This is a genomic window from Streptomyces cinerochromogenes (assembly GCF_014648635.1).
In the GTDB taxonomy this organism is placed as follows: domain Bacteria; phylum Actinomycetota; class Actinomycetes; order Streptomycetales; family Streptomycetaceae; genus Streptomyces; species Streptomyces cinerochromogenes.
The window spans coordinates 1-55686 of sequence record NZ_BMRM01000027.1; the positions used below are offsets into that span (position 1 = coordinate 1).

52 protein-coding genes and 1 pseudogene (1 of these 53 only partly in view) are annotated in these 55686 nt (G+C 72.7%); 19 read left to right on the forward strand and 34 right to left on the reverse strand.

Features of this window, described 5'->3' with window-relative positions:
* Together IEZ20_RS35900 and IEZ20_RS35905 are read right to left on the reverse strand one after the other, a co-directional pair.
* A partial coding sequence (locus IEZ20_RS35900) for a GNAT family N-acetyltransferase (protein WP_229896434.1) occupies positions 1-319 on the reverse strand: 319 nt, incomplete at its 3' end.
* A 26-nt stretch (positions 320-345) separates the two neighbouring features.
* Positions 346-1344: a GlxA family transcriptional regulator gene (locus IEZ20_RS35905; RefSeq protein ID WP_229896435.1), complete on the reverse strand. Its 999-nt coding sequence runs from the start codon at positions 1342-1344 to the stop codon at positions 346-348.
* Between the two features lie 49 nt (positions 1345-1393).
* On the opposite strand from IEZ20_RS35905, the gene IEZ20_RS35910 reads away from it, so the two are divergent.
* Positions 1394-2773 carry an MFS transporter gene (locus IEZ20_RS35910; protein WP_189306641.1) on the forward strand — a complete coding sequence of 460 codons (1380 nt, stop codon included), beginning with the start codon at positions 1394-1396 and terminating at the stop codon, positions 2771-2773.
* Here the strand turns inward: IEZ20_RS35910 and IEZ20_RS35915 are convergent.
* Both IEZ20_RS35915 and IEZ20_RS35920 read right to left on the reverse strand, forming a co-directional pair.
* A complete protein-coding gene (locus tag IEZ20_RS35915) occupies positions 2733-3347 on the reverse strand; it encodes a DUF1349 domain-containing protein (RefSeq protein WP_229896436.1) in 615 nt (204 codons plus the stop codon). The genes IEZ20_RS35910 and IEZ20_RS35915 overlap by 41 nt on opposite strands.
* A gap of 124 nt (positions 3348-3471) precedes the next feature.
* Positions 3472-5001, reverse strand: a complete 1530-nt coding sequence (locus IEZ20_RS35920) for an aldehyde dehydrogenase (NADP(+)) (protein ID WP_189306645.1) — start codon at positions 4999-5001, stop codon at positions 3472-3474.
* A 153-nt stretch (positions 5002-5154) separates the two neighbouring features.
* Here IEZ20_RS35920 and IEZ20_RS35925 point away from each other — a divergent pair, with 153 nt between their 5' ends.
* The 3 genes from IEZ20_RS35925 to IEZ20_RS35935 all read left to right on the forward strand — a co-directional run bounded on the left by IEZ20_RS35925 (position 5155) and on the right by IEZ20_RS35935 (position 7966).
* Positions 5155-5928, forward strand: coding sequence for an IclR family transcriptional regulator (locus tag IEZ20_RS35925; RefSeq protein ID WP_059248622.1), 774 nt, complete (start codon positions 5155-5157; stop codon positions 5926-5928).
* A 27-nt stretch (positions 5929-5955) separates the two neighbouring features.
* Positions 5956-6429: a GNAT family N-acetyltransferase gene (locus IEZ20_RS35930; RefSeq protein WP_189306647.1), complete on the forward strand. Its 474-nt coding sequence runs from the start codon at positions 5956-5958 to the stop codon at positions 6427-6429.
* A gap of 82 nt (positions 6430-6511) precedes the next feature.
* Positions 6512-7966: a peptidoglycan D,D-transpeptidase FtsI family protein gene (locus IEZ20_RS35935; protein ID WP_189306649.1), complete on the forward strand. Its 1455-nt coding sequence runs from the start codon at positions 6512-6514 to the stop codon at positions 7964-7966.
* A 10-nt stretch (positions 7967-7976) separates the two neighbouring features.
* On the opposite strand, the gene IEZ20_RS35940 is transcribed toward IEZ20_RS35935, so the two are convergent.
* A complete protein-coding gene (locus tag IEZ20_RS35940; RefSeq protein WP_189306651.1) occupies positions 7977-9374 on the reverse strand; it encodes an NCS2 family permease in 1398 nt (465 codons plus the stop codon).
* A gap of 247 nt (positions 9375-9621) precedes the next feature.
* On the opposite strand from IEZ20_RS35940, the gene IEZ20_RS35945 reads away from it, so the two are divergent.
* The 3 genes and pseudogenes from IEZ20_RS35945 to IEZ20_RS35955 form a co-directional block, all read left to right on the forward strand.
* Positions 9622-10191 (forward strand): SigE family RNA polymerase sigma factor, encoded by a 570-nt coding sequence (locus IEZ20_RS35945; RefSeq protein ID WP_189306653.1) that lies wholly within the window; start codon positions 9622-9624, stop codon positions 10189-10191.
* On the forward strand, positions 10188-11051 hold the full coding sequence (locus tag IEZ20_RS35950) for a hypothetical protein (RefSeq protein WP_189306654.1): 864 nt from the start codon (positions 10188-10190) through the stop codon (positions 11049-11051). The genes IEZ20_RS35945 and IEZ20_RS35950 overlap by 4 nt, the downstream gene beginning before the upstream one ends.
* 208 nt (positions 11052-11259) lie before the next feature.
* Positions 11260-12294: pseudogene (locus IEZ20_RS35955) on the forward strand (glycoside hydrolase family 43 protein); the annotation flags it as partial.
* 24 nt (positions 12295-12318) lie between these two features.
* Here the strand turns inward: IEZ20_RS35955 and IEZ20_RS35960 are convergent.
* The gene (locus tag IEZ20_RS35960; protein ID WP_189306656.1) at positions 12319-13116 is read right to left on the reverse strand and encodes an HAD family acid phosphatase; all 798 of its coding nucleotides are present in this window, start codon (positions 13114-13116) and stop codon (positions 12319-12321) included.
* A 219-nt stretch (positions 13117-13335) separates the two neighbouring features.
* Between IEZ20_RS35960 and IEZ20_RS35965 the strand changes: the two genes are divergently transcribed.
* A complete protein-coding gene (locus IEZ20_RS35965) occupies positions 13336-13827 on the forward strand; it encodes a hypothetical protein (RefSeq protein ID WP_189306659.1) in 492 nt (163 codons plus the stop codon).
* A gap of 8 nt (positions 13828-13835) precedes the next feature.
* Positions 13836-14294, forward strand: coding sequence for a hypothetical protein (locus tag IEZ20_RS35970; RefSeq protein WP_189306660.1), 459 nt, complete (start codon positions 13836-13838; stop codon positions 14292-14294).
* Positions 14295-14357: 63 nt separating this feature from the next.
* On the opposite strand, the gene IEZ20_RS35975 is transcribed toward IEZ20_RS35970, so the two are convergent.
* From IEZ20_RS35975 to IEZ20_RS36060, 18 genes are all read right to left on the reverse strand, one after another.
* Positions 14358-15452, reverse strand: coding sequence for a pectinesterase family protein (locus IEZ20_RS35975; protein WP_189306662.1), 1095 nt, complete (start codon positions 15450-15452; stop codon positions 14358-14360).
* A gap of 50 nt (positions 15453-15502) precedes the next feature.
* Positions 15503-16831 (reverse strand): pectate lyase family protein, encoded by a 1329-nt coding sequence (locus IEZ20_RS35980; RefSeq protein ID WP_189306664.1) that lies wholly within the window; start codon positions 16829-16831, stop codon positions 15503-15505.
* A gap of 26 nt (positions 16832-16857) precedes the next feature.
* Positions 16858-17637: a rhamnogalacturonan acetylesterase gene (locus tag IEZ20_RS35985; RefSeq protein ID WP_189306666.1), complete on the reverse strand. Its 780-nt coding sequence runs from the start codon at positions 17635-17637 to the stop codon at positions 16858-16860.
* A gap of 106 nt (positions 17638-17743) precedes the next feature.
* Positions 17744-19081, reverse strand: a complete 1338-nt coding sequence (locus IEZ20_RS35990) for an ABC transporter substrate-binding protein (protein ID WP_189306754.1) — start codon at positions 19079-19081, stop codon at positions 17744-17746.
* A 120-nt stretch (positions 19082-19201) separates the two neighbouring features.
* On the reverse strand, positions 19202-20713 hold the full coding sequence (locus tag IEZ20_RS35995) for a glycoside hydrolase family 43 protein (RefSeq protein WP_189306668.1): 1512 nt from the start codon (positions 20711-20713) through the stop codon (positions 19202-19204).
* A complete protein-coding gene (locus IEZ20_RS36000; protein WP_189306670.1) occupies positions 20710-21555 on the reverse strand; it encodes a DUF6807 domain-containing protein in 846 nt (281 codons plus the stop codon). Before IEZ20_RS36000 ends, IEZ20_RS35995 begins: the two co-directional genes overlap by 4 nt.
* Positions 21555-22745, reverse strand: coding sequence for a Gfo/Idh/MocA family protein (locus IEZ20_RS36005; protein ID WP_189306672.1), 1191 nt, complete (start codon positions 22743-22745; stop codon positions 21555-21557). The genes IEZ20_RS36000 and IEZ20_RS36005 overlap by 1 nt, the downstream gene beginning before the upstream one ends.
* Positions 22742-23626, reverse strand: a complete 885-nt coding sequence (locus IEZ20_RS36010; RefSeq protein ID WP_189306674.1) for a carbohydrate ABC transporter permease — start codon at positions 23624-23626, stop codon at positions 22742-22744. Before IEZ20_RS36010 ends, IEZ20_RS36005 begins: the two co-directional genes overlap by 4 nt.
* Positions 23623-24558 carry a carbohydrate ABC transporter permease gene (locus IEZ20_RS36015; RefSeq protein WP_189306676.1) on the reverse strand — a complete coding sequence of 312 codons (936 nt, stop codon included), beginning with the start codon at positions 24556-24558 and terminating at the stop codon, positions 23623-23625. Before IEZ20_RS36015 ends, IEZ20_RS36010 begins: the two co-directional genes overlap by 4 nt.
* Positions 24559-24709: 151 nt before the next feature.
* Entirely contained in the window at positions 24710-26440 is a 1731-nt protein-coding gene (gene araD, locus IEZ20_RS36020; protein WP_189306678.1) for an L-arabinonate dehydratase, read from the reverse strand.
* Complete coding sequence (locus IEZ20_RS36025; RefSeq protein ID WP_189306680.1) at positions 26437-27348, reverse strand: dihydrodipicolinate synthase family protein; 912 nt, start codon at positions 27346-27348, stop codon at positions 26437-26439. The genes araD and IEZ20_RS36025 overlap by 4 nt, the downstream gene beginning before the upstream one ends.
* On the reverse strand, positions 27345-28001 hold the full coding sequence (locus tag IEZ20_RS36030) for a GntR family transcriptional regulator (RefSeq protein ID WP_189306682.1): 657 nt from the start codon (positions 27999-28001) through the stop codon (positions 27345-27347). The genes IEZ20_RS36025 and IEZ20_RS36030 overlap by 4 nt, the downstream gene beginning before the upstream one ends.
* Before the next feature lie 119 nt (positions 28002-28120).
* Entirely contained in the window at positions 28121-28873 is a 753-nt protein-coding gene (locus IEZ20_RS36035; protein ID WP_189306684.1) for an MBL fold metallo-hydrolase, read from the reverse strand.
* A gap of 36 nt (positions 28874-28909) precedes the next feature.
* Positions 28910-29191 (reverse strand): hypothetical protein, encoded by a 282-nt coding sequence (locus IEZ20_RS36040; RefSeq protein ID WP_189306686.1) that lies wholly within the window; start codon positions 29189-29191, stop codon positions 28910-28912.
* A gap of 37 nt (positions 29192-29228) precedes the next feature.
* Complete coding sequence (locus tag IEZ20_RS36045; protein ID WP_189306688.1) at positions 29229-29534, reverse strand: antibiotic biosynthesis monooxygenase; 306 nt, start codon at positions 29532-29534, stop codon at positions 29229-29231.
* 135 nt (positions 29535-29669) lie between these two features.
* Positions 29670-30047 carry a hypothetical protein gene (locus tag IEZ20_RS36050; RefSeq protein WP_189306690.1) on the reverse strand — a complete coding sequence of 126 codons (378 nt, stop codon included), beginning with the start codon at positions 30045-30047 and terminating at the stop codon, positions 29670-29672.
* A gap of 137 nt (positions 30048-30184) precedes the next feature.
* Positions 30185-30784, reverse strand: a complete 600-nt coding sequence (locus IEZ20_RS36055) for a TIGR03086 family metal-binding protein (protein ID WP_189306692.1) — start codon at positions 30782-30784, stop codon at positions 30185-30187.
* A gap of 2 nt (positions 30785-30786) precedes the next feature.
* Positions 30787-31233, reverse strand: a complete 447-nt coding sequence (locus IEZ20_RS36060; RefSeq protein WP_189306694.1) for a DUF6010 family protein — start codon at positions 31231-31233, stop codon at positions 30787-30789.
* A 149-nt stretch (positions 31234-31382) separates the two neighbouring features.
* On the opposite strand from IEZ20_RS36060, the gene IEZ20_RS36065 reads away from it, so the two are divergent.
* Positions 31383-32615: an MFS transporter gene (locus tag IEZ20_RS36065; RefSeq protein WP_189306696.1), complete on the forward strand. Its 1233-nt coding sequence runs from the start codon at positions 31383-31385 to the stop codon at positions 32613-32615.
* Here the strand turns inward: IEZ20_RS36065 and IEZ20_RS36070 are convergent.
* Positions 32552-33715 (reverse strand): hypothetical protein, encoded by a 1164-nt coding sequence (locus IEZ20_RS36070; protein ID WP_189306698.1) that lies wholly within the window; start codon positions 33713-33715, stop codon positions 32552-32554. The two genes, IEZ20_RS36065 and IEZ20_RS36070, sit on opposite strands and share 64 nt — an antisense overlap.
* Positions 33712-34653 carry a 5-dehydro-4-deoxyglucarate dehydratase gene (locus IEZ20_RS36075; protein WP_189306700.1) on the reverse strand — a complete coding sequence of 314 codons (942 nt, stop codon included), beginning with the start codon at positions 34651-34653 and terminating at the stop codon, positions 33712-33714. The genes IEZ20_RS36070 and IEZ20_RS36075 overlap by 4 nt, the downstream gene beginning before the upstream one ends.
* A 232-nt stretch (positions 34654-34885) precedes the next feature.
* Here IEZ20_RS36075 and IEZ20_RS36080 point away from each other — a divergent pair, with 232 nt between their 5' ends.
* The 7 genes from IEZ20_RS36080 to IEZ20_RS36110 all read left to right on the forward strand — a co-directional run bounded on the left by IEZ20_RS36080 (position 34886) and on the right by IEZ20_RS36110 (position 42292).
* Complete coding sequence (locus tag IEZ20_RS36080; protein WP_189306702.1) at positions 34886-35695, forward strand: NAD-dependent epimerase/dehydratase family protein; 810 nt, start codon at positions 34886-34888, stop codon at positions 35693-35695.
* Between the two features lie 315 nt (positions 35696-36010).
* The gene (locus IEZ20_RS36085) at positions 36011-36781 is read left to right on the forward strand and encodes a DeoR/GlpR family DNA-binding transcription regulator (protein WP_189306704.1); all 771 of its coding nucleotides are present in this window, start codon (positions 36011-36013) and stop codon (positions 36779-36781) included.
* An 89-nt stretch (positions 36782-36870) separates the two neighbouring features.
* Complete coding sequence (locus IEZ20_RS36090; RefSeq protein ID WP_189306706.1) at positions 36871-38241, forward strand: ABC transporter substrate-binding protein; 1371 nt, start codon at positions 36871-36873, stop codon at positions 38239-38241.
* Positions 38238-39176: a carbohydrate ABC transporter permease gene (locus IEZ20_RS36095; protein ID WP_189306708.1), complete on the forward strand. Its 939-nt coding sequence runs from the start codon at positions 38238-38240 to the stop codon at positions 39174-39176. Before IEZ20_RS36090 ends, IEZ20_RS36095 begins: the two co-directional genes overlap by 4 nt.
* A complete protein-coding gene (locus IEZ20_RS36100) occupies positions 39173-40000 on the forward strand; it encodes a carbohydrate ABC transporter permease (protein WP_189306710.1) in 828 nt (275 codons plus the stop codon). Before IEZ20_RS36095 ends, IEZ20_RS36100 begins: the two co-directional genes overlap by 4 nt.
* Positions 39997-40986, forward strand: a complete 990-nt coding sequence (locus tag IEZ20_RS36105) for a zinc-dependent alcohol dehydrogenase family protein (RefSeq protein ID WP_189306712.1) — start codon at positions 39997-39999, stop codon at positions 40984-40986. Before IEZ20_RS36100 ends, IEZ20_RS36105 begins: the two co-directional genes overlap by 4 nt.
* Positions 40987-41056: 70 nt before the next feature.
* A complete protein-coding gene (locus tag IEZ20_RS36110) occupies positions 41057-42292 on the forward strand; it encodes a TerD family protein (protein ID WP_189306756.1) in 1236 nt (411 codons plus the stop codon).
* Between the two features lie 49 nt (positions 42293-42341).
* Here the strand turns inward: IEZ20_RS36110 and IEZ20_RS36115 are convergent, their stop codons facing one another.
* From IEZ20_RS36115 to IEZ20_RS36125, 3 genes are all read right to left on the reverse strand, one after another.
* On the reverse strand, positions 42342-42914 hold the full coding sequence (locus IEZ20_RS36115) for a TetR/AcrR family transcriptional regulator (protein WP_189306714.1): 573 nt from the start codon (positions 42912-42914) through the stop codon (positions 42342-42344).
* A 106-nt stretch (positions 42915-43020) separates the two neighbouring features.
* Positions 43021-44472, reverse strand: a complete 1452-nt coding sequence (locus tag IEZ20_RS36120) for an alkaline phosphatase PhoX (protein WP_189306716.1) — start codon at positions 44470-44472, stop codon at positions 43021-43023.
* 224 nt (positions 44473-44696) lie between these two features.
* Positions 44697-46121 (reverse strand): hypothetical protein, encoded by a 1425-nt coding sequence (locus tag IEZ20_RS36125; RefSeq protein ID WP_189306718.1) that lies wholly within the window; start codon positions 46119-46121, stop codon positions 44697-44699.
* A 265-nt stretch (positions 46122-46386) separates the two neighbouring features.
* Between IEZ20_RS36125 and IEZ20_RS36130 the strand changes: the two genes are divergently transcribed.
* Positions 46387-48213, forward strand: coding sequence for a DUF8508 domain-containing protein (locus IEZ20_RS36130; RefSeq protein WP_189306720.1), 1827 nt, complete (start codon positions 46387-46389; stop codon positions 48211-48213).
* 111 nt (positions 48214-48324) lie between these two features.
* On the opposite strand, the gene IEZ20_RS36135 is transcribed toward IEZ20_RS36130, so the two are convergent.
* A complete protein-coding gene (locus IEZ20_RS36135; protein ID WP_189306723.1) occupies positions 48325-48858 on the reverse strand; it encodes a DUF3618 domain-containing protein in 534 nt (177 codons plus the stop codon).
* Between the two features lie 132 nt (positions 48859-48990).
* Between IEZ20_RS36135 and dapA the strand changes: the two genes are divergently transcribed.
* Positions 48991-49890, forward strand: coding sequence for a 4-hydroxy-tetrahydrodipicolinate synthase (dapA, locus tag IEZ20_RS36140; RefSeq protein ID WP_189306725.1), 900 nt, complete (start codon positions 48991-48993; stop codon positions 49888-49890).
* 10 nt (positions 49891-49900) lie between these two features.
* On the opposite strand, the gene IEZ20_RS36145 is transcribed toward dapA, so the two are convergent.
* The 4 genes in view from IEZ20_RS36145 to IEZ20_RS36160 are tightly spaced (each overlapping or abutting the next) and all read right to left on the reverse strand, a layout consistent with a single transcriptional unit that may run on beyond the window.
* Positions 49901-51376: an FAD-dependent monooxygenase gene (locus tag IEZ20_RS36145; protein ID WP_189306727.1), complete on the reverse strand. Its 1476-nt coding sequence runs from the start codon at positions 51374-51376 to the stop codon at positions 49901-49903.
* Positions 51373-52401, reverse strand: a complete 1029-nt coding sequence (locus IEZ20_RS36150) for a methyltransferase (RefSeq protein WP_189306729.1) — start codon at positions 52399-52401, stop codon at positions 51373-51375. The genes IEZ20_RS36145 and IEZ20_RS36150 overlap by 4 nt, the downstream gene beginning before the upstream one ends.
* Complete coding sequence (locus tag IEZ20_RS36155; RefSeq protein WP_189306731.1) at positions 52398-53366, reverse strand: NAD-dependent epimerase/dehydratase family protein; 969 nt, start codon at positions 53364-53366, stop codon at positions 52398-52400. Before IEZ20_RS36155 ends, IEZ20_RS36150 begins: the two co-directional genes overlap by 4 nt.
* Positions 53359-55686, reverse strand: partial view of a non-ribosomal peptide synthetase gene (locus tag IEZ20_RS36160; RefSeq protein WP_189306733.1) — the 3' portion only. 540 nt of this gene lie beyond the right edge of the window; the window shows 2328 of its 2868 coding nt (coding positions 541-2868); the start codon falls outside the window, past its right edge; it ends in the stop codon at positions 53359-53361. Before IEZ20_RS36160 ends, IEZ20_RS36155 begins: the two co-directional genes overlap by 8 nt.

Here is a 55686-nt window from a genome sequence, read left to right on the forward strand (position 1 = left end):
CACGCCACTGCTCCACGCAGGCCGCGTGCAGGGCCGTGCCGATGCCGGAGCGCCAGCGGTCGGGGTCGACGTGGAACTGGTACAGCTTGACCGTGCCGGCGGGGCCGTCCTCCGGGGGCCGGAAGGAGGCGATGCCGGTGATCGTGCCCTCCTCCACGACACACAGCACCTGCCCGTCGGGGCGCCCGACGGCACCGCGCCAGGCCGCGGTCCAGTCGATGCCGTCGTCCGGGAGGCCGTCGGGGTAGTACGTCGAGCGGGCCCGGCGGTGCAGCGCGGCGATCGTCTCCGCCTCGGCGGGCAGGGCGGTGCGGATCACGCGGGCCCCTGTCACACGGTCACTGATCACGCAGCGGAAGACGACGCCGCCCGCCGCCCGGTTCCGTGGCGGCTGAACTGGGCCCGGTACGCGCTCGGGGTGAGGCCGGTACGGCGGACCAGATGGGCGCGGAGCGAGTCGGCGGTGCCGAGACCGCAGGCGGCGGCCACCTGGTCCATGGGCAGCCGGGTGGTCTCCAGCAGTTCCTTGGCGCGCTCGATGCGCTGGTGCAGCAGCCACTGCAACGGGCTGACCCCGCTCTCGGCGTGGAACCGGCGGGTGAGGGTGCGTACGGAGACCCCGGCGTGCCGGGCGAGGTCGGCCAGGGTGAGCGGTTTGTCCAGGTTGCGCATGGCCCAGCCGCGGGTGTCGGCGCAGACGGTGCCGCGCTCGGGCGGCAGCGGGGTCTGGGTGAACTGGGTCTGCCCGCCGGGCCGGACCGGGGCGACCAGGGCGAGCCGGGCGACCTCGTTGGCGACGGCGGCGCCGTAGTCGGTGCGGATGATGTGCAGGCACAGGTCGATGCCGGCGGCGTAACCGGAGGAGGTCAGGAACGGGCCGTCCTGGGCGTAGAGGACATCGCCCTGGACGTCGATGTCGGGGTGGCGGCGGCGCATCTCCTCGGCGTGCTGCCAGTACGTGGTGGCCTTGCGGCCCTTGAGCAGGCCCGCCTCGGCGAGCGTGAAGGCGCCGGAGCAGATGGAGGCGATGCGCCTGCCCGTGGCGGCGAAGGCGCGCAGGGCGCTCAGCACCCGCGGGTCCGGGGAGAAGGGCTGCCCGGTGCCGGCGACGATCACGGTGTCCGCCTCCTGAAGCGCCTCCAGGCCGCGCGGCACGTGCAGCCGGAGCCCGCCGGTGGTGGGCACGGGACCGGGGTCGGGTGCGCAGATCACCACCTCGTAGCCGGGGCGGCCGTCGACCCGCACCTTGTCGAAGAGCAGCTCGGGGATGGCGAGGTTGAACATCGACACGGGCGGGGACGCGACGACCGCGATACGCAGCATGGCCAGAACCTCCGGATGCATGGCATTCAGGTCACTACTGTAGGCCGGGGAAGATCAGCAGCATGAGGGCATGCCGACAGAACAGACCCTCATGCCACCCGGACTCTCCGGCAGGACACGGCAGCCGAGCACCTCACCGGCCCTCACGCTCGCGGCGGCCGTGCTCGGCTCCGGGCTGATCACCCTCGACGCGACCATCGTGAACGTCGCTCTGCCGGCGATCGGTTCCTCCCTCGGCGGCGGGATGTCCGGACTCCAGTGGGTGGTGGACGCCTACACCCTCGCCTTCGCCGCCCTCATGCTCTCGACCGGCGCCTTCGCGGACCGGGCCGGAGCGAGCCGCGCCTACGCCGTCGGGGTCGCGCTGTTCACGCTCGCCTCGGCGGCCTGCGGACTGGCGCCGACCCTGCCGGTGCTGATCGGCGCGCGGGTGGTGCAGGGGGCGGCCGCGGCGGTGGTGCTGCCCGCCTCACTGGCCCTGGTACGGCAGGCCCACCCCGATCCGGCGCGGCGGGGCCGTGCCGTGGCCACCTGGGCGGCCGGCAGTTCGACGGCGCTGGCCCTCGGACCGGTGGCGGGCGGGGCTCTGACCACGTCGTGGGGGTGGCGGGGGATCTTCTTCGTCAACCTGCCGCTGGGCCTCGCGGCCCTGGTCCTGCTGGTGCGCACCCCGCGCTCGGAGCGCCGGCCCGCGCCGCTGGACCTGCCGGGCCAGGCGACGGCCGTGCTCGCCCTGACGGCCCTGACGTTCGCGGTCATCGAGGGCGGTACGACGGGCCTCGCGGCCGGTGCCGTGGCCGTCGCCGCGACCGCGGTGTTCGTCCGGATCGAGGCACGGCGGCCGCACCCGGTCGTCCCGCTGGGCCTGTTCCGCGACCGGGCGGTGCGGGTGGCCGTGGCCGCGGGGGTGGCGTGCAGTGTGGCGTTCTACGGGACGATCTTCTTGTTCTCGCTCTTCTTCCAGCAGCTCCAGGGACGTTCGGCACTGGCCGCGGGGCTGCTGTTCCTGCCGATGACCGGGCTGATCCCGGTGACGAACGTGATGGCCGGGAAGCTCGCGGGACGCCACGGCCCCCGGCTGCCGCTGCTGCTCGGCCAGGCGCTCACGGTGGCGGGCCTGCTGGCCCTGCTCGCCGTCGGCACCCGCACCCCCGCCGTCGTGGCGGCCGTCCTCCTCGTCCCGCCGGCCGTCGGTGTCGCCCTGGCCATCCCCACCCTGACCGCCGTGATGCTGGACGCCGTGCCGCCGGAGCGGGCGGGCCTGGCCGCCGGTGTGCTCAACGCGGCCCGGCAGGTGTCGGGCGGGCTCGGCATCGCGGTGTTCGGCGCGCTGGTGACCGGCGGCTTCACCACCGGCATGCGGACCAGCCTGCTGCTCGGCGCGGCCCTGTTCGTGCCGGCCCTCGCCCTCAGCTTCCGTCTCGCAGATCACCCGGCGCGCCGGCCCTGAACCCGATGCGGTCGTACGTCACCGCGCACCCCTCCCCGACCGGCGACTGGGCCATGAACCCGACCCGTGCGGCACCGGTCTCCTTCTCCCCGCCCAGGGTGAAGAGCCGGACGAAGGTCCACCGCTCACCGTCCGGGGAGGCGTGGAAGGCGAAGGCCCGTCCGCTCCGGCTGACCCGCAGCCACACCGACTCCCCCTCCACCGCGAAGGAGTTGGCGTCGTCGGAGTGCCCCCGGGTGACCACTGTGCAGACGGTGGGCACGTCCGGGGAGTACTCCAGGCAGAGCTTGGCCCAGGCGTGGTCGCCGACGTGGACGTAGAGGACGCCGGCGTCGAACGCGTCCCGGAACGCCACGGAGACCCGGGCGATCAGCTGGAAGTCCCCTGCGGGCGGCATGCCGAGCAGCCGGGGGGCGTCGGCGGCGGGCTCCAGCGCTTCCCCGGTGGGCGGCACGAACCGGTCCTGGCGGGGCCCGGCCCGCCCGGTCAGGACCCCGTCCGCGTAGGTCCAGTCGCCGTCCGGTCCCCAGGCCTCCAGGGAGAAGGGCAGCTCGGGTACGTGCAACTCCGTCAACCTCTCGTCGGGCGGCCGTCCCCGCCCAGAGGGGCGGGGGGCCGTATCGGCATGCGGCCCGCCGCGTGGGCGGGAACGGGCGCGGTGCGCCGGCATCCGCCGGCGCGCCGCGCCCCTTTCGGCGCTACCGCTCCAGGACCCCGTTGAACCGCCGGGGAAGACCGAGCGGGTTGTCGTCCTTCAGCTCGTCCGGCAGCAAGGCCTCCGGCGCGTTCTGGTAGACGACCGGCCGCAGCCACCGCTCGATGGCCGTACCGCCCACCGAGGTGGACGTGGACGTGGTCGCGGGGTACGGGCCCCCGTGGTGCTGCGCGGGCGCCACCGCGACCCCCGTCGGCCAGCCGTTGACCAGCACGCGGCCGGCCAGCGGCGTCAGTTCGGCGAGCAGCTCCGGCCCCCGCCCCCGCCCGGCGGCCTCCTCGGAGGACACCTGGACGGTCGCCGTCAGGTTGCCCGGCAGCCGGGACAGCACCGTCGTGGCCTCGGCCTCCGAGGCGTAGCGGGCCACCACGGTGACCGGCCCGAAGCACTCCTCCAGCAGCAGGTCGTACGCCCCCTCCTCGGCCAGCTTCTCCGCCGGCACCGTGAGGAACCCGGCGCTGACCGAGTGTTCGCCGCCCGCGCCGGGGGTGACCGGCGCGTCCACGTCGGGCAGCTGGGCGCGCTCGGCCACCCCGGCGAGGAAGTTGTCCCGCATGCGGTGGTCGAGCAGCACCCCGGCGTCGGTGTCGCTGACGGCGTCGGTCAGGGACTTCACCAGCTGGTCGCCGGCCGCGCCGGACGGCACCAGCACCAGGCCCGGCTTGACGCAGAACTGGCCCACGCCGAGGGTCATCGAGCCGGCGAGCCCGCCGCCGATCTCCTCGGCCCGCTCGGCCGCGGCGGCCTCGGTGACCAGGACCGGGTTGAGGGAACCCAGCTCGCCGTGGAACGGGATCGGCACCGGACGCGCGGCGGCGGCGTCGAAGAGCGCCCGTCCGCCCCGTACCGACCCGGTGAAGCCGGCCGCGGTGACCAGCGGGTGCTTGATCAGCTCGACGCCCGCCTCGAAGCCGTGCACGAGGCCGACGACGCCCTCGGGGAGGCCGTGTTCGGCGGCGGCCCGGCGCAGCACCTTGGCGACCAGTTCGGACAGGGCCGGGTGGTCGGGGTGGGCCTTGACGACGACCGGGCAGCCCGCGGCCAGCGCGCTCGCGGTGTCGCCGCCGGCGACGGAGAAGGCGAAGGGGAAGTTGGAGGCGGAGTAGACGGCGACGACACCGAGCGGCACCTTGTAACGGCGCAGGTCCGGGACGGGCGGGGTGGCGGTGTCGTCGGGGTGGTTGATGATGACGTCCAGGAAGGCGCCCTCGTCGACGATGTCGGCGAAGGCCCGCAACTGGTAGCAGGTGCGGGCGAGTTCGCCGGTCAGCCGGGCCGGGCCGAGGGCGGTCTCCGCGTCGGCGGTCTCGACCAGGCCGTCCCTGGCCGCGTCCAGGCCCGCGGCGGCGGAGCGCAGGAAGGCGGCGCGGACCGTGCGGTCGGCGAGGGAGCCGCGCGCGGCGTGGGCCGCCCGGACGGCCGCGTCCACCTCCTGGGCCGTGGCCTCCACCGCAACCTGTTCACGCTGCTTCCCGGTGCGCGGGTCGACACTCCAGACTGGTGCTGCTGCCACCGCGGGTCCCTCCCAGTAAAGGCCGCATCAACTACGACGTTCCAGGCTCACCCATCAGCTGCGTTCGATATACTGAACACTGTCTCTGATGATGAATTCGCTGTTCGGAGACTATATAACTCAGGTCCTCGTCGAACGAAGGGGTCAAGGGCGATGACGGCAGGCGACACAGGGGGCGGGGCGCAGGTCAAGTCCGCGGTACGGACCGTTGAGCTGCTGGAATACTTCGCCGGCCGGCCCGGTATGCACTCCCTCGCGGCCGTCCAGGAGGCCGTGGGATATCCCAAGTCCAGCCTGTACATGCTGCTGCGCACGCTCGTGGAGCTGGGCTGGGTGGAGACGGACGCGACGGGCACGCGGTACGGCATCGGGGTGCGGGCGCTGCTGGTCGGCACCTCCTACATCGACGGCGACGAGGTCGTGGCCGCGGCCCGCCCGACCCTGGACCGGCTCTCCGACGACACCACGGAGACCATCCACCTGGCCCGTCTCGACGGCACCAACGTGGTCTACCTGGCCACCCGCCAGTCCCAGCACTACCTGCGCCCCTTCACCCGCGTCGGCCGCCGGCTCCCGGCCCACTCCACCTCGCTCGGCAAGGCGATCCTCGCCACCTACACCGACGAGCAGGTCCGCAAACTCCTGCCGGAGACCCTGCCCGCGCTCACCGAGAACACCCTCACCGACCGGGAGCGGCTCATCGAGGAGCTGCACCAGATCCGGGAGCAGGGCTTCGCGGTCGACCGTGAGGAGAACACCCTGGGCCTGCGCTGCTTCGGCGTGGCGATCCCGTACCGCACGCCCGCGCGCGACGCCATCAGCTGCTCGGTGCCGGTGGCCCGGCTGACCCCCGCCCACGAGCAGATGATCAAGGACGCGCTGTTCGACGCGCGGGACCGGCTGACGCTCGCGACCCGCAGGCTCTGAGGCCCCCGGGGCCGTAGGCTCGGCTCCATGGAGATCGCGCTGCGGGCCGTACGGGACAGTGACCTGCCGGTGTTCCACCGGCTGATGACCGACCCGGAGGCCACGCGGATGGCCGCGTTCGGCCCCGAGGACCCGTACGACCCGGACGCCTTCGCGGTCCACTGGCGGCGCCTGCGGGAGTCCTCCGAGGTGCTGCGCACGGTGCTGGCCGACGGACAGGTGGTCGGCACCGCGTCCGTCTACGGCACGGCCGGCGAGCGGGAGGTGACGTACTGGATCGACCGCGCGTACTGGGGCCGGGGCGTGGCGACCGCCGCGCTGCGGGCCCTGCTCGCCGAGGTCCCCGAACGGCCGCTGTACGCGCGGGCGGCGGCCGACAACGCCGGCTCGCTGCGCGTCCTGGAGAAGTGCGGCTTCCGCGAGACGGCCCGGGCGCACGGGTACGCCGGTGCGCGGGGCCGGGAGATCGAGGAGGTCGTGCTGATCCTGGGGGCGTCCTGAACCGCCGGACGAGATGAACCCCGGATGAGAAATCCGGTCGTACGGGAACGATTGCCCCGCTCCCGATCGTCTTCCCGGCGGGATGAACAAGACGATCAGGCGGGCGTCCGTCTTCGCGCTGCTGCTGGTGCTCTCCCTGCTGGTCAGGGCGACATGGCTGCAGTTCTACGACGGCAAGGCCCTCGCGGACGACAACGACAACCGGCGGAACGCGATCGCGACCTACTCGCGGCCCCTGGGGAACATCATCGTGGGCGGAGACGCCGTCACCGGCTCCACCCGGACGAAGGGAAGCGACCTCGCGTACAAACGGACGTACACGGACGGTGAGCTGTACGCCGCGGTGACGGGCTACGCCTCGCAGGCCTACGCCCCCACCCAGCTGGAGGGCATCTACAAGGACCTGCTCAACGGCACGGACAACCGGCTGAAGACCGTGATGGACACGGTCACCGGGAAGCGCGCCGAACCGGGCGACGTGGTCACCACGATCGACCCGGCCGTGCAGAAGGCGGCCTACCGGGCGCTGGGCGACAAGAAGGGCGGCGCCGTCGCGATCGACCCCAGAACCGGCAGGATCCTCGCGGCGGTGTCGACGCCGTCGTACGACCCGTCCTCGCTCACCGACGCCAACACGGCGGGCAAGGCCTGGAAGTCGCTCAACGCGGACAAGGACAAGCCGCTCACCAACCGCGCGCTGCGCCAGCCGCTGCCGCCGGGCTCGACGTTCAAGCTGGTCGTCGCGGCCGCCGCGCTGGAGGACGGGCTGTACGACGACGTGGACCAGCACACCGACAGCCCCGACCCGTACACCCTGCCGGGCACGGTGCGCCCGCTGTCCAACGAGAACAAGTCCGCGCCGTGCCGGAACGCCTCGATCCGCGTGGCCCTCCAGTACTCCTGCAACAACGTCTTCGGCAAGATGGCCGTCGACCTCGGCCAGGACAAGGTGAGGGCCATGGCCGAGAAGTTCGGCTTCAACAACGAGGCGCAGGACGTGCCGGTGCGGGCCTACCCCAGCGTGTACCCGTCCGGCATGGACAAGGCGCAGACCGCCCTGACCGGCATCGGCCAGTTCGACGTCACGGCCACGCCCCTCCAGATGGCCCTGGTGTCCGCGACCATCGCAGACGGCGGCAAGCAGGTGGCGCCGCACATGGTCGCGCGGATCACCGACAGCGGCGGTGACGTGCTGAAGGACTTCGACGACAGCGCGGACACCGAGGAGGTCATCAGCTCCACCACCGCCGAGCAGCTCCAGTCGGCGATGCGGACGGTGGTGAAGGACGGCACCGGTACGAACGCGCTGATCGACGGGGCGACCGTCGGCGGCAAGACCGGTACCGCCCAGCACGGCGAGAACAACAGCAAGACGCCGTACGCCTGGTTCACCTCCTACGCCAAGTCCGACAGCAACGACAAGGAGGTCGCGGTCGCGGTGATGGTGGAGCAGTCGGACGCGGCCCGCTCGGAGGTGAGCGGCAACGGTCTGGCGGCGCCGGTGGCCAAGGCGATGATGCAGGCGGCGCTGAAGTGAGGTCCCGGCCTCACCTCACGCCCAGCAGCTGCTCCACCGGGTCGATCGCGAAGTACACCAGGAACAGCGCGGAGACGCCCCACAGCAGCCAGTCGACCTCCCGCGCCTTCCCCAGCACCGCCTTGATGACGACGTAGGACAGGAAGCCCGCCCCGATGCCGTCGGTGATGGAGTAGGTGAACGGCATCGCGGCGATGGTGAGGAAGGCCGGGACGGCGATGTCGTAGCGGTCCCAGTCGATGTGCTTGACGTGGGTCATCATCAGGAAGCCGACGGCGATCAGCGCGGGCGCCGCCGCCTGGAGCGGGACGATGGTGAGCAGCGGCGTGAGGAACAGGGCGAGGCCGAAGAGGGCGCCGGTGACCAGGTTGGCGAAGCCGGTGCGGGCGCCCTCGCCGACGCCGGCGGCGGACTCGATGTAGGCGGTGTTGGAGGAGGCCGAGCCGACACCGCCGGCGACGGCCGCGGCGCCGTCGATGAACAGCACCCGGCCGATGCCGGGCACCTGCCCCTTGTCGTCCAGCAGGCCGGCCTCCGCGGTGATGCCGACGATCGTGCCCATGGCGTCGAAGAAGTCCGACAGGATGAGGGTGAAGACCAGCAGGACGGCGGTGAGGACACCGGCCTCGGCGAAGCCGCCGAACAGGCTGAAGTGACCGACCAGTCCGAAGTCCGGGGCGGCGACGACCTCGTCGGGGACCCTGGGCGTGGTCAGGCCCCAGCTGCCGACGTCGGCGACGGCGTCGACGACGATCGCGACGACGGTCATCGTCACGATGCTGATGAGGATCGCGCCCTTCACCCCGCGGGCCAGCAGCGCGACGGTGAGCAGCACACCGAGGCAGAAGACCAGCACCGGCCAGCCGGTGAGCCGGCCGACGGCGCCGAGCTGGACCGGCACGGTGGTGTGGGCGGCGTCCGGGATCCGGCTGACGAACCCGGCGTCCACGAAGCCGATGAAGGCGATGAACAGGCCGATGCCGACGCCGATGGCCTGCTTCAGCTGCTGCGGGATGGCGCGCATGACGGCTTCCCGGAGTCCGGTGAGGACCAGCACGCAGATGACGAGGCCTTCGAGGACGACCAGGCCCATCGCGTCCGCCCAGCTCATCAGCGGGGCGAGCTGGAAGGCGACGACCGCGTTGAGCCCGAGTCCGGCGGCGATGGCGAGCGGGAGGTTGCCGCCGACGCCCATGACGACCGTCATCACGCAGGCCACCAGCGCGGTCGCGGTGACGAGTTGGCCGGTGTCCAGGACGTGCCCGTACTTGTCCTTCGCGCTGCCCAGGATGATCGGGTTCAGGACAAGAATGTAGGCCATCGTGAAGAACGTGGCGAAGCCGCCGCGTATCTCGCGCCCGAGCGTGGATCCCCGCTCGGAGATCCTGAAGTACCGGTCGACGGACATGGTCCCCCTCCTCGTCACCTGATGATCGGTGTGCGGATGCTGGCTGGATTGTTCCCGTGTCGAACCCGTTTCAGGTTTTCTCCGTGTTACGTCATCGAGTTCGGTGGGCCATACGATGTCCGGCCCCCCGTACGAGCACGTGAAATGATCACTGCTACGCTTCCGGATCTCCGTCCGGGCCCTCCCCTGGACCCTCGCATGTCATTCACATGACACTCACACAGCGTGTATCGAGAAGAGGTCACCCGTGGGCACAGTCGTCGACGACGCAGCCTCCGTGGAGTTCCATGCCTTCTTCGAACGGCACTACGCCGAACTGGCCCGCCTCGCCCACCTGTTGACCGGTGAGCCGGACGCCGCCGACGACCTGGCGGCGGACGCCCTGCTGGCCCTGTGGCACCGCTGGGACCGGGTGCGCGCGGCCGACCATCCGGTGGCGTACGCGCGGGGCGTGGTCGCCAACCTGGCCCGCACCCGGATCCGCAGCGCGGTGCGCGAGCGGCGAAGGATCGCGCTGTTCTGGCCACGGGGCGAGGAGCGGACCGAGAACCCGGACGTCGCCGGTGTGGTGGACGTCCAGGAGGCGCTGCGCAGACTGCCGTTCCGGAAACGGGCGTGCGTGGTGCTCCGGCACGCGTTCGACCTGTCGGAGAAGGACACCGCGCTCGCGCTCGGAGTCTCGGTGGGTACGGTAAAGAGCCAGACGTCCAAGGGCATGGCCGAACTGCAGCGGCTGCTCGGCCCGCAGGGCGACCCGCGGCGGGTGCACGCGGTGATGGCGGCCCGGGCCGGTCAGAGCGGAGGAAGGAACCGATGAGGCAGCAGGACGTGCACGACGAGCTGCGCGCCCGGCTGCACGAGGCGGCCGAGGCCCACGAACCCGACCGGGCGCGCATCCTGGCCCGGGTGGAACGCGGCATGGCGGAGGGGTCCCGCACCGGCCACCGGGCCGGACGCCCGCCGGTGACCGGCTGGATCCGGGTGGTCACCGCGACGGCCGCGGTGGCCGGTGTGCTCGCGGTCGGGGGCTACGCGGTGGCGTCCGCGGTACGGAAGGACGACCCGCCGGCCCGGCAGACGGTGGCGGTGTCGCCGACGCCCTCCGAGTCGTCCGCGCCGACGCCCCCTCCGCCCGTTCACTCCGCGGACCCGGCGCCCAGCGGGGGCGGTGCCGGCCAGCCGTCCCGCACGCCCGGTTCCTCCCCGGCCGGCACCCCGAAGGCCACCGCCACGTCCGAGCCACCGGTGGCGCGCGCCGAACAGGACGGCCCCCTGTGGTCGGACGGCTCGGTGGACTTGCACAGCAACGACTTCTGGGCGCAGAGCGACCTGACCCTGAAGACCTCCGAGCCGCTGTCCTCCCTGACCGTCGAGCTGAAGGTCGCCCAGACCGGCGGGGTCACGTCGACGGGGGCGTGGCGATCGCTGCCGGAGGGCGACTTCAGCCAGAGCGTCACGGAGAAGGACGGGTTCGTCGTCTACACGTGGACGCTGAAGGAGGGGCGTACGGTCCCGGCGGGCGAGTGGGTGTTCGCGGGGCAGTACAACCATGCGCGCGGGGGGCGCGACGCGGGGGCCGACAGGTATGTCATGACCGGTGTGACCGGGGGACGTACGTATGCGGTGACCGGTGACTTCGCCGTGCATGCGCAGACCGGCTCGGGTGATGACGCGTAACTTGGCGGGCGCGGCCCGGTGACGGGCCGGCCGCACGGTTCCCCGCGCCCCTCCGGGCGCGGCCGCGCCCGCGCGACAACCGGCCGAAACTTTCGGCCGTCCCGCTCCCGCGCACACCGATTGACGAGCTGCGCCCCACTGGTGACACTCCGAGGACGCACAAACCCACAGCACGCAACAGAACCCCTCACGCTCACACAGGACTGTCATGCGTCTCAGAACACTGCTGGGCCCGCTCCTCGCCCTCCTCCTCACCCTGGCGGCCGCCCCGCCCGGCTCCGCGGACACCGCGCGGTCGAAGAACGCGGGCTATCTCTTCGTCTACTTCACCGGCGAGGGCACGGCCGACGGCGAACAGATCCGCTACGCGCTCAGCCAGGGCGACGACCCGCTGCACTGGCGCGAGGTGAACGGCGGGCAGCCGGTGCTGACCTCGACGATCGGGGAGAAGGGCCTGCGCGACCCGTTCGTGATCCGCTCCCCCAAGGGCGACCGGTTCTACCTCCTCGCCACCGACCTGCGGATGTACCGGAACAGCAGCGGCAGCTGGGACCACGTCCAGCGGCACGGCAGCAGGTCCGTCATGGTGTGGGAGTCCACCGACCTGGTCCACTGGACCGACCAGCGGCTGGTGAGGGTGGCGCCCGACAACGCGGGCAACACCTGGGCGCCGGAGGCCTACTGGGACAGCAGGCTGCACCGGTACGTGGTCTTCTGGGCGTCGAAGCTGTACGCCGACGACGACCCGGAGCACACCGGCTCCACGTACAACCGCATGCTCTACGCGACGACCGAGGACTTCCGCACCTTCAGCGCGCCCCAGGTCTGGGACGACCCCGGCTACTCGGTCATCGACTCGACGGTCATCAAGGACAAGGGGACGTACTACCGCTTCACCAAGGACGAACGGGATCCGTCGTCCGGCTCGCCCTGCTCGAAGTTCATCACCGCGGAGAAGTCGCGGAACCTGACCGACACCTCGTACGACTTCGTCGCCGACTGCGTCGGCGGCGACACCCTCGCGCGCGGCGAGGGCCCGACGGTCTTCAGGTCCAACACCGGGAAGAAGTGGTACCTGTTCATCGACGAGTACGGCCTGCGCGGGTACGTGCCGTTCGAGACGACGGACCTCGCGTCCGGGAAGTGGACCCCTTCCGCGGACTACGCGCTGCCGGCGAGCCCCCGCCACGGCACGGTGCTGCCGGTGACGGGGGCCGAGTACGAGCGGCTGCTCAGGACGTACGGATAAGGCTCGGCGGGACAGGGCTCAGCTGACGAAGTACGTCGGGTTCGGCAGCTTGTACGTGCGGTTCGCGTACCCGCCCTCCAGGTCCGAGTACTGGTCGCCGAAGTTGGCGATGATCTCGTAGCCCAGGTCGTCCTCGATGTGCTTGCGCGTCCCGGACTTGTACTGCACCGTCGTGCAGTTCCAGGCGGCCGCGGTGGCGCAGTCCTTCAGGTAGGCCGGCGGGTTGGCCTTGTCCTTGAGGAACATGTGGCCGGCGTCGAGGTTCACATCGGCGCCGATCTTCTTCAGGTTGGCGACCGCGGCGGCGCGCTGCCCCTCGCTCAGCCCGGAGTTGTAGAAGACCTCGACGCCCTTGGACTCGGCGTACCGCACCAGCTCGGGGCTGCCGAAGACGGCCGGGCGGTCGGCCTTGTTCACGTAGTCGTTCCACGTGGTGGAGTTGTACGTGTAGTTGGTGCGCTTCTCGTAGTCCAGGCTGAGCAGCAGCGTGTCGTCGATGTCGAAGACGACGGCCGGCTTCTCGCCGTGCCGGTGCGCCTTGCGGGCCGCCTTGTCGATGTAGCGCCTGGCGTCGGCGTCGATGCGCGCCAGGTCCTCGGCGTACGGGCTGTCCGGCGACGCCTGGTAGACGCCGTCGCTGTCGGCGGTGGTGCCGTAGTAGGTGTCGATGTCCTTCACCAGGACGCCTATGTTGTACGGCTCGTGGGTGGAGTTCGCCGTCGACTGACCGGCCGTGGCCGCGCCCGCGCCGTACAGCGCCGCACCGGCGACGAGACAGGCGGCCCCGGCCGCGACCGCCTTGTGGGACTTCCGCATAAGTTCTCCGGATCTGGTGGATGAAAGTGATGTACCAGGTCACAGACTGTCTACGCGCATCACACACGTAGGGCGAGCCCCGTTATCCGATCGATACGCGCGCCGCGTGGCACCCCCAGCCCGGAGCATTGCCCTCCGATTGCCTTCGCCTGACGCTCACTTGACGCGATGGCCCACCGGCTTTCCACCAGACAGAACAGCCTTCCCTATCCTGAGGAAGTGAGCAGCGCCGTGCCCTTCCGCATGACCGTGTCCCCGCCCGCCTCCGACATCCCGGTGGCACACGGCCTCGGTCTTTCCGAGGACTACGCGTCCCTGGTCATGGACGCCTGTGAGCTTCTGGCCGAGACGGACTGCCGCTTCCGCGTGTCGGGGTTCGGACAGGACGCATGGCCCGTGGACGTCTCCTACGACCTCTCCTCGGTCATCGAGCAGCTCCCGCAGGTACGGACGGCCCTCGGCCGGAGGGACCGGGCACGGATCGACTTCTACGGCCAGGGGGTCGAACGAGTCGTCGGTTTCGTCCCGGCCGGCGAACAGGTCACCCTGACCTGCACGACCCGGACCGACTGGATCCCCGACCCGGCGACCGGGACAGCTTCTCTTGCGGACGTCGAGGACATGCTGGCGGCCCTGGCCCACGACTTCCGGCGCGCGCTTGACCGTGCCTGCCCGGACGTTGCCGCACGGGAACCCTTCGCACAGTGGTGAACAGGACCATGAGATTCGTCGAGACCCGCTGGGACGGCTACGGATTCTTCCTCGACCCCTCCGCCTACCTGGCCGAACTCCCTCGCCTGCGCGGCGTGCTCCCGCCCGGCGCCTGGGCCTTCGTCTCCGAGCCGGGGCACTACGACATTCCCCGCGCCGACCGGTGCGTCAAGGACCTGGAGCTGGCCGGGATCCATCCGGCGACCGACAAGAGCGGCCGGCTGGTGCTGGAGTTCGCGCCGAACCGGTTCAAGCACGAGTCGGGGCTGCGCATCAGCTACACGGGCGTGCGGCACCTGTCCATCGACTACGAGCACTCCATCGACTGGATGGCGGTCGACACGGTGCTCCTCGACGAGATCCTGCCGGATGAGGACGGCGGCTGTGTGCACGAGATCGCGCTGACCGACGCGCGCATCACGGTCCGCTGCCGGGATCTGGAGGCGGTATGGGGTGGCGGGTGCTGATGCAGAAGCCACCCTTCTGCCGGCGAGGCCACGCCCACCGCCTGTGCGGACGCACGAGGAGGGTCAGCGGGGGTTCCAGTCGCCCAGGTACGCCGCCGGTGTGTGCAGCGCGGCCTGGGCGGCGGTGAGCCGGGGCCGGTTCTCCGGGACGGTGACGACCGCGCCGGGGCCGGTGTTGCGGTACTCGGCGAACCGCTGGTTCTGCCAGGGGTGGGCCGCCGACATGTCGGTGTAGGGGGCGGCCGCGTCGATGCCGGGGCCGAGCCGGGTGTCGCGGACGGTGAGCATCGGGCGGGCGGTGGGGTCGGAGCTGGGGACCCAGGGGCGGGCCAGCTTGTAGAAGGCGTCGGGGGCCTCGCTGCTGACGCGGCTGTGGGTGACGAGGTAGCCGCGCGGGTCGGCGGCGGCCGTGGAGGGCGCGAAGACGAAGCCGTAGGGCGCCGCGGCCAGGTCCGTGCGGTTCAGGGTGCGGAAGTGGCAGTGTTCGTAGACCGCCGTCGCCCGGCCGAAGACGAAGTCGACGTCTCCCTCGACGTAGCAGTGGGCGTAGTACTGGCGGGCCAGGGCACCGAGGGCCATGGAGTCGGCGTACAGGGTGTCCTGGTGGCCGAGGAAGCGGCAGTGCAGGAAGGCGCCGCGGTCGCCCTGCGCCTTCAGGGCGACGGCCTGGGTGCCGCTGGTCTCCGGGTGGTCGGCGCGCAGCCAGTCGTTGGCGAAGGTGATCCAGCGGGCGGTGAAACCGTCGGCCTGGACGGTGGCGGTCGCCGAACCCGTAGTGCCGTAGGTGCCGCCGCCGGGCTTGGGGGTGCCGGCCGCGCGGTCGTGGACGACCACCACGTCCCGGGGGTTCTCGGAGGCGCCGATCCAGGTCATCTCCGTGCGGCCGGCGTCGACGGCGACCGTCTCCCGGTAGCGGCCGGGGGCGATCACGAGGGTCCGGCCGCTGCCGGTGGCGGCGGTCACCGCGGCCTGGACGGTGGCGAAGTCGCCCCGGCCGTACGGGTCGACGTAGAGGGTGCCGGGGGTGAGGCGGCGGGCCGGGGAGCCGTAGCGGCCGAACGGGCGGGTGGTGAGGGCGTGCGCGGGGGCGGCCGTCAGGGCGAGCGCGGCGGTGGCCGCGGTGCCCGCGGTGAGGAAACCCCGTCGGGAGAGGGGCACGGCTGTTCTCCTTCGTGAAGAGGGGGCCGACGGGCCCGGCCCCCCGGGGGTCAGCGCAGGTGGCCGGCGCCCGCGCGGTGGTCGACGATGCCGGGGACGGCCTGCGGCCGGTCCACCCTGGTGCGCAGGACCGGCGTCCAGCCGGCCCCGGACCGCAGGATCTCGCCGGGCACCTGCGCGTTGTGGACGGCGACGAGGTCCGTCGGCTCGCCGTTGACGTAGTTGTCGCCGGCGGTGACCGGCGCCTCCTTCCACTTCTTCAGCACCGCACCGGCCTTCACGCCCGCCGGCAGCGTGAACGCGTTGTGCTCGGCGACGAGCTGCGACTCCATGCCGATGCCGTAGCTGTAGGAGTAGCCCTCGCCGGCGACGAAGTGGTTGTCGTACGAGTCCACCTGCCCGAAGCGGACCCGCGGGGCGCGTTCCACCAGGTTCCGGAACAGGTTGTGGTGGAAGGTGACCTTCAGGTGCCCGCGGTCGACGGCGGCCGTGGCGGCGCTGTCGCTGTTGCCGACGAGGATCGTCTTGTCGTGGTCCTCGAAGACGTTCCAGGAGGCGGTGACGAGGTCGGCGCCCTTGACGATGTCCAGCTCGCCGTCGTGCTGCTGGTAGATCCGGCCGTAGTACGACGGCAGGGTGCTGTCCGGGTGCTCCCCGTCGGTGAACGTGTTGTGGTCCATCCACACATGGGTCGAGCCGTGGACGACGGCGCTGTCGTACTCGGAGTTCCAGTTGCCGTCGGCGGTGTCGGTCGGGTCCCACTGCGGGAAGCAGTCGAGGGGGCTCTCGAAGGTCAGGTTGCGGACGATGACGTTGTCGACGCCCTGGATCTGCAGGCTGGCGCCCTTGAAGCCGGCGTCGCGGCCGATGCCGACGATGGTCGTGTTCGCCGGGACGGCGGCCTTGACGAAGGCGTCCTGGTGCGCCGCGGAGGCGCGGCGCAGGCCCTCGGGGCTGTCGTCGGGCTCGGCGTCGAGGGTCCTGGTACGGCCCCACACCGCCGGGTCGTAGGTCCTCAGGTAGGCGTCGAAGTCGTACCCGGGCGCGGCGAAGGACGCGCAGTCCGGCCCGTCGGCGTCGATCAGGCCCTTGACCCGGACGATCCTCGGCGCGCTGCCGCCGTCCGCCAGGGCCGCCTTGAACTGCTCCCAGGTGGTCACGGTGTACACGTGCGCGGCGTCGGCGGCGGCCCCGCCGGTCGTGCCGGTGCCGTACGCCGCCCAGCCGTCCCGGGCGGGCAGTACCTGCCGGTCGGGGCCGGCGCGGTGGGCCGGCCGCACGGAAGGCGACGCGGAGGCGGTGCCGGTGACGGCGAGGGCGAGGGCTGTGCCGCCCACCAGGGCAGCTATGACACGTCCATGACATTTCTGTGTACGCACGGTGCGGCTCTCCTCGATGACGAAGGTCAGGATGCGGGTGCGGGCGGCCAGGTGATCCAGGACGCCGGGACGTCCTCGTGCAGCCGTACGACGTCGCGCCGGGCCAGCACCCGGGTGCGCAGCAGTTCCTGCGCCACGAGCCGGGCCACGGCGATCGCGCCCGGCGGGTTGAAGTGCGTGTTGTCCTGTTCGGTGGCGGTCCAGTTGAAGTAGGTCTTCGTCTCCTCCGCCCCGAGCCGCTGCCACAGAGCGAGCGACAGCGCCTCGGTGTCCAGCAGCGCGACGCCCTCCTCACCGGCGAGCGCCCGCATCGCCGCCGGGTAGTCGCCGTGGGTCGGCAGGGCGTTGCCCTCGGCGTCGAACCTGCGGCGTTCGACGGGGGTGGCGAGGACCGGCCGGGCACCACGGGCACGGGCGCCCTCGACGTAGAGCCGCAGATACCGCTGGTACGTCGACCACGGCTCGGTGGAGCGGGTCGGGTCGCCGGCCTTCTCGTCGTTGTGCCCGAACTGGATGAGCAGGACGTCCCCGGGCCGGATCCCGGCGAGGATCGCGTCGAGCCGCCCTTCGTCCACGAAGCTCTTCGAACTCCGCCCGTTCACCGCGTGGTCGGCGACTTTCATTCCCTTTCCGAGGAAGAAGGGGAGGGCCATTCCCCACCCGGTCTCGGGAGCGGCGTCGGCGTACTTCTGTGCGGCCGTCGAATCACCGGCGATGTAGAGGGTGCGCGATTCCCGACGGGAACGCCCGGCAGCGGGAACGGCGGCCATCGCGGCGGACGTGACCTGTCTACGGGTAAGGGACACAACCTGTGCCTTTCGACTCGGGAGAACACGACGTCCCAGGGGCGCGGGGAACTGCGCGACCAGCCACGGACCGCCCCGCGGCCCCCACGGACAAGAACCGTCCGGGCTACCGGCGGTTCTTCTTCCAGTCGGCCTGCGCGGCATTGAGCTGGTCGGCCAGCGTGTCCAGGAATTCCTTCGCGCTCAGCTTCCCGAGCAGCACCTTCTGGAAGTTCGGCTCGTTGTCCGACTTCGAAATGGTGTTCCAGTCAGGAAGGTAGTACGGCAACTGGACGATCTTCGTGCTGGACCCGTTCAACGCCTCCGCGGCGAGCTTCGTCGGCTCGGACGACTGCACCCACGCGTCCCGCACCGCCTCGGTGTTGGCCGGCACCTGCCCCGCGTTCCGGTTCCACCTGCTGTTGGAGGCGTGCGAGGCGGCGAACTCGATGAACTTCCACGCGGCCGCCTTGTTCTTGCTGGACCTGAACAGCGCGAGCCCGTCGACCGGGTTGGACACCTGCACCCGTGTCCCGTCGTCCAGGGTGGGGTTGGGGACGCCCCTGAACCTGCCCTTCAGCGCCTTCTGGTGGTCGGCGTAGGAACCCAGGTTGTGGCTGAGCATCCCGATCGTGCCGGAGTCCCACTGGGCGACCATCTTGGTGAAGTCGTTGTTCACGTCGGCGGACGGGGTGTCCTTCTTGTACAGGCCGACGTACTTCTCCAGCGCGGCGACGTTCTTCGGGTCGTTGACGGTGGTCTCGTCGCCGTTCCAGAAGGACGTGATGCCGCTCTGCCCGTACATGGCGTCCAGGGCCTGGGCGATGGAGCCCTCGCCGCCGCGGATGGTGTACCCGAACGCGTTCCTGCCCTTGTCGGTGAGTCTGCCGGCGGCCTTGTAGAAGTTCGTCCAGGTGGTCGGCGGGTCCAGCTCGGCCGCGCGGAACAGGTCGGTGCGGTACCACAGCGTGCCGTTGTTCGCGGAGGTCGGCACGGTGTACGTCCTGCCGTCACCGCCGGCGGCCTTCACGCCCTCCAGGAACGTGGCGTTGAGCTTGCCGTTCAGCGGGCTGCCGGAGATCCGGTCGTCCAGCGGCTCCAGCGCGCCCTGCGCGGCGACCTCGGCGAGCATCGCCGTACCGACCCCGCCGACGTCCGGCAGGCCGCCGCCCTGGATGGCGGTGTCGTACTTGGACTGCACGCTCGCGGCGGGCACGCCGACGTAGTCGACCTTGATGTCGGGGTACTTGTTCTGGAAGTCGGCGATGATCTGCTTCCAGACGTCGGTGCGGACACCGCCGTTGTTGTCCCAGAAGGTGATCGTGCCCTTGCCGGAGCCCTCGTTCCCCTTGTCCCCCGCGCCGCCGCTGCCGTCGTCGCCGCAGGCGGTGGCGGTCAGGGCGAGCACGGAGCCCAGGGCGACGGCCAGGGCGGCACGCCTGCTTCTGCGGATGCGGATGCGGATGCTGCTTGTCATGGTCGGCTCTCTTCTTGTGGATCCGATGGGTGCGGCTGTGTGTGGGGGGAGGTCGTCAGCGACCGGTCCGCCGCTGCGGGCCGGAGAAGCCCGTGACCGGGGCGGGGACTACAGGGGCGTGATCCGGAACCGGGTGAACGTCGCCGTCCCGGCGGGTCCCGGCCCCTCGGGCGCGACGGCGAACAGGCCGAGCAGGGCGCCGACCCAGCGCCAGGGGGTGGCCGCGAAGACGGGCCCGGACGGGCGCGGGCCGTCCCCGACGTCGTACCGGAACCGGCAGCGCGCCCCCGTCCCGGCCTCGATCCGCAGCCGCGCCCGCCCCTCGGGAGCGAGGCAGGGCACCCCGGCGTCGCGCTCCCGGTCGGCCACCGCCTCCGCGAACCGGTGCACGAGGCGGACCGTGCCGTCCCTCCCGCGCTCCAGGCCGATCCACGCGCACGCGTCCCCGAGCACCACGAGCCCCGCCCGCGCACCCGGCTCGGTGCCGTCCAGCCGCAGCTCGACCTCGACCGCGCTCGGCAGGCCGGGCAGCCGCTGGGTGAGGACGTGGGGAAGCTTCCGCGGATCGTGGGCGTCGGCCGAGCGGACGCAGGTCAGCCGCAGGCCGTCCGCGGAGGTCTGGGTGGCCCAGCCGTCGCCGGGGTTGGCGGTCCACTGCCACTGGCGGCCGTACCGTCCGCCGGGGAAGTCGTCGTCGGTGGCGGGCGCGGCCGGCGGCTGCGGCGGCAGCGCGGGCCGGCGGTGTACGGCGACGGGGGCGCCCTCGTCGCCGAGGACCGGCCAGCCGTCGTCGCCCCAGCGCATCGGCTGGAGGTGGACCACCCTGCCGTAGGCGCCGCGCTGCTGGAAGTGCAGGAACCAGTCCTCGCCGGCCGCGGTGCGCACCCAGCCGCCCTGGTGCGGCCCGTTGACGTCGGTGTCCTTCTGCTCCAGGACGATCCGTTCCTCGTACGGGCCGAAGAAGCCGCGTGAGCGGAACGCGCCCTGCCAGCCGGTCTCCACTCCCCCGGCGGGGGCGAGGATCCAGAACCAGCCGTCGTGCCGGTAGAGCTTGGGCCCTTCCAGGGTGAACCAGCCGGGGATGCGGTCCCCGTCGACGATCACCTTGCCCTCGTCGGGCAGCGAGGTGCCGTCGGGGTGCATCCGGTGGCCGGTGAGCCGGTTCTTGACGCCGGAGCGGGACCTGGCCCAGGCGTGCACGAGGTAGGCCTCGCCGGTCCCGTCGTCCCACAGGGGGCACGGGTCGATCAGCCCCTTGCCGGCCTTGACGAGGTGCGGGCGGGTCCAGGGGCCGCGGATCTCGGGTGCGTTGACCTGGAAGATGCCCTGGTCGGGGTCGCCCCAGAAGATCCAGAAGCGGTCGTCGTGGTGCCGGATGGAGGGTGCCCAGACCCCGCGGTCGTGCCGGGGTGCCGCGAACTCCTCCTCCGGTTCGAGGCGTTCCAGGGCGTGGCCGACGAGGGTCCAGTGGACGAGGTCGCGGGAGTGCAGCAGGGGCAGGCCGGGGGCGCGGCCGAAGCTGGAGGCGGTGAGGTAGAAGTCGTCGCCGACGCGGACCACGTCCGGGTCGGACCAGTCGGCGTTCAGGACCGGGTTGGTGTAGGTGCCGGGGGCGGTCACTGGCTCACCGCCTTGCGGGCCAGGGCCGCCGCCTCGCCCCGGGTCGGGGTGCCGTCGGCGACGACCGTGACCACCCGGCGTACGACGGTCGCGCCGGGCGGGACGGGCAGCCGCCGGGTGTGCGCGAGGGAGGAGCCCACGCCGGGGTACTCGGCGGCCCGGACGAACCACGGGTCCCGGCGGGTGTCCTCGGTGGCCCCGGTGAACACCAGCGTCCAGCCCTCGCCCGCCAGCGCGAGCCAGTCGGCCCGGGTGCCGTGCGTCTCCGCCTCGCCGTACCGGTCGGCGGTGAAGACCTCCGGGGCCCGGGACTCCTTGCGGGCCCGCCAGAAGAAGCCGCCGTAGGCCGCGCCGGGCCGGCCGTTGGTGGCGGGGCTGCCGATCGACAGGGGCGCGGTGGTGACGTTGGTGAGGGAGAAGGTGAAGTCCAGCGCCCAGGCGGTGTCGGTGAGTCCGGTGGCCGCGACCGTACGGCGCTCGCGCAGCAGCTCGGTTCCGGCGGCCACCCAGCGCAGTTCCTCCACGAAGCCGTCGGGGTCGCGGAGCTGGAAGGCGGTGTGCCGCTGGGCGCCGTGGTTGTCCAGTTCGGCCGGGCCCCGGTCGCGGACGAAGGTCCGGCCGCCCCAGAAGTTGTGCCCCTCGACATCGGGAACGGCGACACCGACGCCGAGGTGGTGTGCGTGGTCGGCGGGGCTCACCTCGGTGACCGCCGTGCCGGCCAGGGTGGTGACGGGGTGCAGGTGGGGGCGCGGGGAGAGCCGGGCGGGCAGCTCGGGCCGGGTGACGTAGCGGCCGACCGGGCGGCCCGCGACCCGCAGGACCAGGCTGTCGGGGGACGTCATCAGGTGCTCACCTCGTTCGGCAGGTCGTTCGGCAGGTCGTTCGGATGGTCGTTCGGCACGGGGCGGCCGGGCGGGGACCAGGGAGCGCCCAGTTCGGAGTAGAGGGCGAGGGTGGCGGCGGACGCGGCGACCAGGCCGTCGATGCCGGGCACGATCCGGCGGTGCCCGTCGGGCAGCAGCCGCCAGGCGTGCCCGGGCAGCGGTGCCGGGTCGGGGGCCGTGCGGACGGCCTCGACGACCCGCATGAAGGCACCGGTGTCGTCCGGCGGGACCAGCAGCGGCGTGCCGTGCTCCAGGTGCCCGACGAGGTTCTCCAGCAGGTCGGTGCGGCCGTACTCGGTCTCCTCCGGGCCGTGGCCGGTGCGCTGGAGCAGCACCCGGTCCTGCTTGTACCAGAAGGTGATCCGGCCGCTGCCGCCGTGCACCAGCAGGTACGGCTCCCCGGGGTGTTCGGCGCACAGGGTCGCCGCGACCGTGACCGGGCCGTGCGGGGTGTGGACGCGGACGCAGGAGGTGTCGTCGGACTGGATGGCGTTGGCGCGCAGCAGCTCGGTCTCGATGCCGGTGACGTCCTCGGCGCGGTCCGTGCCGAGCAGGGCGAGGCCGGTGGCGACGGCGTGCGCGAGGGGGTTGGTGAGGACCCCGTCGACCACGTCGGCCCCGTTCAGCCGGCGCCGGCCCGCCCAGGGCGCCCGCCGGTAGTAGGCCTCGTCCCGGGCCCAGGCCCCGGCCCCGCCGACCCCGGTGACCTCGCCGATCGCGCCCTCGGCGATGAGGCGCCGGATCGCGGGGACCGCGTGCGAGCCGAGCGACTGGAAGCCGATCTGGCAGGCCACCCCGGCCTTTAGGACCCCGTCGGCCATGCGGCGGAACTCGGCGTACGAAGGTGCGGGCGGCTTCTCCAGCAGCAGGTGCACCCCGCGCGCGGCGGCGGTGAGGGCCAGGTCGGTGTGGGTGGGGATCGGCGTGCAGATCACGGCGATCCGCGCGCCGGTGGAGTCCAGGAGCGCGCCGAGGTCGGCGGACTGCTCGGGCGTGCCGAGTCCGTCGGGGATCTCCTCGCCGGTCAGCGGGGTCAGCTCGCAGATGCCGGCCAGCCGGACGAGGCCCGCGCCCTGGAGCCGGCGGATGTTGTCCAGGTGCCAGCGGCCGTGGCCGCGCGCGCCCGCGAGGACGACGTCGACGCTCATCCCTTCACCGCCCCCGCGCTGAAGCCGGTGATCAGCCACTTCTGGATGAAGGCGAACACGATCACCACGGGTAGGGCCGCGATGATGCCGCCCGCCGCCAGGGCACCGAGGTCGACGCTGTCCGCGCTCATCAGGGTGTCGAGGCCGACCGGGATGGTCTGCTTGCCCTGGTCGGAGAGGAACATCAGGGCGAACAGGAAGTGGTTCCAGGCGTGGACGAAGGCGAAGGAGCCGACGGCGACCAGGCCGGGCCGCAGCAGCGGCAGGACGACGATCCGGAAGGCCGTGAGCCGGTTGCAGCCGTCCACCCAGGCGGCCTCCTCCAGGGAGTACGGCACGTTCCGGATGAACCCGCTGATCAGGATCATCGACAGCGGCAGCTGGAAGACGGTCTCGGCGATGACGACGCTGCCGAGGGAGTTGATCATCGACAGCTTGGCGAAGATCTGGAACAGCGGCACCAGCAGCAGCGCGCCCGGCACGAACTGGGAGCACAGCAGGGCCAGCATGAAGCCGCGCTTGAGCCGGAAGTCGAAGCGGGCGAGCGCGTACCCGCCGGCCAGGGCGACCACGGTGGTCAGCACCAGGGTGGCGAGGCCGACGTAGACGCTGTTGGTGAAGTAGGTGCCGAAGCTGCGCTCGGTCCACACCTTCTCGAAGTGCTCGAAGGTCATGGGCCAGGGGACCAGCGAGGTGGAGCCGGCCGGGCGGAGCGCGAAGAGCAGGATCCAGTAGAAGGGGACCAGCGTGAACAGGAGGTAGACCGTCAGGGGGACGTAGATCTGCCAGCGCGGGACCTCGTCCCAGGAGCGGCGCCCCGTGCGGGTCCCGACGGGCTCGGCCGCCGCCTTCCGGGGTGCGGGAGCGATCTCGGTGATCACTTGGAGTCGCCTCCGAACTTGCTCAGCCGCAGGTAGACGATCGAGCAGAAGAGCAGGATCACGAACGCCACCGTGGTCAGGGCGGAGGCGTAGCCGAAGTTGTGGGCGTCGACGCTGGTGTTGGCGATGTAGAGGGGGAGGGTCGTGGTCTCCCCCGCCGGGCCGCCGCCGGTCAGCGTGTAGAGCAGGTCGACGTTGTTGAACTCCCACACCGCGCGCAGCAGCGTGGAGAGCACGATGGCGTCCTTCAGGTGGGGCAGGGTGATGTGCCGGAACTGCTTGAGCCGGCTCGCGCCGTCGACCTCGGCGGCCTCGTACAGGTCCTTGGAGACGGACTGGAGGTCGGCGAGGATGAGGATCGCGAAGAAGGGGACGCCCCGCCAGAGGTCGGCGACCACCGCCGCCGGGAAGACGGTCGAGGGGTCCGACAGCCAGCTGGTGCCGTAGGAGCCGATGCCGGCGTCCGCCAGGTAACGGGTGATGCCCGTCTGGGAGTTGTAGAGCAGCACCCAGATCGCGGAGGTCAGTACGCCGGAGACGGCCCAGGGCGAGAAGACCAGCGCCCGGCCCAGCGCCCGGCCGACGAAGGTCTGGTTGACGATGAGCGCCAGCGCCAGGCCGAAGAGCAGTTGCAGCCCGACCTCGACCACGACCCACTTGGCGCTGAAGGTCAGCGTGTCCCGGAACTGCGGGTCGTGGGCGAAGAGCCGGGTGAAGTTGTCGAGGCCGGCGAAGCCGTTCCGCCACGGTTTGGTGGGGTTGTAGTTCTGCAGGCTGTAGTAGAAGACGCTGAGCACCGGGTAGGCGATGAAGCCCAGCATCAGCAGGGCCGCCGGGGCGATCAGCAGGTACGGCAGCCTGCGCGGGGTCGCGGAGGCACGGCGCCGCCGGGGTGGCGCGGGCGGTTTCGCCACGGCTGCGGCTTGGGCCATGACTGTTCTCCGTTCGCAGTCGATAGGTGCCGCCCGAAGGGCGTCCGTGAGGGGCGGTGGTCGGGTGACGGGCGGGCGGTTGCAGCGGGTGCAGGAAGCGCTTGCTACATGCGCGTGCTTGAAGCGCTTCAACGACCGGTGTGCGGGGGGGTCAGCCGGCGTACGGGTCCGGCACGGTGCCCGGGCGGGCCAGGAACGCGAAGTCGCAGCCGGTGTCGGCCTGGGTGATCTGCTCGTTGTAGAGGGCGCCGTAGCCGCGTTCGTACCGGGCGGGCGGCGGCGTCCACTCGGCCCGCCTGCGGTCCAGCTCCGCGTCGTCCACGTGGAGATGGAGGCTGCGGGCCCCGACGTCCAGGGTGATGAGGTCTCCGGTGCGGACGAGCGCCAGGGGGCCGCCGATGTACGACTCGGGGGCGATGTGCAGCACGCAGGCGCCGTAACTCGTGCCGCTCATCCGGGCGTCGGAGATCCGGACCATGTCCCGCACGCCCTGCTTGAGCAGGTGGTCCGGGATCGGCAGCATGCCGTACTCGGGCATGCCCGGGCCGCCCTTGGGGCCGGCGTTGCGCAGCACCAGCACGCTGTCGGCGGTGATGCCGAGCGACGGGTCGTTGATGGTGCGCTGCATGGTCCGGTAGTCGTCGAAGACGACGGCCCGGCCGGTGTGCTCGAGCAGGTGGGGCTCGGCGGCGATGTGCTTGATGACCGCGCCGTCCGGGCACAGGTTGCCGCGCAGTACGGCGACCCCGCCCTCGCCGGCGACCGGGTTGTCCCGGGTGCGGATGACGTCGTCGTCGTGGACCTGCGCGCCGGTGAGCTGCTCGCGCAGGGTGTCGTACGACACCGTCGGCCGGTCCAGGTGGAGCAGGTCGGTGATCCGGGAGAGGAAGCCGGGCAGGCCGCCGGCGAAGTGGAAGTCCTCCATCAGGTACGTCCGGCCACCGGGGCGGACGTTGGCGAGGACCGGGACCGTGCGGGCGATGCGGTCGAAGTCGTCCAGGGTGAGCCGGACACCGGCACGGCCGGCCATGGCGATCAGGTGGATCACGGCGTTGGTGGAGCCGCCGAGGCCGAGCACGGTGGTGACCGCGTCCTCGAAGGCCTCGGGGGTGAGGATGTCGGAGAGTCTGCGTCCCTTGTGGACTTGTTCAACGATCCTCATGCCGGATCGCGCCGCCATCCGATCGTGCCCGGAGTCCACCGCCGGGATGCTGGACGCCCCCGGCACGGTCACCCCCAGCGCCTCGGCCGCGGCGGTGAGCGTGGACGCCGTGCCCATCGTCATGCAGTGGCCGGGCGAGCGGGCCAGGCCGCTCTCCAGCTCGGCCATCTCGCAGTCGCCGATGAGGCCGGCCCGCTTGTCGTCCCAGTACTTCCACATGTCGGTGCCGGAACCGAGGACCTCGCCGCGCCAGTGGCCCGGCAGCATGGGACCGGCCGGGACGAAGACGGCGGGCAGGTCCACGGAGGCGGCGCCCATCAGCAGCGCGGGCGTGGACTTGTCGCAGCCGCCCATGAGCACCGCGCCGTCGACCGGGTAGGAGCGCAGCAGTTCCTCGGTCTCCATCGCGAGCAGGTTGCGGTAGAGCATGGGGGTCGGCTTCTGGAAGGTCTCGCTGAGGGTGGAGACCGGGAACTCCAGCGGGAAGCCGCCCGCCTGCCACACCCCGCGCTTGACGGCCTGGGCGCGGTCGCGGAGGTGGACATGGCAGGGGTTGATGTCGGACCAGGTGTTGAGGATCGCGATGACCGGCTTGCCGAGGTGCTCCTCGGGCAGGTAGCCGAGCTGGCGGGTGCGGGCGCGGTGGCTGAAGGAGCGGAGCCCCTCGGTGCCGTACCACTGGTGGCTTCTGAGTTCCTCGGGACGCTTCCCGCCGGTCATATCGACCACCCGGCGGCGATGGCGGCGACCTCGGCGCGCTCGTCCTCCGGCAGCGGCCTGCTCGGCGGCCGGACGTCGCGGCGGCACAGGCCGAGCGCGGCGAGGGCCTCCTTGACGACGGTGACGTTGTTGGCGTTGCCGTGCGCGGCGCGCAGCTCCTCGAAGCGGCGGATCTGCTCCCAGACCTTCATGGCGGCCGGGTAGTCACCGGATCGAAGCGCTTCGATCATGTTCAGCGAGACGGCCGGGGAGACGTTCACGAGCCCGGAGGTGAAGCCGGTGGCGCCGGCGGAGAAGTAGGAGGGCGCGTACGGTTCGGCGAGGCCGGCGACCCAGACGAAGCGGTCCAGGCCCGCGTCCCGGGCGAAGGCCGCGAACCGGGCGGCGTCCGGCACGGCGTACTTGACGCCGATCACGTTCGGACAGTGGTCGGCGAGTTCGGCGAGCCGGGCGCCGGGGAGCTGGGGGCTGCGCAGGTACGGCACCACGCCCAGCTCCGGGACGGCCTCGGCGATGGCCCGGTGGTAGTCGACCCAGCCGGCCGCCGAGACGTACGGGTGCACCGGCTGGTGGACCATCACCATCTGGGCGCCGGCGTCGCGGGCGTGCCGGGCGGAGGCGATCGCGGTGGGCAGGTCGTGTCCGACGCCGACGAGCAGGGTGGCGCGGTCGCCGGCCTCCTCGACGGTCAGCTCGGTGACCAGGCGGCGCTCCTCGGGGGTGAGGGCGTAGAACTCGCCGGTGTTGCCGTTGGGGGTGAGGGTTCTGATCCCGCCGTCGAGCAGGCGGCGCAGCAGGGCCCGGTGGGTGCCGGTGTCGACGGAGCCGTCCTCGGCGAAGGGGGTCACCGGGATGGCCACCACGTCGGCCAGGGCCGCCCGTTGGGTCTCGAACGTCACGCTGCTCATTTCTGGCCTTCCTCGGGGAGGGGCTCGGGGAACGCACGGCGTACGAAGGACGCGATGTGGGCGTGCAGGGCGCTCGCGGCGCCGTCCGCGTCGCCGTCCAGCGCGAGCCGCAGGATCTCCCGGTGCTCCTCGGCCTCCCGCTCCCAGGAGGGGTCGGCGGACCAGGCGACGGCGGAGACGAGGGCGGCCTGGTCGCGGACCTCGTCCAGCATCCGGCCGAGCAGCGGGTTGCCGCACGGCAGGTAGAGCGCGCGGTGGAAGTCCCGGTTGGCGAGGGAGCGTTCGGCGGTGTCGGTGGCGGTGTCGGCGCGGGTCAGCGCGGACCGGGCGGCGTCGAGGGAGGCGCCTCGCGCGACGGCCCGGCGCAGGGCCTCGGGTTCGAGCAGCAGGCGTACGTCGTAGACCTCGCGCGCCATGTCCGCGTCCACCATGCGCACCGTGACGCCCTTGTACTGGCTCATCACGACCAGGCCGGTCCCGGCGAGGGTCTTCAGCGCCTCCCGCACCGGGGTCTTGGACACCCCGAACTGCGCGGCCAGCTCCGCCTCGACCAGGGGCTGACCGGGGGTCAGCCGTCCGGTGAGGATGCGGTGTTTGATCGCGTCCAGCACGTACTGCGTGCGGGACGGGATCGGGGTGGGCACAGAGGTCATGCGGCCCTCTCGGATCTCACATATCGCGTCTCATATATGACGTACGGAGTACGACGCGTTGAAGGTAGGAGGGGGCCCGGCTTTCGTCAATGCTTCTGACAAAGGAAGTCGGGAAGTGCTCAGACGCTGTGGATGTGGCCCTCGACGGCGGTGAACGTGGGCCGGCCGGAGGCGGTGGCGGCGCGCGCGGTGGCCGACTCGCGGCTGAGCGTGGGGCCGACGTGGGTGACGAGCAGCTCGCGCACCCGGGCCTCGGCGGCGACGCGGCCGGCGTCCTCCGGTGTCAGGTGGACCTGTTCGCCGTCGCGATGGACGTCGATGTCGGCCTCGCACAGGAACAGGTCGGCGCGGGCGGCGAGTTCGGTGAGCGCGGGGCAGGGGCCGCTGTCCCCCGAGTACGCCAGCACACTGCCCTGGCATTCGGCGCGCAGCCCGTACGCCTCGGTGCCGTGGGCGACGGCGCGGGAGGTCAGGCGGAGGTTCCAGTGCCGGACGTCGTGGCCGTCGTACAGGTCGCGGAAGTCGAAGACGCCCTTGAGGAAGTCGACGTCCGGCCGCCCGAGGAAACCGGCCAGCCGGCGTGCGCAGCCCTCCGGCGCGTACACCGGGACCGGGGCGGGCGGGGTCATCCTGCCGAAGGCGAACGCGTAGGCGGCGGCGAGCAGGTCGGCGCTGTGGTCGGCGTGCAGATGGGAGATCCAGATCGCGGTGAGCCGCGCGGGATCCGTGTGCCGCTGCAACGCGGCGAACGTCCCGGGCCCCGCGTCCACCCACACCTCGGCGCCCCCGCCGGACAGCAGGTACCCGGAGCAGGGCCGGTCCGGGCCCGGGTGGGGCGAGGCGGTACCGAGGACGGTGAGGGTGAGCGGCATGAGAAGGAGCGTACGACGCGACGGGCCCGGGTCAGGTCAGATCTCCATCACCGCGTCGCAGTCCGGGCAGACCAGGGACGCGTACTCGTCGGGGTACCACGGCTCGCCGGGGCGCGGCGAAGGCGCCCGAGGAGCCTTCGTCATGGCGAAGGTGTCCTTGCCGCACAGGGTCCGTGGGCCGGCGGCGTCGGGCCTGCCGGGGGCGGCGGGCGCCGCGTGCACCCTGCGGGGGAGCCGTTCCGCGTCGGGCGGTCCCTCCGCAGGGGTGCGCGCGGCCAGGGGGTGTTCGCGCTCGTACACGACGACGATCTCGCTCATGTCTCCACCGTAGGCGCGGTGACCCGGGGCGCCGCGTTCACCCGCGGGTGGTGCTGGGCAGGGCGAGTTCGCGGCCGCGGTAGAAGCCTTCGCGCTCCTCGGCGACGTACGGGGCCATGGCCGCCCGCCGCCGCGCCTCCGACTCGGAGGCCCGCCACGCGTCGCACGCCTCCCGGGAGTCCCAGAACGACACGCCGGTGATCTCCTGTCCGTCCTCGGACCAGTAGGCGTAGGCCCGGTGCAGGCCCTGCGGTGCGGGCTCCGGGCGCCACGCCCTCTCGAAGTCGTCGTGGGTTCCCGGCTGAAGGCGGCGTGTCGTCACCCACACGTAGTGCTCCTGCATGGTGGTCTCCTCCGTACCCGATCGGATTGCCCCCTCTCAGGGGCACCGTAGACCGGATACGCCACTTCCCGCCGCCCGGCGACGGCTGGTCGGCCCCGGGTCGGGCCATGTGGGGTCAGGCGGCTGAGGTGGTGGTCAGGGCGCGGGCAGCGTGAGCACCAGGTACAGCACGGCCAGGGGCGGGACCAGCGCGCCGAGGGCCAGCCAGACGCGCGGGGCCGACCAGCGGCGGGTCCAGGGCAGCAGCCACGCGGTGAACAGGGCCGCGCCGGCGAGCGGGCCGCCGATGTCCGTCATGCCGTCGATCCGGGCCAGCGCCGTGTCGAGGGCGGCCGGGCAGTGGTCGGGGCCGCAGCTGTCCGTGGCCATCGCGGACAGTCCGCCGAGGAGGAGGGCGAGCAGGCCGAGCGGGACCATCAGGGCCGTGGCGATCGCCGGGGCCACCCAGCCCCGGGGGTCCCGCTCCCCCTTGCCGGGGGCGGGCGCGGGCGGCGCGCTGTGCGATGTCGTCATGCGGCCAGTGAAGCGGGGGCGGGGGGTGTGGCACACCGGCGGAGCTACTCATACGGAAGCCGCTCCGCTACTCAGACACCGGGCCGCCGACGGCCACGGTCACCCGGACACGACGTGAGGCGCGGGCGGCGCTCGCCTCACGCCTCAGGCGCTCCCCCGCTCCCCCACCCCGGGTCCCGCCCGCTCAAGCCGACCGCCCGGTCCAGCAGGGGGGCGTCCGGCGGGACCGGGACGACCGGGCCGAAGAGGCCGTTGCCGCGGTCCGGGTCGTCGGCCGCGGCGCGGAGGAAGGCGAGGGCCGAGTCGAGGGCGGCCGGGTCCGGGGTGTAGTCCTGGCCGGTGGCGCGGGCCAGGTCCCAGCCGTGGATCACCAGCTCGTCGGCGACGACGGCGCCCGCGACCGCGCCCGGCAGGTCCACCCCGCCGGCGCGGGTGCCGCCGGTCCAGGCGGCCGGGTCGCGCCAGGCGTCGGCCAGCTCGTCCAGCGCCTTCGGCAGTTCCTCGCGCCAGCCGGGACCGAGGTCCCAGGCCACGGCGGTCGGGCTGGTGTCGGTCGTGGGACCCAGGTCCTTGCGGGCGGCGTCCCGGAAGGCCACGGACAGCATCAGCAGATGGCCCAGCAGATGGCGCACCGCCTGGCCCGGGCACGGTGTCGCGGCGGTCAGCTGTTCGTCGGTCACGGACTCGGCGAGCCGGGCCACGATCCCGGTCTGCGGGCCGAGGTCGATCACGGTCATGGTCACTCCTTCGGGGTCGCGCTCCGCGTACCGAGGGCTGACCGGCCGGCGCCCGGAAACTCATCGGTGCGGCGCGTCCACTCCCACGGCGCACGGCCGCCGCCCAGGCACCAGACGGCGATCACCGGGTCGCACAGCGCGCAGCCGAACGACGCGTCGTGGGCGAAGGGGATGATCGGATGGCCCTTGAGGTGGTGGACGACGTCCCAGACGGTGTGCAGCAGCCAGCCGACGCCGATGAACGCCCAGGAGTCCAGGCCCCGGTAGGCGACACAGGTGGCGACCGCCGTGAACGCGAACTCCCAGCCGCCGAGGCCGCCGCCGCTGAGGTAGGCGGCCCCGGCACCGGCCACCATGACGGCGTTCAGGCGGCGCCGGTGGCGTTCCGGGACGAGGGACATGAGGGTGACGTAGAGCAGGCCGACCAGAAGGGGGGCGAGGTAGCGCATGCGGTCGACGGTAGGTTTCCGGGCCCGGGCGCCCCAGGGGCAGCAGTGCCAGGTTCCGACGGATTGTCGCCGCCGCGCACGACGCCCGCGCACACCTAGGGCACCTTCCCGATCCGCGGCCCCCCGCCTTAGGCCCACGATGACCGGGCATGACGACCTCCCTGACCCTGTTCCGCGTGCTGCGGGACCGCAACGCGGCGCTGTACCTGACGGCCCTGGTGGTGTCCGGCTTCGGCACCTCCTCGCTGTGGCTGGCGTCGGGCGTGTGGGTGAAGGAGCTGACCGGCTCCGACGGCCTGGCCGCCCTGTGCATGCTCGCGATGTGGGCGCCCACCCTGGCGGGGCCGGCCCTGGGCACGCTCGCCGACCGCCTGCCGCGCAGACCCCTGCTCATCGCCCTGGACCTGGGCCTGGCGGCCCTGCTGCCCGCCCTCTTCGCCGTCGGCTCCCCCGGCCGCCTGTGGCTGCTGTTCACCGTCCTCTTCCTGTACGGCACCGCCGGGGTCGTCCACGACGCCGCCGGGTCGGCGCTGGTGACCGCCGCGGTGGGCCCGGAGCTGCTCGGTGACTTCAACGGGCTGCGGATGGCCGTCACGGAGGGGATGAAGCTCGTCGCCCCGCTGACCGGGGCAGGCCTCTACACGGTGTACGGCGGTCCGGCCGTGGCCTGTCTGGACGCCGCGACCTTCGTGCTCGCCGCCGGGCTGTGCGCCCTGCTGCGGGTGCGCGAGGAGCGGCCCGCCCGGTCCGGCGAGAGCTGGCGGAGGCAGACCGCGGAGGGCGTCCGGCACCTGTGGGGCCACCCGCTGCTGCGCCCGCTGGTCCGGGCGGGCGGTACGACGATGCTGCTGGCCGCGCTGGGCAGCACGACGCTGTACGCCGTGGTCGACCGCCTCGGCCACTCCCCCGCCTACACGGGTGTGCTGTACGCCGTCCAGGGCGCCGGCTCGGTGGCCGCCGGGCTGCTCGCCGGGCCGGCGCTGCGGCGGCTGGGCGCGCGGCGCCTCGCGGCGGCCGGGATCGCGCTGACGGGGGCCGCGGTGGCGGCGCGGGCGGTGCCGTGGGACCCGGTGGCCTGGGCCTGCAGCGCGGCGGGCGGTCTGGGGCTGCCCTGCGTGCTGATCGCGGCGCTCACCGCGGTCCAGCGGGAGACCCCCGGCCCGCTGCTCGGCCGGGCGACGGCCACCGCCCACACGCTCCTGTTCACCCCGAACGTGCTCGGCCTCGCGCTGGGGGCCGGCCTGGTCGAACTGGCCGGCCCTGCGCTGCTGCTGCCGCTGTACGGCCTCGCGCTGCTGCTGACGGCGCTGCCGCTGGCTCAGCGCGCGGAGAGTGCCTCCCGGACCGCCGCGAGGTCCCCGTCGGACGCCAACCCCGCGTGATAGAGCCGCAGTTCCGTCGCGCCGTCGGCACGCGCGCGTGCCGCGTCCGCCGCGAGCGTGCCGGGGCTGCCGCCCATGCCGGAGACGACCGTGAGGTTGGCGGCCAGCACCGTCCCCGCCCGCGCCTGCCCGGCGAAGGGCGCCAGCAGGGCCGTACCGCCGGTGCAGGGCACCACGACGCCGTCGGCCACGGACAGGATGTGGGCGGGGTCGACGCCCGCGTTGGCGCCGCAGTGGTAGGTGACCGGGTCGGCGTGGAGCAGCACCTGGAAGCCGTCGGGTGCGGCGGCGCGTACGGCGGCGACGGCCTCCTCCTGGAGGGTGCGGGCGGCGGTGTCGCGCCACGCGCGCGTGGCGGCGGCCGTGTCCTCGCCGAGCAGTTTCTCCACGGTGGGCCAGCCCGCGTCGTCGGCCGTGCACCGCCACAGCGGTTCCAGCGCCTCGCGTACGGCCGCGGCGAGCGCGTCGGCGTCCAGGCCCCGCTCGCCGTAGCCCGCCCGGCAGGACGGGCAGAAGCACAGGGACATCAGGTACTGCCCGGCGTCCCCGACGTCGACGCCGGCGGTCTTGTCGTGGGCGTGCAGGTGCGCCAGCCCGTACCAGCCGAGGGACTCCAGTTCGGTGCCGTGCGCGCCGGGGCGTACGGCGGCCTCGGCGGCCAGGTCGACCAGGTACGCGCGCGTGGCGGGCTGGGCGACGCAGGGCGCCCACGGGTAGCGGTCGCCGTAGGCGTTGACGACGGAGGTGTCGGGGTGTTCGGCGCCCAGGCGGGAGTTGTGGGCGAGGACGACCCAGGTGTGCACCTCCAGGCCGGCCGCGGCGAGGGCGTCGGCGGCCCGGCCGTAGGCGTCGCCGGGGGCCCAGCGGCCGGCGGGGTAGGGGCGCAGACCGCGGCCCGCCCAGCGGTCGCCCGGCGGGTAGAGGACGGCCGCGTACTCGGCGGTGACGATGCGGTGGCGGGGGTGGCGGGGGGTGAGGGCGCGGGTGGAGTGGTAGGCGGAGGCCAGGGTCACCTGCTCCACGCCGAGCCCGGCGATCCGCTCGGGGGCGGCGGGGTCCCCGTCGACGTCCCAGGGGTAGACGAACGCCGACGCCTTCACGCGTCCTCCTCCAGCAGTGCGTAGCCGCGCTCGATCAGCTGGGCGAGCTGTTTGACGTGGTCCTCGGCCGGTTCGTGCAGCGGGGGCCGGACCTCGCCGACGTCCAGGCCGCGCAGCCGCACCCCGGCCTTGACGAGGGAGACGGCGTAGCCGCGGCCCTGGGCGCGCAGGTCCACGAACGGGCGGTAGAAGCCGTCGAGGAGGCGGTGCGCGGTGGGCAGGTCGCCGGTGCGCAGGGCGCGGTGGAAGGCGAGGGCGATCTCCGGTACGAAGCAGAACACCGCGGAGGAGTAGAGGGTGATGCCGAGGGCGCGGTAGGCGAGCTGGGTCAGCTCGGCGGTGGGCAGGCCGTTGAAGTAGAGGAAGTCGCCGGGGGCCTCGGTGCGGACGGCGCTGACGACGCGCTGCATGAGGTCGAGGTCGCCGAGGCCGTCCTTGAGGCCGATGACACCGTCGGTGCGGGCCAGTTCGACGGCGGTGGAGGGGGTGAGGACGGCGTTGTCGCGCTGGTAGACGATGACGGGCAGGTCGGTGGCCGCGGCGATCTCCCGGTAGTGGCGCAGCAGTCCCTCCTGGCCGGCGAGGACGAGGTACGGCGGCAGGGCGAGGACGCCGTCGGCGCCCGCGTCGGCGGCGAGGTGCGCGTAGCGGACGGCGAGCGCGGTGCCGTAGCCGGCGCCCGCGACGACCGGGACGCGCCCCTCGGCCGCCTCGACGGCCGCCCGGACGCAGGCCTGGAACTCCTCCGGCAGCAGCGCGTGGAACTCACCGGTGCCGCAGGCGGCGAAGACGGCGGCGGCACCGGCGGCCACGCCCCGGCGCACATGGGTGCGGTAGACGTCCAGGTCGAGTGAGCCGCCGGGGCCGTAGGCCGTGACGGGGAAGAAGAGCGGCCCGCTCGGGTCGCGGAGCCGTTCGGTCAGAGGGGCTGGCGTCACGGGCTCTCCCTTGGAACAGGCCGGTGCATGTTTCTGATCCACGTCCATATGTCTGAACGACCACGCTAGAGGGCCCCGTTGTGGCGGGTCAAGCGGGCACACGCGTGCCGGCGGCGAGCGAAATCACCTCGGCGGGAAGCGAGATCGCCGAGAGCGCGCGACACTTGACGGTACTCGGCAAACTCTCTAGCGTGTCCACGTATGTGAATGCCGGCCACAAGGAGAACCGAGGATGCCCGCTCCCCGTACGATCCTGCTCACCGGCGCCGCCGGCGGGCTCGGCACCCTGATGCGGTCCCTGCTGCCGGAGTACGGCTACACGCTGCGCCTGCTGGACGTGCGGACCGTCGAGGGCGAGCCGGACGCGATCACCGCCGACCTCGCCGACAGGGAGGCCCTGCGCGAGGCGGTGCGGGGCGTGGACGCGGTCGTGCACCTCGCGGGGATCTCCCTGGAGGCGCCCTTCGAGAAGATCCTGCGGTCGAACATCGAGGGCACCTACAACCTGTACGAGGCCGCCCGCCAGGAGGGCGTGCCGCGGATCGTCTTCGCCTCCTCCAACCACGCCGTCGGCTTCACCCCTGCCCCGCGCGCGGGCGATCCGCTGATCCCCGTCGACACCCCGCGCCGCCCCGACACCTTCTACGGCCTGTCGAAGTCCTTCGGCGAGGACCTGGCCCAGCTCTACTGGGACAAGCACGGCCTGGAGACCGTCTCCGTGCGCATCGGCTCCTGCTTCCCGGAGCCCACCAGCGTCCGCATGCTCTCGGTGTGGATGAGCCCGGCCGACGGCGCCCGCCTCTTCCACGCGGCCCTGACCGCCGAGGAGGTCGGCCACACGGTGGTCTACGGCTCCTCCGCCAACACCCGCCTGTGGTGGGACCTGACCACCGCGCGCTCGCTCGGCTACGAGCCGCAGGACGACTCCGAGCCGTACGCCGAGAAGCTCATCGCCGAGCAGGGCGGACTGGACCCGGAGAACCCGGCCCACAGCCACCTGGGCGGCCACTTCGTGAACGACCCGCCGATCTGGCCGTACTGAGCCCCGCGAAGGCCCCCGGGCGGCTCCCGGCGGCCTTCGCCGGCTCCGGCGCGGCCCCCGGCGGCCGGAAACGATCGTCCACGCGCGCGGGCGGGCACCGAACGGGCCCGCCCGCCGCCGCATCCGGGCATCCGGCGTGCCCGATCCCACTCCGTCCCGGGCAGCCGCGCAGGTCCGCGGCGGGCACGGCCCGTGCCAAGCGGGCGCAAGCGGGCAGCATCGGGCCCGCAACAGGCCTGGTCAGCGACGCGCACCGGCGGTAGAACTTCCCCCATGGGCCCGAACGGGCAGTTCCACAGGGAAGTGGGTGACGACATGACCACCAGAACGGCGGAAGAACGCCAGCGCGAGATCGTGCGGGTCGCCCGCGCCACCGGCTCGGTGGACGTCACCGCGCTCGCCGCCGCCCTCGGCGTGGCCAAGGAGACCGTCCGGCGCGATCTGCGCGCCCTGGAGGACCACGGCCTGGTCCGCCGCACCCACGGCGGCGCCTACCCGGTGGAGAGCGCCGGCTTCGAGACGACCCTCGCCTTCCGCGCCACCAGCCATGTGCCCGAGAAGCGCCGGATCGCCGCCGCGGCGGCCGAGCTGCTCGGGGACGCCGAGACGGTCTTCGTCGACGAGGGCTTCACCCCGCAGCTCATCGCCGAGGCACTGCCCGGGGACCGGCCGCTGACCGTGGTCACCGCGTCCCTGCCGGTCGCGGGCGCCCTCGCGGAGGCCGACCGGATCTCCGTGCTGCTGCTCGGCGGCCGGGTCCGCCCGGGCACGCTGGCCACCGTCGACCACTGGACGACGAAGATGCTGGCCGGCTTCGTGATCGACCTGGCCTACATCGGGGCCAACGGCATCTCCCGCGACCACGGCCTGACCACCCCCGACCCCGCGGTCAGCGAGGTCAAGGCCCAGGCCGTCCGGGCCGCCCGGCGCACGGTCTTCGCGGGCGTGCACACCAAGTTCGGCGCGGTCAGCTTCTGCCGGTTCGCGGAGATCGGCGCGCTGGAGGCGATCGTGACCAGCACCCTCCTCCCGGCCGCCGAGGCCCACCGCTACTCCCTGCTGGGCCCGCAGGTCATCCGGGTCTGACTGTTCCCACTCGCCCTCCCCTGCGGGGCGTTCCGCACCTCCGAACGCCCCTTATGTCCCCGTACTCCCCATATCTTCAGGAGCGATCCATGCGCACCCCGAGCCGACGGAGGCCGCGAGCCACGCTCGCCCTGGCCGCCGCAGGGACGCTGCTCGCCCCGCTGCTCTCCGGCTGCTGGGCCGGCGCCGGCGGGACCGGTTCCGGCGGCGACGCCATCAACGTCCTGATGGTCAACAACCCCCAGATGACCGAGCTGCAGAAGCTGACCGCCGCCCACTTCACCAAGGACACCGGCATCAAGGTCAACTTCACGGTCCTGCCCGAGAACGACGTCCGCGACAAGATCAGCCAGGACTTCGCCAACCAGGCCGGCCAGTACGACGTGGCCACCCTGTCCAACTACGAGATACCGATCTACGCCCGCAACGGCTGGCTGCACGAGATGGACACCTACGTCGCGAAGGACCCGTCGTACGACGAGCAGGACGTCCTGAAGCCGATGCGCCAGTCCCTCACCGGCGACGACGGCAAGCTCTACGGGCAGCCGTTCTACGGCGAGTCGTCCTTCCTCATGTACCGCAAGGACGTGTTCGCGGCCAAGGGCCTGACGATGCCCGCCCACCCCACCTGGCGGCAGGTCGCCGACCTGGCCGCGAAGGCGGACGGCGCCCGGCCCGGCATGCGGGGCATCTGCCTGCGCGGGCTGCCCGGCTGGGGCGAGCTGATGGCACCGCTCACCACCGTCGTGAACACCTTCGGCGGCACCTGGTTCGACAAGGACTGGAGGGCCCGGCTCGACTCGCCCGCCTTCGAGAAGGCGACGAAGTTCTACGTCGACCTGGTCCGCGCGCACGGCGAGTCCGGCGCCGCCCAGTCCGGCTTCGCCGAGTGCCTGAACAACATGACCCAGGGCAAGGTCGCCATGTGGTACGACGCCACCTCCGCGGCCGGGCTGCTGGAGGCGGCCGGCTCCCCGGTCAGGGGCAAGCTCGGCTACGCGCCCGCCCCCGTCGAGCGGACCCGGTCCTCCGGCTGGCTCTACACCTGGGCCTGGGGCATCCAGCAGTCCTCCCGCAACCCCGACAAGGCCTGGAAGTTCGTGTCCTGGGCGTCGGGCAAGGGCTACGAGCAGCTGGTCGGCGAGACCAGCGGCTGGTCGAACGTACCCGCGGGCAAACGGGCGTCGACCTACGCCCACGCCGACTACCGGAAGTCGGCCGCCGCGTTCCAGGAGATGACCAGGCAGGCCATCGAGAGCGCCCGGCCGGACGACCCCGGCGTGCAGCCGCGGCCCGCGCCCGGCATCCAGTTCGTCGGCATCCCCGAGTTCACCGACCTCGGCACCCGGGTCTCGCAGGAGATCAGCGCGGCCATCGCCGGACGCCGGTCCGTGGAGGCCGCCTTGAAGACATCGCAGGCGCTCGCCGAGAAGATCTCGAAGGAGTACGAGGGACGATGACAGCGACGACCACGGCCCCCCTCGCGGCCACCCCCGGGAGAACGGTGGGGCAGCCCTCGGCCCGGCTGCGCGCCTGGGCCACCCGCGCCCCGCTGCTGCCCGCCCTCGTCTTCATGATCGCGGTGACCCAGCTGCCGTTCGTGGCCACGCTGGTGATCTCCTTCTTCGACTGGAACGCCCTCTACCCCAAGGCCCGCCGCTTCACCGGCCTGGACAACTACCGCCAGGTGCTGACCGACGCCGACCTGCGCCACTCGGTGTGGACGACCGTGCTGCTCACGGCGGCGGTGGTGCTGGCCAGCCTGGTCCTCGGGCTGGCGCTGGCGCTGCTGCTGGACCGCAGGTTCCGCGGCCGGGGTGTCGTCCGCACCCTGCTCATCGCGCCCTTCCTGGTGGTGCCGGTCGCCGCGGCCCTGCTCTGGAAACATGTGCTCTACAACCCCGAATACGGCTTGTTCAACGGGTTGCTGCACTATGTCGGCGGCCCACAGCCGGACTGGGTCTCCCGCACCCCGCTGCTCGCGGTCGAGGCCTCCCTGGTGTGGCAGTGGACGCCGTTCATGATGCTGATCCTGCTGGCCGGCCTGCAGAGCCGGGACCAGCAGCAGATCGAGGCCGCCCGGGTCGACGGCGCGAGCGACTGGCAGATCTTCCGCCACCTGACCCTCCCGCACCTGCGCCGCTACCTGGAACTCGGCGCCCTGCTGGGCTCGATCTACATCGTCCAGAACTTCGACGCGGTCTTCACGATCACCTCCGGCGGACTCGGCACCGCCAACCTGCCCTACACCGTCTACCAGAGCTTCTACCAGGCCCACGAGAACGGCCTGGCCTCGGCCGCCGGCGTGCTCGTCGTCATCGGCTCGATCGTCATCGCGACCTTCGCGCTGCGCGTGGTGTCGTCCCTGTTCCGCGAGGAGGTGTCCCCCGCATGAGCGCCGTACTGCGCCGTCACGGACTCGGCCTGCTGGCCTGGCTCGCCGGGATCGTGTTCTTCCTGCCGATCGCGTGGATGGCCCTGACGTCCTTCCACGCCGAGGCGGACGCGGCGACGAACCCGCCGTCCTTCGCCGCCTCCCTGACCCTCGACGGCTACCGCGAGTTCTTCGGCAGCGACGGCGGGGCGAGCCCGTGGCCCGCGCTCGTCAACTCCGCGGTGGCCTCGGTCGCCTCCACGCTCCTCGTCCTCCTGCTGGCCCTCCCGGCGGCCTACGCGCTGTCGATCCGGCCGGTGAGGAAGTGGACGGACGTCCTGTTCTTCTTCCTCTCCACGAAGATGCTGCCGGCGGTGGCGGGCCTCCTCCCCCTCTACCTGTTCGCCAAGAACGCCGGGATGCTCGACAACATCTGGCTGCTGGTCGTCCTCTACACCTCCATGAACCTGCCGATCGCGGTGTGGATGATGCAGTCCTTCCTCGCCGAGGTGCCCGTCGCGGTCATCGAGGCGGCGCGGGTCGACGGCGCCCGGCTGCCGACCGTCCTCGCGCGCGTGGTGGCCCCGATCGCCCTGCCCGGCATCGCCGCCACCGCCCTGATCTGCTTCATCTTCAGCTGGAACGAACTGCTCTTCGCCCGGGTCCTCACGGGCGTCGTCGCCGAGACCGCCCCCGTCTTCCTGACCGGCTTCATCACCAGCCAGGGCCTGTTCCTGGCCAAGGTGTGCGCCGCGTCGCTCGTCATCTCCCTGCCGGTGCTCGCCGCGGGGTTCGCCGCCCAGGACAAGCTGGTCCAGGGCCTGTCGTTGGGAGCCGTGAAATGAAGGCCGCCGTCATCGAGTCCGTGGGCCGCGCCGTGGTCACCGAGGTCCCCGACCCCACGCCCGGCCCCCGCGAGGTGGTCGTCGAGGTCGCGGCCTGCGGCCTGTGCGGCACCGACCTGCACATCCTCCAGGGCGAGTTCGCGCCGAAGCTGCCGATCGTCCCCGGGCACGAGTTCGCGGGCGAGGTCGTCGGGGTCGGCACCCAGGTCACGGAGGTGTCGGTGGGCGACCGGGTCGCGGTGGACCCGTCCCTGTACTGCCACGAGTGCCGGTACTGCCGCACCGGCCACAACAACCTGTGCGAGCGGTGGGCCGCGATCGGCGTGACGACGGCGGGCGGCGCGGCGCGGTACGCGGTGGCCCCGGTCGCCAACTGCGTCAAGCTGCCCGAGCACGTGCGCACCGAGGACGCGGCCCTGGTGGAACCCCTGTCCTGCGCCGTCCGCGGCTACGACGTCCTGCGCTCCCGGCTCGGCGCCCACGTTCTGGTCTACGGCTCGGGAACCATGGGCCTGATGATGCTGGAGCTGGCCAAGCGGACCGGCGCGGCGAGCGTGGACGTGGTCGACGTCAACCCCGCCCGGCTGGAGACGGCCCGCCTCCTCGGCGTCTCGGCCGCCGCGGCGAACGCCGACGAACTGGACCGCCCGCAGGGCTGGGACGTGGTGGTCGACGCGACCGGCAACGCGGCGGCGATCCAGGACGGCCTGGACCGGGTGGCGAAGGCCGGCACCTTCCTGCAGTTCGGGGTGGCGGACTACGCGACACGGGTGACGATCGACCCGTACCGGATCTACAACCAGGAGATCACGATCACCGGCTCGATGGCGGTGCTGCACAGCTTCGAGCGGGCGGCGGAGCTGTTCGCGAACGGGGTGCTGGACCCGGCCGTCTTCATCAGCGACCGGATCCCGCTGGAGCGGTACCCGCAGGCGCTGGAGCAGTTCGCGGCGGGGGTGGGGCGGAAGATCGTGGTGGTGCCGTAGGCCGTTCGGCGGGTTCCGTCCGGTAAGGGAACGGTAAAGCGGTGTCGTTCGTTCACCCGGCATGACAGCTATGACCCCTGGCTCGAACATCCCTCTTCCGGCCGCGCGCGTGACGGTGGACGTGTCCTCTCCGGTGCGGCTCGACGTGTCGGGCCTGCTGCTCACCGGCGACGGCAAGGTGCGGTCCGACGACGATTTCATCTTCTACAACCAGCCCACGGGACCGGGCGTGACGTACCGGTCGGGCGGGGGTACGGCGCCCGACGCGGTCACGGTCGACACCGCCGCCGTGCCGCCGGAGATCGAGAAGATCGTCGTCACGGCCAGTCCGGACGCGGCCGGGCAGACCTTCCAGGGCATCGAGCCGACGGCCACGGTCCGGGACGCGGACGGGGGTGCCGTGCTGGCGACGTTCACGCCGCCGCAGCTCGGCGCCGAGACCGCGCTGGTGATCGTGGAGATCTACCGCCGGGGCGGCCAGTGGAAGGCGCGGGCCGTCGGCCAGGGGTACGCGAACGGGCTCGCGGGCATCGCGACGGACTTCGGCGTGACGGTGGAGGAGCCGGCCGCCGCCCCGGTCGCAGCCCCCGCGGCACCCCCGCAGCCGGCCGCCGCCCCCGCGGCCCCGCCGCAGCCGGTCAGCCCGCCCCCGGTCGCCCCGCAGCCGCCGGTCGCCCCGTCCGCGCCCCCGGTGCCCGCGGCCCCGGCCGCGCCCGCGCCGGGTGCCGGGAAGATCAACCTGGACAAGGGCCGGGTCAGCCTGCAGAAGAACCAGACCGTGTCCCTCGTCAAGGGCGGCCGGCCGCTGCTCTCGCAGGTGCGGATGGGGCTCGGCTGGGAGCCGGCGTTCCGGGGCAAGGACATCGACCTGGACGCCTCGGTCATCGCCTACGGCCCGCAGCGCAACCACATCGACAGCTGCTACTTCGGCAAGCTGACGATCCTGAACGGCGCGGTCCGCCACTCCGGGGACAACCTGACCGGTGAGGGCGGGGGCGACGACGAGGTCATCACGGTCGACCTCGGCCGGCTGCCGCAGGAGGTCACCGGGCTGGTGTTCACGGTGAACTCCTTCTCCGGGCAGAAGTTCACGGAGGTCGCGAAGGCCTACTGCCGTCTGGTCGACGCGGCCACCGGCGAGGAACTGGTCCGTTTCGACCTCACCGGTGCGCAGCCGCAGACGGGCGTGATGATGGCCAAGCTCATCCGCCAGTTCTCCGGGGAGTGGGACATGACGGCGCTGGGGGACTTCGTGAAGGCCCGCACGGTGCGGAACATGGTGGATCCGGGGGCCCGCGCCCTGTAGGCCGGCGCGGCCCGGCGTGCCGGCCCCCCCGGGGGGGCCGGCCGTCGCCTCAGCCGGCCCGCAGCCCCTCCGCCAGCAGGCGCAGGTACCGGCGGATCTCCCCCGGCTCCCCCTGCGCCAGCTCGGCCGCCATGGCCACGCCGTGCGCCAGGCGCAGGACCTCGATCGGCTGCACATCGGCCCGCAAGGTGCCCTCCGCCTGTGCCGCGTCCACCAGCCGGGCCGCCGCGCCCTTGACGACGGACCCGCAGGCCGGTGGTGCCGCCGCGCCGCTCCCGTCCGTCACCGCCGAGCTGAGCAGGGCCTTCATCCCCCGCACCTGAAGGGTGGCGACCGCCAGCTCGTAGAGCCACTCCATGAGCGCCTCGCCCGGCGGCAGGTCCTGCGCCAGTTCACCGGCGCGCACGCCGAGCGCCTCGATCCGGTCGACGTACGCCGCCTCCAGCAGTGCCCCGCGGGTCGGGAAGTGCCGGTAGAGCGTGCCCGAGCCGACGCCCGCCCGCTTGGCGATGTCGTCGAGTGACGCGTTCTCGCCGTACTCGGCGAAGGCCTCGGCCGCCACCTTCAGCAACCGCTCGTAGTTGCGCCGAGCGTCCGCGCGCATGGGCCTGCCCTGCGTCATCGACTCACTCCTTGCAGACCGGGGACCCTCTCCACAGCTTATCGAGCAGGAAAGCGGAGACCATCCCCGGTTGCTGTCGGGAGCGAATCGGCGGGCGCTTCCGCCGTTACCGCTTGTGCCGCTTCCAGGGGCCGGTGATGGCGAGCATGATGCCGGGCGTCTGGATGTTGGCGAAGAGGGTCCTGCCGTCGGGCGAGAAGGTGACGCCGGTGAACTCGCTGTACTCCGGCTCCTCCGCGGTGCCGATGTTCAGCTCGTTGCGGGCGATCGGGTAGGTCCGCCCGCTCTCGGTGGCGCCGAACAGGTGCTGGACGCCCTCGCCGTCCTCGGCGATGACCAGGCCGCCGTACGGGGAGACGGTGATGTTGTCGGGGCCGTCGAAGGCGCCGTCCTCGGCCGGGGCCGGGTTGACGCCGAGCAGCACCTTCAGGGTCAGCGTGCGGCGCTTGGGGTCGTAGAACCAGACCTGGCCGTCGTGCTGGACCGGGCTCTCCGAGCGGGCGAAGGAGGAGACGACGTAGACGCCGCCGTCGCCCCACCACATGCCCTCCAGCTTGCGGGCGCGGGTGACCTGGCCGTCGGTGAACTGCTTGCGCACCGAGACGGTGCGGGCGTCGCGGTCGGGGACGTCCACCCAGTCGACGCCGTACACGGTGCCGGTCCTGGTGGCGCGGGACAGGTCGTCCACGAACTTGCCTCCGGAGTCGAAGCACTTGAACGCCTGGAGCACGCCCGCGTCGTCGGCGAGGGTGCGCAGCTTGCCGCGGCCGTGGCGGAAGCCCTCCGGCGGGGTCCAGCGGTAGAACAGGCCGTTGGGGCCGGAGGCGTCCTCGGTGAGGTAGAGGTGGCCGCGCTTGGGGTCGACCACGACGGCCTCGTGGGCGTAGCGGCCCAGGGCCTTGATCGGCTTCGGGTCACGGTTGGCCCGGCGGTCCTCCGGGTCGACCTCGAAGACGTAGCCGTGGTCCTTGGTGAAGCCGTTCTTGCCGGCCTTGTCCTCGGTCTCCTCGCAGGTCAGCCAGGTGCCCCACGGGGTGCTGCCGCCCGCGCAGTTGGTGGCGGTGCCTGCGATGCCCACCCACTCGGCGACATGGCCGCCGTGGCGGACCTCGACGACGGTGCAGCCGCCGGCCGCCGCCGGGTCGTAGACCAGGCCCTCGGTGAGCGGGACCGGGTGCGGCCAGTTGGCGCGGGCGCCGGCCAGCTCGTGGTTGTTGACGAGCAGGGTGGTGCCGCGCGGGCCCTCGAAGGTGGCCGTGCCGTCGTGGTTGGACGGGGTGAACTCGCCGGACTCCAGCCTGGTCCTGCCGCTGTAGGTGATGATCTCGTAGCGGAAGCCGGCGGGCAGGGCGAGGATGCCGTTCGGGTCGGCGATCAGCGGGCCGTAGCCGACGCCGTGGTGGTGGCCCCCGTGCGCGGAGTCGGCTGCGGCGCTCTCGTCGTCCGTGGCGGCGAGGGCGTTCGGCGCGGTGGCGAGGGCGCCGACGCTGCCCGCCAGGGCGACCCCGGCCCCGGTGATCGCGGATTTTCTGGCGAAGTCCCTGCGGGTGAGCGACATGGTGTCTCCTGTGACGACGGGGTGGTGGTGCCGTGGAGGGTGGGGGGCCTCGGTTCGGCGCACACGCTCCCGTCCACCTGTGAACGGGAGTTGAACGCCGGGCCACCACCAGGGCGCCTGTTCCGTGAATCCGTCTGCACGACCCCATCGCCAGGAAAAGTGCCCGGAGCGTCACCGGAAGGGACAACAGGAGAGGCGGCCGGCCGGTCGTGCCGGCCGTGCCGTCAGTTCCCTTGCTGAGAGCGCGCCTTGAACGCGGCCTTGCGGGCCTCCTTGGCCACCTTCTTGTCGGGGTGGAGGCGGCCCATCGCGTCCAGTACCTCGGCGGTGGCGGGGTGGTCCACCCGCCAGGCCGCCGCGAAGAACCCGCTGTGCTGCGCGGCGAGGCCCTCGACCAGGGCCCGCAGTTCCTCGGAGTTGCCCTCGGCCGCCAGCTGTGCGGCCAGCGTGTCGACGGTCAGCCAGAACACCATGTCCTGGGACGGCGCCGGCACCTCGGCGGCGCCCCGCTCGCTGAGCCACACCCGGGCGAGTCCGCCCAGCTCGGGATCGTCGAGCACCTCACGCAGGGCGGGTTCGGCCTCCATGCCCAGCAGCGACAGCGCCTGCTGGCAGCGCAGCCTGCGCAGCGGTGCGCCGGCGTCCGCGCCGCGGGCCGCGGCGAGCAACTCCCGGGCGGCGGCGAGCGTTTCGCGGCGGGCGAGCCACTGCTCGGTCTCGGCGCGGGCGGCGGACCGGCCGAACCGGGCGGTGCCGTCGAGCAGCGCGTCCGCGCCCTTGTCGGCCAGCTCCCCGACGACGGGGGCGGCGAACCCGGCCTCCAGCAGCCGGGCGCGCAGCCCGTACACGCCGAGCGGGGTGAGCCGGACCATGCCGTAGCGGGAGACGTCGGTGTCGTCCAGCGCGGCGGGTTCCTCGTCGGCGTCGGCCATCAGTGCCTCGTCCACCGGCTGGTAGGCGACGAGCCCGACCGGCTCCAGCGCCCGGAACTGGTCGTCCAGCCGCATCATGGCGTCGGAGACCTGCTCCAGGACGTCGTTGGTGGGCTCGCCCATGTCGTCGGGGACGATCACGGAGGCGGCGAGGGCGGGCAGCGGGACGGGGCCGTCGCCGGGGCCGTCCTCACTGACGGTCAGCAGGTAGAGGTTGCCGAGGACGCCGTCGAGGAAATCCGCCTCGGCCCCGGGGTCCCAGTCGAGTGACGAGAAATCGACCTCGCCGCCTTCCTCCAGCGCGTCGACCAGGTCGTCCAGATCGGGGACGGCCGCGTCGGCGAGGACGGTCTCCAGAGCGGCGAGCCACACGGTGAGCACGTCGTGCGGGGAGCCGCCGGTGAGCAGCTTCAGCTCCTCGCCGGCCCGGACGGTGCCGGCCTCCTCGTCCGCGATCTCGACCAGGCCGGTGTCCACGGCGACCCGCCAGGCCTCACTGGCGTACGCGGCGGCGTCGTCACCGGTGAGTCCGAGCAGCTCGGCGGCGGCCGGCAGCTGCTCCTCGGCCAGTGCGCCGCCGGCGTCGACACGGGTGTCGGGGCCGGCCCAGCGGGCGAGGCGGGCGGCCCGGGACAGCACCGGCGTGGACAGCGCGGCGCGCGCCAGCTCCGCTTCGGGGTGCAGCCGTACGGGCGGCAGGGGGGAGCTGTCTGACATCGGCTGGTTCTCCTCGGACCGTGAACGGGCTCAGCCGCTCAGCGTAGACGGATTTCCACCCATGCCGCCCGGTTCATCTCCCCGTAAGCGGCCGTACATGGCCGAAACCTTGACAACTCCCCGCGCCAGGCAGGAGATTGACGCGCGTAGAAGTTGGGGGGACAACTGTTCACTCGGCTCTATGCGTGTCACTGAGGGCCACGAGCCCCACACGCTCCCGTTCCACCCTCGTCCCGGCGCATCGTCACGTCCCCGGAGGGATCCCTTGCCGAGCAGGTCTTCCGCGCGCCTCGCCGCGCTCACCGTCGCCGCCGTCTGTTCCGCCGCGTCGGCCGTCGTCCTCACCTCGCCCGCGCACGCCGACTCGGTGCGTGTCCACGACATCCAGGGCACGACCCGGATATCCCCGTTCGCCGGGCAGAAGGTGACAGACGTGCCCGGCGTCGTCACGGCCACGCGCACCTACGGCTCCTCCAAGGGCTTCTGGCTCCAGGACCCGACGCCGGACGACGACCCGGCCACCAGCGAGGGCGTGTTCGTCTTCACCGGCTCGGCGCCGAAGGTCGCGGCCGGTGACGCGGTGACGGTGACCGGCACGGTCTCCGAGTACGTCCCGGGCGGCACCTCGTCCGGCAACCAGTCGGTGACGGAGATCACCAAGCCGACGGTCACCACGGTCTCCACCGGCAACGCGGTCCCGGCGCCGGTCGTCGTGGACGAGGACGCGGTGCCGGACGCGTACGCCCCGGCGGGCGACAGCGCCGCGGGGGGCTCGATCAACGGTCTCGCGCTGGACCCGTCGGCGTACGCCCTGGACTACTACGAGTCCCTGGAGGGCATGAACGTCCAGGTCGCCGACGCCCGCGTGGTCACCGCGACCGACCCGTACAGCGAGCTGTGGGTCACCGTGAAGCCGTGGGAGCACCGCAGCCGCCGCGGCGGCACGGTCTACGGCTCCTACGACGCGCAGAACACCGGCCGGCTCCAGATCCAGTCGCTGGGCGCGACCGCCGACTTCCCGAAGGCGGACGTCGGCGACACCCTCCGGGGCGCCACCACCGGCCCGCTGGACTTCAACCAGTTCGGCGGCTACACCCTCGTCGCGAGCAGGCTCGGCACGCTGGAGAGCGGCGGCCTGGAGCGGGAGACGACGCAGAAGCAGTCGGGCCGCGAGCTGGCGGTGGCGACGTACAACGTGGAGAACCTCGACCCGTCGGACGCCACCTTCGACCAGCACGCCTCCGCGATCGTGCACAACCTCCAGTCGCCGGACATCGTGTCGCTGGAGGAGATCCAGGACAACAACGGCGCCAAGGACGACGGCACGGTCGACGCGGACCGGACCGTGACGAAGCTGATCGACGCGATCGCCGCGGCGGGCGGCCCGACGTACGACTGGCGCTCGATCAACCCGGTCAACGACCAGGACGGCGGGGAGCCCGGCGGCAACATCCGCCAGGTGTTCCTGTTCAACCCGGAGCGGGTGTCCTTCACGGACCGCGCGGGCGGCGACTCGACCACCGCGGTCGGTGTCACCAAGGTGCAGGGCAAGGCCCGGCTGACGGCCTCCCCGGGCCGGATCGACCCGGCGAACGCGGCCTGGGCCAACAGCCGCAAGCCGCTCGCGGGCGAGTTCGTCTTCCACGGCAAGACCGTGTTCGTGATCGCCAACCACCTCAACTCCAAGGGCGGCGACCAGGGTCTGACCTCGCAGTACCAGCCGCCGGTGCGCAGCTCGGAGGTCCAGCGGCACGCGCAGGCGACCGCGGTGAACGCGTTCGTCAAGGACATCCTGTCCGTGCAGAAGAACGCGGAGGTCGTCGCGCTCGGCGACATGAACGACTTCGAGTTCTCCGGGACCGCGAAGATCCTGGAGGGCGACGGCGAGCTGTGGTCGGCGATCAAGTCGCTGCCGAAGAGCGAGCGCTACACCTACGACTACCAGGGCAACCAGCAGGTCCTCGACCAGATCCTGGTCAGCCCGGCGATCCGCCGCGGCTGCGACTTCGAGTACGACAGCGTGCACGTCAACTCGGAGTTCCACGACCAGATCAGCGACCACGACCCGCAGGTGCTGCGGTTCCGTCCGTGACCGGGCGGCGGGGCCGGCCGGACGGGGTGTCCGGCCGGCCCCGCCGTGCCGTGGGCCGGTGCCGTGAGGGGGTGCCGGGATCGGGGCCCGGTCACCGGCGGCGGTCGATGCTCACCGGCGGCGGTCGATGCGGCGCCAGATCACGGCGGCGCCGACCACGGCGGCGCCCGCCGCGCCGAGGAGCAGTGCCGGGCGCGGATGCCGGGCGGCGGTGCCCATGACGGACCTGACCGGCCGCGGTGCCCGCAGGTCGTGCCGCGCGGTGCGCCCGGCCCGCAGTGCCCGGTCCCGTACGGTGTGCGTGCCGTGTCCGGCCCGCTCCTGCACCAGGTGACCTGCCTTCGCCATGCGTTCCTGCGCGGTGTGGCCCGCCCGGGCGGCCTGTTCCTGCACCAGGTGTCCCGCCCTGGCCGCCCGGTCCTGCACACCGTGCCCCGCCTGGGCGGCGCCGGCGCGCAGCTGGCCGGTCATGGCGCCGGCCTTGTCCAACAGGTCGGCGGCCCGTACCCGGGCCCTGTCCCTCACCTCGGCCCGGCCCCTCATGTGGGCGACCGTGTCGCCGAGCCGGTGCCGTGCCTGCTCGATCTGCTGCCGCAGCTCGTCGGGGCCCTTGGCGCCCGAGCGGTGCGCGTTCCTGTGCCTCATCGGTATGCCGCCTCCTCCCTGGGTGACCCCCCGGGTACCCGCGGGGGAGCCCAGGAATGTTCAGCAATCTTTATCGATACCTCGTAGAAGAATTAAGTAGAGCTTCACCGACGGGTTGCCGAGACTACCTCCATGACGAGTTCCCGCACACCCTCGCCCTTCGGCCGCGTCCTCTGCGCCATGGTCACGCCGTTCACCGGGTCCGGCGCGCTCGACCTGGACGGCGCCCAGCGGCTCGCCGCGCACCTGGTGGCGCGGGGCTGTGACGGCCTGGTCCTGAACGGCACCACGGGCGAGTCGCCCACCACCACCGACGAGGAGAAGGCGCGGCTGGTCGCGGCCGTACGGGAGGCGGTGGGCGACCGGGTCGCGCTGGTCGCGGGCGTGGGCACCGCCGACACCCGGCACACGGTGGAGCTGGCGCTCGCGGCCGGCAAGGCGGGCGCCGACGGCGTGCTGGTGGTGACGCCGTACTACAGCCGGCCGCCGCAGGAGGCCGTGGCCGCCCACTTCCGCCAGGTCGCCGACGCGAGCGAGGTACCGGTGATGCTCTACGACATCCCGGGCCGCACCGGCACCCGCATCGAACCGGAGACGATGATCCGGCTCGCCGCGCATCCGCGGATCGTGGCCGTCAAGGACTGCTCCTACGACGTCCTCGGCACCCTGAAGGTGCTGGCCGCGACGGACCTGGCGTACTACGCGGGCTGCGACGAGCACGTGCTGGCGCTGTACGCGGTCGGCGCGGCGGGCTGTGTGAGCACGGTCGCGAACGCCGCACCGGCCCACATCGCCGCGATCCCGGCCGCCTTCGACGCCGGGGACACCGCACGGGCCGCCGAGCTCCAGCTGGCCGTCACGCCGCTGACCGAGGCGATGACGGGCGCGGGCCTGCCCGGCACGGTCACCGCGAAGGCCCTGCTGACCCGCCTCGGGCTGCCCGCCGGCCCGGTCCGCGCGCCGCTGCTGCCCGCCGGCCCGGAGACGGCCGACGGGCTGCTGGCGCGGTACGAGGCGCTGCCCGCGCTCTGAGCGGCGCGTCCTAGCCCAGCACCGGCCACCGCTGCAGTTCCCCGCGCAGGGCCCCGGGGTCCGGCTCGTCGGCGGCCCAGGCGATGTGGCCGTCCGGGCGGACCAGCAGGGTGGTGCGCAGCTCCCCGGCGGGGGCGGCGACGTTCAGCCACGGGGTCCCCGGCACCGGCCGCCCCCGGGTGACCAGGACGAAGCGTCCGTCCCGCAGCACCTCGTACAGGCGCCGGCCGCCGGCGAGCCGGAGGTCGGGCACCCGCTGCCCGGTGAGCCGGTGGCTGCCGCGCGGCGCCGGGTAGGAGACGCCGATGCCGGAGAGCCGGCTCTCGCCGAGCGCCGTGAGCGAACTCAGCCGGGAGACCGCCGGCAGGGCCAGGTCGCGCAGCCGGCGCACGGTGCTGCTGCGCGGGGCGCTCAGCACGCCCCGGGTGATCGCACCGGAGATCCGCAGGGTCTGCCTGCCGACCGGGTACCGCTCCCGCTGGTAGGAGTCGAGGAGGGGCTCCCCGGCCCGGCCCTGCACCACGGCGGCCAGCTTCCAGCCCAGGTTGGCGGCGTCCTGCAGCCCGGTGTTCATGCCCATGCCGCCGGCCGGGGAGTGCACGTGCGCGGCATCGCCGGCCAGGAGCACCCGGCCGTCGCGGTAGCGCACCGCCTGCCGCTCGTCGGTGTGGAAGCGGGAGATCCAGCGCGGTTCGTGCAGGCCGTGGTCCGAGCCGAGCACCCGGCGCAGCAGCCCGGCCAGCTCCTCCGGCTCCACCGGCGCGTCGTCGGGGCGGTCGTCCCCGGCGATCCAGCCGATGGCCCGGTACCAGCCGTCGCCGAACGGCACCAGCGAGGCGAAGCCGTACCGGTTGGCGTTGGTGGTCACCGCCTCGGTGGGCAGCTCCTCGAGCCGGACGTCGGCCAGCATCACCGAGCGCAGCACCGACCGGCCGGGGAAGCCGATGCCGGTCAGCCGCCGGACGGCACTGCGCACCCCGTCGCAGCCGACCAGGTACGCGGCGCGGAAGGTACCCGCCCCGGCCGTGTCCGCCTCGACGGCCCCGGCCCGCCGGCGCAGCGCCACCACCTCGGCACCCCGTACGATCCGCACGCCGGCGGCGAGCGCGCGCCGCTCCAGCAGCCGCTCGGTGTTGTACTGGGGGGTGATCAGCACGAACGGGTAGCGGCTGCGCAGCCGGTGCAGGTGCAGTTCGAGCCTGCCGAAGACGCCGACGACGGGTGCCGTCCGGCCGAGGGTGACCAGTTCGTCGCCGAGGCCGCGGGCGTCCAGCACCTCCAGGCTGCGGGCGTGCACGGCGAAGGCGCGGGTCAGGTTGGCGTCGGCGTGCGCGCGCCGCTCCAGCAGGGTGACCCGCACCCCGGCGGCGGCGAGGTCTCCGGCCAGCAGCAGTCCGGTGGGTCCCGCGCCCACGACCAGGACGTCCGCGGGCTCGGCCCGGTCCTCGGCCCGGTCCCCGGACGGGTCGGTGCCCGGGGCGCTCACGCGGGCACCGCGGCGTCGATCAGGTGCTGGTAGGAGTCGACCGGCCGTACCTCCCGGACGGTGAGCCCCGCGCGCTCCACGAGGCCGACCAGGCCCTGGCGGGTGTGTTTGCGCCCGCCGACGGTGAGCAGCATCCGCAGGTCCATCGCGGTGCTGAACCGCTGTCCCGGGCCGTCGTCCACGAGGTTCTCCACGACGAGCACCCGGGCTCCGGCGCGGGCCGTGCGCATCACGGTGCCGAGGACGAGGGCGGCGTCCTCGTCGTTCATGCCGAGGACGTTCTTGAACACGTACGCGTCGACGCCGTCCGGTACCTCCTTGCGGCAGTCGCCGGTCAGGATCCGGGTCCGGCCGGCGAGCGCGCCGCCGTCGCGCAGCCGGGGGTCGGCGCCCGCGACCACGTCCGGCCGGTCGAAGAGGATCCCGTGCAGGCCGGGGTGGTGTTCGAGCAGGGAGGCGAGCAGGAAGCCCTGTCCGCCGCCGACGTCCGCGACCGTCCGCGCGCCGTCCAGCGGCAGGGCCCGCGCCACGGCCCGGGCGGACTGCGTGCTCGCCTGGGTCATGGCGCGGTCGAAGACGGCCGCGGACTCGGGCCAGGCGGTGTGCACGTGCTCGAAGAACTCCTGGCCGTGCAGGTCGGTGAAGACGTCCCTGCCGGTGCGGACCGACTCGTCGAGCCGGCCCCACAGTTCCCAGGTCCAGGGTTCGGTCATCCACAGCACGAGCTGGTCCAGGCTGTCCGGGGTGCCCGTGCGCAGCAGCCGCGAGACCTCGGTGTGGACGAACCGGCCCCCGGCGTCCTCGGCGAAGACCTCGTGGCAGGTGAGCGAGCGCAGCAGGCGGTGCAGCGCGTCCGGGTCGGCGCCGACCGCCGTGGCCAGCTCGCCGGCCGTGGCCGGGGTGTCGCCGAGGGCGTCGGCGAGGCCCAGCCTCACGGCCGCGCGCAGCGAGGCGGCGCAGCCGGCGCTGAGCGCGCGTTCCAGCAGGCCCAGCACGTACGGCTCGGTCGGTGTCTCGGTGGTCACGGTTGGACAGACCTCTCTTCGGGAGCGGCTTGCACGGTGCCGGGGAAGTGCGCGTCCAGCACCTGCCGGACCCCCTCGCGCCAGGACCACGCGCAGTCGCCCGTGATGCCGCGGCGGCGGGTGGTGTCGTACGCGATGACGGCGCGGGTGACGTCGCTGGGGGCGAAGTCGACGGGGACCCCGGTGAGGCGGGAGACGTGGGACATCAGGTCCCGCACCCCGACGGTCTCGTCCCCGCCCCAGTTCACGACGGTCGCGGGCGCCGCCGCCGCGGCCCACAGCCGGGGCACGTGCCGGGCGATGTCGTCGGTGTGGATCGGGGAGCAGTAGTGCTGGCCGGCGGGGGGTACGGCGATCGGTTCCCCGGCGAGCATCTGCCGGAAGTAGATGACGGGGAGCCCGCCGTGCCCGTGCGGCCCGTAGGCCACGTTGAGCCGGGCGATGGTGGTGGGCAGGCCCAGGGCCACGGCGAGCGCGCGGACGGCGCCCTCGGTGGCCAGCTTGCCCACCGGGTAGGCCGGCAGCCACGCCGACGCGGTGCCCAGCGGGTCGGACTCGGTGTGCCGGTGGTCGGGCGCCTGGGGGGCGTAGACCGCGCTGGTGGAGACGTACAGGAAGGCCTCGGCGGCGCGGCAGTGGGTCATCAGGCGGCCGGCGGCGACGGAGTTCACCGCCACCGCGTCCTCGAAGTCCCCGTCGCCGCGCTCGACCGCCGCGTGCAGCACGTGGGTGAAGTCGCGGGGCAGGCCGTGGAGTTCGTCGCCGGCCATGTCCCAGCGCCAGGTCCGGATCCCCCGCTGCCGGAACCGGTGCTCCAGGGCGGGGTCCCGGAACCGGCCGAGGCACCACACCTCGTTGTGTGCGGCGAGCGTCTCGGCCACGGTGCGGGCGACCAGGCCGGTCGCGCCGGTGATCAGGATCTTCTTCCCGGCCGGCCAGGTGGTGTCGTGCGGGTGTTCAGTCATGTGCTCGGTCTTGTGCTCGCTCTTGTGCTCGGTCGTGCGTTCGGTCTTGTGCCCGGCCGGTGAGGGCCCGGTCGAGTTCCGCGCGCAGCAGCGACTGGAAGACGGCCACGTGCCGGGGGCCCATGAGGGTGTAGTGCTCGCCGGGCACGTCGATGTACCGGGGTTCCTCGCGGGTGAAGTCCGCCCAGCGGCTCAGCTCCTTGTCCCGCCAGTCCTGCTTCGTGCCGCGCAGGGGGACGGCGTAGAAGACGCTCATCCGGGCGACGCTGCCGGCCGGCCGGTAGCTGCGGCCGAGGTCGGTGAGGCCGTCGGCGAGTTCCGCCCAGGCGGTGAACCGGGCCAGGTCGAGGTCGAGTTCGGCGAGCCGGTCCGGGTCGGCGAGGTCGATCAGCCGGGCGAGCTGTTCTTGCCGGCCCAGCGGGCGGAGTTCGGCGGGCAGGGTGGCCGCCCGCTGCCCGGTGACCAGGTCCAGGAACATCGCCAGGTTGACCGCGGTCTCCACGAAGTCCAGCTCGTCCATGCGGTACTTGATGTGCGGGGGCAGGTTGAAGCTGCCCAGGAAGTCCACCCGCTCGCCGTCCGCCTCCAGCAGCTTGGCCACCTCGAAGGCGACGGCCGCGCCGAAGGAGTACCCGGCGAGGGCGTAGGGGCCGTGCGGCTGCCTGGCCCGGATGGCGTCCGCGTAGGTGCGCGCCATCTCGTCGAAGGTCTCGAAGGGCTTCTCCCCCGGGTTGAACCCGCGGGCCCGCAGGGCGTAGAAGGGCCGCTCGTGGGCGAAGTACTTGGCCAGGTTGACGAAGACGAGCACTTCGCCGACGCCGGGGTGGACGCAGAACAGCGGGGTGCCCTCGCCGGTGGTCTGCAGCGGGACGACCGGGTCGTACGGCACGGGTCCGCCGCCCTGCCCGGCGTCGATCAGCGCGGCCAGGGCGCGGACGCTGGGCGAGGTGAGGATCGCGAGCACCGGAAGGTCCACGCCGGGGAAGCGCTCGGCGATCAGGCGCTTGAGGCGCAGGATGTCCAGGGAGGTGCCGCCGAGGTCGAAGAAGCCGGCGGTGGCGCTGATGGTGCCCGGGTCCTGTTCCACGAGGTCGCCGTACAGCCCGGTCAGCGTCCGCTCGGTCTCGCCCTCCGGGGCGGTGTAGCCGCCCAGCTGCCGGGTGACCAGCTCCTGGACCGCCGTGAGGTGTCCGGCGTAGTCGCCGGACTCCAGCCGCCGCCGCATGAGCGAGCGCTGGATCTTGCCGAGGCTCGTCTTCGGGAAGGCGTCCTCAGGCAGCGGGAGCAGCACCGCCGGGCGGAATCCCCAGTGCAGTACGGCGGTGTTCCGGACGGCGATGAGCAGGCGGTGCAGTGCCGCCTCGTCGCCGGCGACGTCGGGGGTGACGGCGAAGGCGACCGCGAGCTGCTCGGTGTCGCTGCCCGGCGGGCGTGTGGGGAACGCGGCGACATAGGACCGGGCGATGCCTTCGAGGCCGTCGAGGACCGATTCCAGGTCGTGGCTGTAGTAGTTGACGCCGTTGACGATGATGCTGTCCTTGCTGCGCCCGACCAGGGTCAGCCGGCCCCCGTCGAGCCGGCCGAGGTCGCCGGTGCGGAACCAGCCGTCCGCCGTGAACGCCGCCTGGGTCGCCTCCTTGTCGTTCCAGTACCCGTCGGTGATCATCGGGCCGGTGAGCTGGACCTCGCCGGTCTCCGAGTCGGCGAGCGGGGTGCCGTCGCCGGCGGCGATCCTGATCCGGAGCCCGTCGACGGGCCGTCCGACCGCGGCGAACTCGCTGTCCCGGTCGGCGTCGGGGAACTCCCGGTTGTAGATGCTGCCGGCGCAGGTCTCGGTCATGCCGAAGGCGGGCCACAGGGCCCCGCGGCGCAGTCCGTGGGGAGCCAGCCGGTCGAGGAACGCCACTCCGGTGGCCACCGGGTTGGCCTCCCCGCCGGAGACGATGTACCGCAGGCAGGACAGGTCGAGGGCCGGCGGGGAGGGCTGCCGGTCGAGCGCCTTGTTGATCAGGCCGAGCAGGAAGTTCGGGGTGAACGTCATGGTGACCCGGTGGGCGTCGATCAGCCGGAGGAAGTGCAGCGGGTCGGCCAGCACCGTCTCCGGGGGCGCCTGCACCTGTACGGCGCCGACCGACAGCGGCAGCAGGTGGGCCTCCAGCAGCGCGGCGACGTGGTCGTAGGAGATCCAGTTGAGCGTCACGTCGGCCGCGGTGAGCGACTGTGTGCGGGCCTTGGCCGCCATGGAGGCGAGCAGGTTGCCGTGGGTGAGCCGGACCGCCTTGGCGGCGCCGGTGGAGCCGGAGGTGAGGACCAGCAGCGC

What these genes read in the sequence shown, in the direction of transcription:
- IEZ20_RS35905 (WP_229896435.1), bottom strand. Translation starts at nt 1,344, where the DNA reads ATGCATCCGGAGGTTCTGGCCATGCTGCGTATCGCGGTCGTCGCGTCC.
- IEZ20_RS35910 (WP_189306641.1), top strand. Translation starts at nt 1,394, where the DNA reads ATGCCGACAGAACAGACCCTCATGCCACCCGGACTCTCCGGCAGGACA.
- IEZ20_RS35925 (WP_059248622.1), top strand. Translation starts at nt 5,155, where the DNA reads ATGACGGCAGGCGACACAGGGGGCGGGGCGCAGGTCAAGTCCGCGGTA.
- IEZ20_RS35930 (WP_189306647.1), top strand. Translation starts at nt 5,956, where the DNA reads ATGGAGATCGCGCTGCGGGCCGTACGGGACAGTGACCTGCCGGTGTTC.
- IEZ20_RS35935 (WP_189306649.1), top strand. Translation starts at nt 6,512, where the DNA reads ATGAACAAGACGATCAGGCGGGCGTCCGTCTTCGCGCTGCTGCTGGTG.
- IEZ20_RS35940 (WP_189306651.1), bottom strand. Translation starts at nt 9,374, where the DNA reads ATGTCCGTCGACCGGTACTTCAGGATCTCCGAGCGGGGATCCACGCTC.
- IEZ20_RS35950 (WP_189306654.1), top strand. Translation starts at nt 10,188, where the DNA reads ATGAGGCAGCAGGACGTGCACGACGAGCTGCGCGCCCGGCTGCACGAG.
- IEZ20_RS35960 (WP_189306656.1), bottom strand. Translation starts at nt 13,116, where the DNA reads ATGCGGAAGTCCCACAAGGCGGTCGCGGCCGGGGCCGCCTGTCTCGTC.
- IEZ20_RS35970 (WP_189306660.1), top strand. Translation starts at nt 13,836, where the DNA reads ATGAGATTCGTCGAGACCCGCTGGGACGGCTACGGATTCTTCCTCGAC.
- IEZ20_RS36000 (WP_189306670.1), bottom strand. Translation starts at nt 21,555, where the DNA reads ATGACGTCCCCCGACAGCCTGGTCCTGCGGGTCGCGGGCCGCCCGGTC.
- IEZ20_RS36005 (WP_189306672.1), bottom strand. Translation starts at nt 22,745, where the DNA reads ATGAGCGTCGACGTCGTCCTCGCGGGCGCGCGCGGCCACGGCCGCTGG.
- IEZ20_RS36015 (WP_189306676.1), bottom strand. Translation starts at nt 24,558, where the DNA reads ATGGCCCAAGCCGCAGCCGTGGCGAAACCGCCCGCGCCACCCCGGCGG.
- araD (WP_189306678.1), bottom strand. Translation starts at nt 26,440, where the DNA reads ATGACCGGCGGGAAGCGTCCCGAGGAACTCAGAAGCCACCAGTGGTAC.
- IEZ20_RS36025 (WP_189306680.1), bottom strand. Translation starts at nt 27,348, where the DNA reads ATGAGCAGCGTGACGTTCGAGACCCAACGGGCGGCCCTGGCCGACGTG.
- IEZ20_RS36030 (WP_189306682.1), bottom strand. Translation starts at nt 28,001, where the DNA reads ATGACCTCTGTGCCCACCCCGATCCCGTCCCGCACGCAGTACGTGCTG.
- IEZ20_RS36035 (WP_189306684.1), bottom strand. Translation starts at nt 28,873, where the DNA reads ATGCCGCTCACCCTCACCGTCCTCGGTACCGCCTCGCCCCACCCGGGC.
- IEZ20_RS36040 (WP_189306686.1), bottom strand. Translation starts at nt 29,191, where the DNA reads ATGAGCGAGATCGTCGTCGTGTACGAGCGCGAACACCCCCTGGCCGCG.
- IEZ20_RS36045 (WP_189306688.1), bottom strand. Translation starts at nt 29,534, where the DNA reads ATGCAGGAGCACTACGTGTGGGTGACGACACGCCGCCTTCAGCCGGGA.
- IEZ20_RS36050 (WP_189306690.1), bottom strand. Translation starts at nt 30,047, where the DNA reads ATGACGACATCGCACAGCGCGCCGCCCGCGCCCGCCCCCGGCAAGGGG.
- IEZ20_RS36055 (WP_189306692.1), bottom strand. Translation starts at nt 30,784, where the DNA reads ATGACCGTGATCGACCTCGGCCCGCAGACCGGGATCGTGGCCCGGCTC.
- IEZ20_RS36060 (WP_189306694.1), bottom strand. Translation starts at nt 31,233, where the DNA reads ATGCGCTACCTCGCCCCCCTTCTGGTCGGCCTGCTCTACGTCACCCTC.
- IEZ20_RS36065 (WP_189306696.1), top strand. Translation starts at nt 31,383, where the DNA reads ATGACGACCTCCCTGACCCTGTTCCGCGTGCTGCGGGACCGCAACGCG.
- IEZ20_RS36080 (WP_189306702.1), top strand. Translation starts at nt 34,886, where the DNA reads ATGCCCGCTCCCCGTACGATCCTGCTCACCGGCGCCGCCGGCGGGCTC.
- IEZ20_RS36085 (WP_189306704.1), top strand. Translation starts at nt 36,011, where the DNA reads ATGACCACCAGAACGGCGGAAGAACGCCAGCGCGAGATCGTGCGGGTC.
- IEZ20_RS36090 (WP_189306706.1), top strand. Translation starts at nt 36,871, where the DNA reads ATGCGCACCCCGAGCCGACGGAGGCCGCGAGCCACGCTCGCCCTGGCC.
- IEZ20_RS36095 (WP_189306708.1), top strand. Translation starts at nt 38,238, where the DNA reads ATGACAGCGACGACCACGGCCCCCCTCGCGGCCACCCCCGGGAGAACG.
- IEZ20_RS36100 (WP_189306710.1), top strand. Translation starts at nt 39,173, where the DNA reads ATGAGCGCCGTACTGCGCCGTCACGGACTCGGCCTGCTGGCCTGGCTC.
- IEZ20_RS36105 (WP_189306712.1), top strand. Translation starts at nt 39,997, where the DNA reads ATGAAGGCCGCCGTCATCGAGTCCGTGGGCCGCGCCGTGGTCACCGAG.
- IEZ20_RS36110 (WP_189306756.1), top strand. Translation starts at nt 41,057, where the DNA reads ATGACCCCTGGCTCGAACATCCCTCTTCCGGCCGCGCGCGTGACGGTG.
- IEZ20_RS36115 (WP_189306714.1), bottom strand. Translation starts at nt 42,914, where the DNA reads ATGACGCAGGGCAGGCCCATGCGCGCGGACGCTCGGCGCAACTACGAG.
- IEZ20_RS36120 (WP_189306716.1), bottom strand. Translation starts at nt 44,472, where the DNA reads ATGTCGCTCACCCGCAGGGACTTCGCCAGAAAATCCGCGATCACCGGG.
- IEZ20_RS36125 (WP_189306718.1), bottom strand. Translation starts at nt 46,121, where the DNA reads ATGTCAGACAGCTCCCCCCTGCCGCCCGTACGGCTGCACCCCGAAGCG.
- IEZ20_RS36135 (WP_189306723.1), bottom strand. Translation starts at nt 48,858, where the DNA reads ATGAGGCACAGGAACGCGCACCGCTCGGGCGCCAAGGGCCCCGACGAG.
- dapA (WP_189306725.1), top strand. Translation starts at nt 48,991, where the DNA reads ATGACGAGTTCCCGCACACCCTCGCCCTTCGGCCGCGTCCTCTGCGCC.
- IEZ20_RS36155 (WP_189306731.1), bottom strand. Translation starts at nt 53,366, where the DNA reads ATGACTGAACACCCGCACGACACCACCTGGCCGGCCGGGAAGAAGATC.